At 42.2% G+C, this 55,402-nt stretch carries 44 protein-coding genes (1 of these 44 cut by a window edge); 17 read left to right on the top strand and 27 right to left on the bottom strand.

What is annotated here, in order from left to right; all coding sequences use genetic code 11:
* Nucleotides 1-688: 688 nt before the first annotated feature.
* From sucD to sdhC, 8 genes are all read right to left on the bottom strand, one after another.
* Entirely contained in the window at nt 689-1,561 is an 873-nt protein-coding gene (sucD, locus tag J8M00_RS06175) for a succinate--CoA ligase subunit alpha (protein ID WP_023399328.1), read from the bottom strand.
* A complete protein-coding gene (gene sucC / locus J8M00_RS06170; protein WP_023399327.1) occupies nt 1,561-2,727 on the bottom strand; it encodes an ADP-forming succinate--CoA ligase subunit beta in 1,167 nt (388 codons plus the stop codon). The genes sucD and sucC overlap by 1 nt, the downstream gene beginning before the upstream one ends.
* Before the next feature lie 185 nt (nt 2,728-2,912).
* A complete protein-coding gene (gene odhB / locus J8M00_RS06165) occupies nt 2,913-4,400 on the bottom strand; it encodes a 2-oxoglutarate dehydrogenase complex dihydrolipoyllysine-residue succinyltransferase (protein ID WP_211009449.1) in 1,488 nt (495 codons plus the stop codon).
* 10 nt (nt 4,401-4,410) lie between these two features.
* Nucleotides 4,411-7,224 (bottom strand): 2-oxoglutarate dehydrogenase E1 component, encoded by a 2,814-nt coding sequence (gene sucA / locus J8M00_RS06160; protein WP_211009448.1) that lies wholly within the window; start codon nt 7,222-7,224, stop codon nt 4,411-4,413.
* Between the two features lie 90 nt (nt 7,225-7,314).
* Entirely contained in the window at nt 7,315-8,040 is a 726-nt protein-coding gene (locus J8M00_RS06155) for a succinate dehydrogenase iron-sulfur subunit (RefSeq protein WP_023399324.1), read from the bottom strand.
* A gap of 10 nt (nt 8,041-8,050) precedes the next feature.
* Nucleotides 8,051-9,823 (bottom strand): succinate dehydrogenase flavoprotein subunit, encoded by a 1,773-nt coding sequence (sdhA, locus tag J8M00_RS06150; RefSeq protein WP_023399323.1) that lies wholly within the window; start codon nt 9,821-9,823, stop codon nt 8,051-8,053.
* Nucleotides 9,824-10,171, bottom strand: coding sequence for a succinate dehydrogenase, hydrophobic membrane anchor protein (gene sdhD / locus J8M00_RS06145; protein ID WP_211009447.1), 348 nt, complete (start codon nt 10,169-10,171; stop codon nt 9,824-9,826).
* The gene (sdhC, locus tag J8M00_RS06140) at nt 10,162-10,539 is read right to left on the bottom strand and encodes a succinate dehydrogenase, cytochrome b556 subunit (protein WP_155250762.1); all 378 of its coding nucleotides are present in this window, start codon (nt 10,537-10,539) and stop codon (nt 10,162-10,164) included. The genes sdhD and sdhC overlap by 10 nt, the downstream gene beginning before the upstream one ends.
* Before the next feature lie 415 nt (nt 10,540-10,954).
* Between sdhC and J8M00_RS06135 the strand changes: the two genes are divergently transcribed.
* Nucleotides 10,955-12,241: a citrate synthase gene (locus tag J8M00_RS06135; protein WP_211009446.1), complete on the top strand. Its 1,287-nt coding sequence runs from the start codon at nt 10,955-10,957 to the stop codon at nt 12,239-12,241.
* Between the two features lie 142 nt (nt 12,242-12,383).
* Here the strand turns inward: J8M00_RS06135 and yccX are convergent, their stop codons facing one another.
* From yccX to J8M00_RS06120, 3 genes are all read right to left on the bottom strand, one after another.
* Nucleotides 12,384-12,650 carry an acylphosphatase gene (gene yccX, locus J8M00_RS06130; protein ID WP_211009445.1) on the bottom strand — a complete coding sequence of 89 codons (267 nt, stop codon included), beginning with the start codon at nt 12,648-12,650 and terminating at the stop codon, nt 12,384-12,386.
* Between the two features lie 176 nt (nt 12,651-12,826).
* Nucleotides 12,827-15,493 carry a TonB-dependent receptor plug domain-containing protein gene (locus J8M00_RS06125; RefSeq protein ID WP_211009444.1) on the bottom strand — a complete coding sequence of 889 codons (2,667 nt, stop codon included), beginning with the start codon at nt 15,491-15,493 and terminating at the stop codon, nt 12,827-12,829.
* A 210-nt stretch (nt 15,494-15,703) separates the two neighbouring features.
* Nucleotides 15,704-16,147, bottom strand: coding sequence for an exonuclease III (locus J8M00_RS06120; RefSeq protein ID WP_211009443.1), 444 nt, complete (start codon nt 16,145-16,147; stop codon nt 15,704-15,706).
* Between the two features lie 238 nt (nt 16,148-16,385).
* On the opposite strand from J8M00_RS06120, the gene xthA reads away from it, so the two are divergent.
* The 3 genes from xthA to rlmA are packed head-to-tail and all read left to right on the top strand — an operon-like array spanning nt 16,386 to nt 18,666.
* Nucleotides 16,386-17,195, top strand: a complete 810-nt coding sequence (xthA, locus tag J8M00_RS06115) for an exodeoxyribonuclease III (RefSeq protein WP_211009442.1) — start codon at nt 16,386-16,388, stop codon at nt 17,193-17,195.
* A 41-nt stretch (nt 17,196-17,236) separates the two neighbouring features.
* Nucleotides 17,237-17,860 (top strand): hypothetical protein, encoded by a 624-nt coding sequence (locus J8M00_RS06110; RefSeq protein ID WP_211009441.1) that lies wholly within the window; start codon nt 17,237-17,239, stop codon nt 17,858-17,860.
* Nucleotides 17,857-18,666: a 23S rRNA (guanine(745)-N(1))-methyltransferase gene (gene rlmA / locus J8M00_RS06105; protein ID WP_211009440.1), complete on the top strand. Its 810-nt coding sequence runs from the start codon at nt 17,857-17,859 to the stop codon at nt 18,664-18,666. Before J8M00_RS06110 ends, rlmA begins: the two co-directional genes overlap by 4 nt.
* Before the next feature lie 444 nt (nt 18,667-19,110).
* Here the strand turns inward: rlmA and yfbV are convergent, their stop codons facing one another.
* On the bottom strand, nt 19,111-19,557 hold the full coding sequence (yfbV, locus tag J8M00_RS06100; RefSeq protein ID WP_023399313.1) for a terminus macrodomain insulation protein YfbV: 447 nt from the start codon (nt 19,555-19,557) through the stop codon (nt 19,111-19,113).
* A 152-nt stretch (nt 19,558-19,709) separates the two neighbouring features.
* Here yfbV and J8M00_RS06095 point away from each other — a divergent pair, with 152 nt between their 5' ends.
* From J8M00_RS06095 to J8M00_RS06065, 7 genes are all read left to right on the top strand, one after another.
* Nucleotides 19,710-20,909 (top strand): acetate kinase, encoded by a 1,200-nt coding sequence (locus tag J8M00_RS06095; protein WP_211009439.1) that lies wholly within the window; start codon nt 19,710-19,712, stop codon nt 20,907-20,909.
* Nucleotides 20,910-20,911: 2 nt separating this feature from the next.
* Complete coding sequence (pta, locus tag J8M00_RS06090; RefSeq protein WP_211009438.1) at nt 20,912-23,056, top strand: phosphate acetyltransferase; 2,145 nt, start codon at nt 20,912-20,914, stop codon at nt 23,054-23,056.
* 116 nt (nt 23,057-23,172) lie between these two features.
* Nucleotides 23,173-23,553, top strand: coding sequence for an ACT domain-containing protein (locus J8M00_RS06085; RefSeq protein WP_023399310.1), 381 nt, complete (start codon nt 23,173-23,175; stop codon nt 23,551-23,553).
* The gene (locus tag J8M00_RS06080) at nt 23,553-24,059 is read left to right on the top strand and encodes a PTS glucose transporter subunit IIA (RefSeq protein WP_211009437.1); all 507 of its coding nucleotides are present in this window, start codon (nt 23,553-23,555) and stop codon (nt 24,057-24,059) included. The genes J8M00_RS06085 and J8M00_RS06080 overlap by 1 nt, the downstream gene beginning before the upstream one ends.
* A complete protein-coding gene (locus tag J8M00_RS06075) occupies nt 24,056-24,403 on the top strand; it encodes an ArsC family reductase (protein ID WP_211009436.1) in 348 nt (115 codons plus the stop codon). The genes J8M00_RS06080 and J8M00_RS06075 overlap by 4 nt, the downstream gene beginning before the upstream one ends.
* Nucleotides 24,400-25,551 carry a succinyl-diaminopimelate desuccinylase gene (gene dapE / locus J8M00_RS06070; RefSeq protein ID WP_211009435.1) on the top strand — a complete coding sequence of 384 codons (1,152 nt, stop codon included), beginning with the start codon at nt 24,400-24,402 and terminating at the stop codon, nt 25,549-25,551. Before J8M00_RS06075 ends, dapE begins: the two co-directional genes overlap by 4 nt.
* Complete coding sequence (locus J8M00_RS06065; protein ID WP_211009434.1) at nt 25,548-26,222, top strand: M15 family metallopeptidase; 675 nt, start codon at nt 25,548-25,550, stop codon at nt 26,220-26,222. Before dapE ends, J8M00_RS06065 begins: the two co-directional genes overlap by 4 nt.
* Nucleotides 26,223-26,257: 35 nt before the next feature.
* Here the strand turns inward: J8M00_RS06065 and J8M00_RS06060 are convergent, their stop codons facing one another.
* Nucleotides 26,258-27,472, bottom strand: a complete 1,215-nt coding sequence (locus J8M00_RS06060; RefSeq protein ID WP_211009433.1) for a pyridoxal phosphate-dependent aminotransferase — start codon at nt 27,470-27,472, stop codon at nt 26,258-26,260.
* A 163-nt stretch (nt 27,473-27,635) separates the two neighbouring features.
* Entirely contained in the window at nt 27,636-27,980 is a 345-nt protein-coding gene (locus J8M00_RS06055) for an Hpt domain-containing protein (RefSeq protein ID WP_211009432.1), read from the bottom strand.
* Between the two features lie 128 nt (nt 27,981-28,108).
* Here J8M00_RS06055 and J8M00_RS06050 point away from each other — a divergent pair, with 128 nt between their 5' ends.
* The 3 genes from J8M00_RS06050 to J8M00_RS28205 all read left to right on the top strand — a co-directional run bounded on the left by J8M00_RS06050 (nt 28,109) and on the right by J8M00_RS28205 (nt 31,685).
* Nucleotides 28,109-28,708 (top strand): tRNA-uridine aminocarboxypropyltransferase, encoded by a 600-nt coding sequence (locus J8M00_RS06050; protein WP_211009431.1) that lies wholly within the window; start codon nt 28,109-28,111, stop codon nt 28,706-28,708.
* Entirely contained in the window at nt 28,701-29,492 is a 792-nt protein-coding gene (locus J8M00_RS06045) for a CLCA_X family protein (protein WP_348772545.1), read from the top strand. The genes J8M00_RS06050 and J8M00_RS06045 overlap by 8 nt, the downstream gene beginning before the upstream one ends.
* A 153-nt stretch (nt 29,493-29,645) precedes the next feature.
* Nucleotides 29,646-31,685, top strand: a complete 2,040-nt coding sequence (locus tag J8M00_RS28205) for a GAF domain-containing hybrid sensor histidine kinase/response regulator (protein ID WP_211009430.1) — start codon at nt 29,646-29,648, stop codon at nt 31,683-31,685.
* Nucleotides 31,686-31,697: 12 nt separating this feature from the next.
* On the opposite strand, the gene J8M00_RS06035 is transcribed toward J8M00_RS28205, so the two are convergent.
* Together J8M00_RS06035 and apbC are read right to left on the bottom strand one after the other, a co-directional pair.
* Nucleotides 31,698-34,163, bottom strand: a complete 2,466-nt coding sequence (locus tag J8M00_RS06035) for a putative bifunctional diguanylate cyclase/phosphodiesterase (RefSeq protein WP_211009429.1) — start codon at nt 34,161-34,163, stop codon at nt 31,698-31,700.
* 177 nt (nt 34,164-34,340) lie between these two features.
* Nucleotides 34,341-35,414, bottom strand: coding sequence for an iron-sulfur cluster carrier protein ApbC (gene apbC, locus J8M00_RS06030; RefSeq protein ID WP_211009428.1), 1,074 nt, complete (start codon nt 35,412-35,414; stop codon nt 34,341-34,343).
* A gap of 191 nt (nt 35,415-35,605) precedes the next feature.
* On the opposite strand from apbC, the gene metG reads away from it, so the two are divergent.
* On the top strand, nt 35,606-37,630 hold the full coding sequence (gene metG, locus J8M00_RS06025) for a methionine--tRNA ligase (RefSeq protein WP_211009427.1): 2,025 nt from the start codon (nt 35,606-35,608) through the stop codon (nt 37,628-37,630).
* Nucleotides 37,631-37,692: 62 nt separating this feature from the next.
* Here the strand turns inward: metG and J8M00_RS06020 are convergent, their stop codons facing one another.
* A complete protein-coding gene (locus J8M00_RS06020; RefSeq protein WP_211009426.1) occupies nt 37,693-38,625 on the bottom strand; it encodes an N-acyl amino acid synthase FeeM domain-containing protein in 933 nt (310 codons plus the stop codon).
* A 531-nt stretch (nt 38,626-39,156) separates the two neighbouring features.
* Here J8M00_RS06020 and J8M00_RS06015 point away from each other — a divergent pair.
* Nucleotides 39,157-39,903 carry a hypothetical protein gene (locus J8M00_RS06015; RefSeq protein ID WP_211009425.1) on the top strand — a complete coding sequence of 249 codons (747 nt, stop codon included), beginning with the start codon at nt 39,157-39,159 and terminating at the stop codon, nt 39,901-39,903.
* A 48-nt stretch (nt 39,904-39,951) separates the two neighbouring features.
* Here J8M00_RS06015 and J8M00_RS06010 read toward each other — a convergent pair whose 3' ends face one another.
* The 6 genes from J8M00_RS06010 to tmk form a co-directional block, all read right to left on the bottom strand.
* Nucleotides 39,952-43,647, bottom strand: coding sequence for a sensor histidine kinase (locus J8M00_RS06010; RefSeq protein ID WP_247687238.1), 3,696 nt, complete (start codon nt 43,645-43,647; stop codon nt 39,952-39,954).
* Nucleotides 43,648-43,721: 74 nt separating this feature from the next.
* Complete coding sequence (locus J8M00_RS06005) at nt 43,722-45,521, bottom strand: metallophosphatase (RefSeq protein WP_211009424.1); 1,800 nt, start codon at nt 45,519-45,521, stop codon at nt 43,722-43,724.
* 25 nt (nt 45,522-45,546) lie between these two features.
* Nucleotides 45,547-46,344, bottom strand: a complete 798-nt coding sequence (locus tag J8M00_RS06000) for a TatD family hydrolase (protein ID WP_211009423.1) — start codon at nt 46,342-46,344, stop codon at nt 45,547-45,549.
* A 10-nt stretch (nt 46,345-46,354) separates the two neighbouring features.
* Entirely contained in the window at nt 46,355-46,681 is a 327-nt protein-coding gene (locus J8M00_RS05995; protein WP_211009422.1) for a PilZ domain-containing protein, read from the bottom strand.
* 5 nt (nt 46,682-46,686) lie between these two features.
* A complete protein-coding gene (holB, locus tag J8M00_RS05990) occupies nt 46,687-47,598 on the bottom strand; it encodes a DNA polymerase III subunit delta' (protein WP_211009421.1) in 912 nt (303 codons plus the stop codon).
* Between the two features lie 31 nt (nt 47,599-47,629).
* Nucleotides 47,630-48,262 (bottom strand): dTMP kinase, encoded by a 633-nt coding sequence (gene tmk, locus J8M00_RS05985; RefSeq protein WP_211009420.1) that lies wholly within the window; start codon nt 48,260-48,262, stop codon nt 47,630-47,632.
* A gap of 319 nt (nt 48,263-48,581) precedes the next feature.
* Between tmk and J8M00_RS05980 the strand changes: the two genes are divergently transcribed.
* Entirely contained in the window at nt 48,582-50,810 is a 2,229-nt protein-coding gene (locus J8M00_RS05980; protein ID WP_211009419.1) for an EAL domain-containing protein, read from the top strand.
* Nucleotides 50,811-50,998: 188 nt separating this feature from the next.
* Here J8M00_RS05980 and adk read toward each other — a convergent pair whose 3' ends face one another.
* The 4 genes from adk to edd all read right to left on the bottom strand — a co-directional run.
* Nucleotides 50,999-51,643, bottom strand: a complete 645-nt coding sequence (adk, locus tag J8M00_RS05975) for an adenylate kinase (protein ID WP_039609765.1) — start codon at nt 51,641-51,643, stop codon at nt 50,999-51,001.
* Between the two features lie 332 nt (nt 51,644-51,975).
* Nucleotides 51,976-52,980, bottom strand: coding sequence for a type I glyceraldehyde-3-phosphate dehydrogenase (gene gap / locus J8M00_RS05970; protein WP_211009418.1), 1,005 nt, complete (start codon nt 52,978-52,980; stop codon nt 51,976-51,978).
* A gap of 16 nt (nt 52,981-52,996) precedes the next feature.
* Nucleotides 52,997-53,617: a bifunctional 4-hydroxy-2-oxoglutarate aldolase/2-dehydro-3-deoxy-phosphogluconate aldolase gene (locus tag J8M00_RS05965; protein ID WP_211009417.1), complete on the bottom strand. Its 621-nt coding sequence runs from the start codon at nt 53,615-53,617 to the stop codon at nt 52,997-52,999.
* Between the two features lie 22 nt (nt 53,618-53,639).
* Nucleotides 53,640-55,402, bottom strand: partial view of a phosphogluconate dehydratase gene (gene edd / locus J8M00_RS05960; RefSeq protein WP_023399285.1) — the 3' portion only. It continues 91 nt past the right edge of the window; only the last 1,763 of its 1,854 coding nucleotides appear in the window; its start codon lies beyond the right edge, outside the window; it ends in the stop codon at nt 53,640-53,642.

The raw sequence follows: 55,402 nt of genomic DNA, 5'->3' as shown, positions 1-55,402 counted from the left end.
ACATCGTGCGAAGTGATTTCAGGATGGCGGCGAACGAAGCGAGTTCATTTGCTTTGCGCAAGGTGAAATGGGTAGTCTTAACAGTTGATGAGGTCATCACCATCATTGCTAAGTTCACTTTAAAAACATAGATCCTGAATCAAGTTCAGGATGACATCGTGCGAAATGATTTCAGGATGGCGGCGAACGAAGCGAGTTCATTTGCTTTGCGCAAGGTGAAATGGGTAGTCTTGACAGTTGATGAGGTCATCACCTCCATTGCTGAGTTCATTTTAAAAACATAGATCCTGAATCAAGTTCAGGATGACATCGTGCGAAATGATTTCAGGATGGCAGCGAACGAAGCGAGTTCATTTTCTTTACGCAAGGTGAAATGGGGAGTTTTGACAGTTGATAGGTCATCACCTCCATTGCTGAGCTCACTTTAAAAACATAGATCCTGAATCAAGTTTAGGATGACATCGTGCGACGTGAGTTCATTTGCTTTACGCAAGGTGAAATGGGTAATTTTGACAGTTGATGATGTCATCACCTTCATTGCTAAGTTCACTTTAAAAACATAGATCCTGAATCAAGTTCAGGATGACAGCGAGCGAAGTGAGCTCAGGATCACATCGTGCTATTTAGGACGGGTCATATTATACAAAAAAGGCTCCCTAAGGAGCCTTTTACCTGAGTGGTAATGTAATTACCAACCAGCTTTTTCTTTAAGTGCAGAACCGATCTCAGCTAGAGAACGAACAGTCTTAACGCCTGCTTCTTCTAGAGCTGCGAACTTCTCATCAGCAGTACCTTTACCACCTGAGATGATTGCACCTGCGTGACCCATACGCTTGCCCGGAGGAGCAGTAACACCAGCGATGTATGAAACAACTGGCTTAGTCACGTTGTGTTTGATGTACTCTGCAGCTTCTTCTTCTGCTGTACCACCGATCTCACCAATCATTACGATTGCTTCAGTCTTAGGATCGTTCTGGAACATTTCTAGTACGTCGATGAAGTTAGTACCTGGGATTGGATCACCACCGATACCAACACAAGTAGACTGACCGAAACCAGCATCAGTAGTTTGCTTAACTGCTTCGTAAGTAAGAGTACCTGAACGAGATACGATACCTACTTTACCTGGTAAGTGGATGTGACCAGGCATGATACCAATTTTACACTCACCCGGAGTGATAACACCTGGGCAGTTAGGACCGATCATGCGAACGCCAGTTTCTTCTAGCTTCACTTTAACATCAACCATATCAAGTGTAGGGATGCCTTCAGTGATACAAACGATTAGCTTAATGCCACCGTCGATAGCTTCTAAGATAGCGTCTTTACAGAATGCTGCTGGAACGTAGATTACTGTTGCAGTTGCACCAGTAGCTTCTACAGCTTCACGTACAGTGTTGAATACTGGAAGACCTAGGTGAGTTTGGCCGCCTTTACCTGGTGATACACCACCAACCATTTGCGTACCGTACTGGATAGCTTGCTCAGAGTGGAAAGTACCCTGACCACCAGTGAAACCCTGACAGATTACTTTAGTATCTTTATTAATTAGTACAGACATTATTTGCCCTCCGCAGCAGCAACTACTTTCTCTGCAGCATCTGTTAGTGATTCAGCAGCGATGATGTCAAGACCAGAGTTAGCTAGTACTTCACGGCCAGCTTCAGCGTTAGTACCTTCAAGACGTACAACTACTGGTACGCTTACACCAACTTCTTTAACTGCACCAATGATACCTTCAGCGATCATGTCACAACGAACGATACCACCGAAGATGTTTACAAGTACTGCTTTCACATTGTCATCTGAAAGGATGATCTTGAATGCTTCAGATACACGCTCTTTAGTCGCGCCGCCACCAACGTCTAGGAAGTTAGCTGGCTTGCCACCGTGTAGGTTTACGATGTCCATTGTACCCATCGCTAGGCCTGCTCCGTTAACCATACAACCAACGTTACCGTCTAGAGCAACGTAGTTAAGTTCGAAGCTTGCAGCGTGAGCTTCACGTGCATCTTCTTGTGAAGGATCGTGGAATTCACGGATCTTAGGCTGACGGAATAGCGCGTTGCCATCAACACCAATCTTACCGTCTAGGCAGTGTAGGTTGTTTTCGTCAGTGATTACTAGAGGGTTGATCTCTAGAAGTGCGAAGTCATGATCGATGAACATGTTCGCTAGACCTAGGAAGATCTTAGTGAACTGTTTGATCTGAGCTGGGTTAAGACCAAGCTTGAAGCCAAGCTCACGACCTTGGTATGCCTGAGGGCCTACTAGTGGATCGATTTCAGCTTTGTGAATAAGTTCTGGTGTTTCTTCAGCAACTTGCTCGATTTCTACACCACCTTCAGTTGAAGCCATGAACACGATTTTACGTGAAGCACGGTCAACAACAGCACCAAGGTATAGCTCATTTGCAATATCAGTGCAGCTTTCAACAAGGATCTTAGCAACAGGCTGACCTTTTTCGTCAGTCTGGTAAGTCACTAGGTTTTTACCTAACCAGTTTTCAGCAAATGCGCGGATCTCGTCTTTGCTATCAGCTAGCTTAACACCGCCAGCTTTACCACGGCCACCCGCGTGTACTTGACATTTAACGACCCACTTGTCGCCACCAATCTTACCAGCAGCTTCAACTGCTTCCTGAGGAGTGTCACAAGCGTAACCCTCAGATACAGGTAAACCATATTCGGCAAAAAGTTGTTTTGCCTGATACTCATGCAAATTCATGATGCTTTATCCAATTTTTTATACTAAAAATGCTGAATATTTATGCAAATAATCAGCTATCCCAAATTGCGCCCATAGTATAGATCCCAAGGCGTAGTAAGAAAACCCCAGTTAGACCAAAGGCGCAAAAAAAAAGCTGTATGTTGCTTAATTGCACACATACAGCTTAAGATTTAATCTTTCGCTTAAACGTCTAGAAGTAGACGAGTTGGATCTTCTAGTAATTCTTTGATTGTTACTAAGAAACCAACTGATTCTTTACCATCGATTTGACGGTGGTCATAAGAAAGCGCTAGGTACATCATTGGTAGAATTTCTACTTTACCGTTTACAGCCATCGGGCGCTCTTGGATTTTGTGCATACCAAGAATCGAAGACTGAGGTAGGTTGATGATAGGCGTAGAAAGTAATGAACCGAATACACCACCGTTAGTGATAGTGAAGTTACCACCAGTCATGTCATCAACAGTTAACTTACCGTCGCGGCCTTTAAGTGCTAGCTCACGAATACCCTTTTCGATTTCAGCAACAGATAGCTTATCACAGTCACGAAGTACTGGTGTAACTAGACCACGAGGTGTAGAAACAGCGATGCTGATGTCGAAGTAGTTGTGGTATACGATGTCATCGCCATCGATTGATGCATTTACTTCAGGGAAGCGCTTAAGTGCTTCAGTTACCGCTTTCACGTAGAAAGACATGAAGCCAAGACGGATGCCGTGACGCTCTTCAAATACATCTTTATACTGCTTACGAAGATCCATGATTGGTTTCATGTTTACTTCGTTGAACGTAGTTAACATTGCAGTAGAGTTCTTTGCTTCAAGAAGACGGTTAGCAATTGTCTTACGTAAACGAGTCATAGGAACACGTTTTTGAGTACGATCACCTACTGGTGCCGCTGGAGCTGCCGCTGCTTTAGCAGGAGCTGCAGCAGGTTTTGCTGCAGGAGCTTTCAAGAAGGCATCTACGTCTTCTTTAGTGATACGACCACCTTTACCAGAGCCTTTGATTTGAGAAGCATCAAGACCTTTTTCTGCAATTAGGCGACGAACTGATGGAGTAAGTACGTCAGCGTTTTCATCAGAAGCCGCAGGAGCTGCGTCTGCTTGAGCTGGAGCTGCTGGTGCACCACCCGCTGAAAGCTTACCAATAACCTGCTCGCCAAGAACTGTGTCGCCTTCAGCGTGCAAGTGTTCACCCATTACACCATCTTCAGGTGCAACAACTTCTAAAACAACTTTGTCAGTCTCGATGTCAACTAGGTTTTGGTCACGGCTTACAGCCTCACCTGGTTGTACGTGCCAAGTTGCGATTGTAGCGTCTGCTACTGACTCTGGAAGTACTGGTACTTTAATGTCCACTTCTTTACCTTCTGCTGCTGGCGCCGCTGCTGGCGCTGCTGGTTGTTCATTTGATTGAGCAGGTGCTGCGCCCGCAGCACCGATTTGTGCAATTACTTGCTCGCCTAATACAGTTGCGCCTTCTTCTTCAGAAATAGCAACAATTACACCGTCTTCAGGTGCAACAACTTCTAAAACGACTTTGTCAGTTTCGATGTCAACTAGGTTTTGGTCACGGCTAACCGTATCACCAACGCTTACATGCCAAGTTGCGACGGTTGCGTCTGCAACTGACTCAGGAAGAACAGGCACCTTAATTTCGGTTGTCATCTCTTATTCCTTATTTTTTAATTGTTAATGCGTCAGCAATCAACGCGTTTTGTTCTTTAGTATGGGTAGACATATAACCACAAGCAGGTGCTGCTGAAGCCTTACGACCAGCATAAGTTAGGTTTGCACCAGTAGGGATTGCTTCCCAGAAATGGTGTTGAGAGCAGTACCAAGCGCCTTGGTTCTGTGGCTCTTCCTGACACCATACGAAATCTTTAACATGCTGGTAGCGAGCCATAATCTCATCCATCTCTTTGTGAGGGAACGGATATAACTGCTCAACACGTACGATAGCAACATTGTTTAGCTCAAGCTTGCGACGCTCTTGAAGTAGTTCGTAGTAAACTTTACCGCTACAGAATACAACGCGCTCAACATTCTCAGGCTTAATATCATCAATTTCATCGATCATATTATGGAATACGCCGTCAGAAAGCTCTTCCAAACTTGAAACTGCTAAAGGATGACGTAACAATGACTTCGGCGTCATAACAATCAATGGACGACGTAACGGACGAACTGATTGACGACGTAACATTGAATAAACCTGTGCAGGCGTAGTCGGAACACACACTTGCATGTTGTGGTCTGCACAAAGTTGCAAGTAACGCTCAAGACGTGCTGAACTGTGTTCAGGACCTTGACCTTCATAACCATGAGGTAGCAACAGAGTCAAGCCACATAGACGGCCCCACTTTTGCTCACCAGAACTTAAAAACTGGTCAAATACAACCTGAGCACCGTTTGCGAAGTCACCGAACTGAGCTTCCCAAAGAACCAATGAAGTAGGCTCTGCTGTCGCATAACCATATTCGAATGCAAGTACAGCTTCTTCAGAAAGTACTGAGTCATAAACCTCAAAAGTACCCTGCTCTGGGCTGATGTTTTGCAACGGTAAATAAGTAGATGCGTCAATTTGGTTGTGAACAACAGCGTGACGGTGGAAGAAAGTACCACGGCCAGAATCTTGACCTGTTAAACGAATATCAGTGCCTTGGTCAACCATTGTCGCGTATGCCAGTGTTTCAGCCATACCCCAATCAAGTGGTTTGTCACCTGTAGCCATCGCTTTACGATCATCATAGATTTTCTTAACACGAGACTGCGCTTTGTGCTCTTCAGGATAGCTAGCAACCTTTTCACCAAGCTCTTTGAGCTTGTCTACAGATACTTCAGTCTCGTATGGTGTATCCCAATCGTGACCTACGTATTTAGACCATTCTGAAGAATGCTTAGTTTCAGGCTGAATTTCAGCAACTACACACTCGCCATTGTCTAAACCGTTGCGGTAGTCGTCAGCTAGTTGCTTAGCTTCTTGTGCAGAAAGTACACCTTCAGCTACTAACTTGTCAGAATATAATTGACGAGGTACTGGGTGCTTTTTGATCTTTTGATACATTAGAGGCTGAGTAGCATTTGGCTCATCAGCTTCGTTGTGACCGTGACGACGGTAACACACTAAATCAATAACAACATCACGCTTAAACTTGTTACGGAAGTCAAGCGCAACTTGTGTTACGAATGCAACCGCTTCAGGATCATCAGAGTTAACGTGGAAGATTGGAGCCTGAACCATCTTAGCAATATCAGTACAGTACTCTGTTGAGCGTGTATCTTCTGCCTTAGATGTTGTAAAACCAACTTGGTTGTTTACAACGATACGTACTGTACCACCTACACCATAAGCGCGAGTCTTAGATAAGTTAAAGGTCTCTTGTACAACACCTTGTCCAGCGATTGCTGAGTCACCATGAATGGTAATTGGCAATGCTTTAGAGCCACTTGCACAGTTTAAACGGTCTAGACGTGCTCTTACTGAGCCCATGACCACTGGGTTTACGATTTCTAAGTGAGACGGGTTAAAAGCCAATGCCATATGAACATCGCCACCCTGAGTTGAGAAATCAGAAGAGAAACCCATGTGGTATTTAACATCACCAGAACCCGCCGACTCACCGTATTTACCAGCGAATTCGTCAAATAATTCCTGTGGATTCTTACCTAAAACGTTAACTAGTACGTTTAGACGACCACGGTGCGCCATACCAATTACAACTTCTTCTTGGCCGCTTTCACCTGCTCTATGTACAAGCTCTTTAAGCATTGGCACTAGTGCGTCACCACCTTCCAGTGAGAAGCGCTTTGCACCTGGGAATTTAGCACCAAGATACTTTTCAAGACCATCAGCTGCGATTAAGCCTTGCAATAAGCGTAGTTTGTTTTCTTTGCTGAACTGGGGCTTTGAGAAACCGGCTTCTAAGCGTTGTTGTAACCAGCGCTTTTCTTCGGTTGATGTGATGTGCATGTACTCTGCGCCTACAGAACCACAATATGTGGACTTAAGTGCAGCGTATAAATCTTTTAACTTCATTGTCTCTTTGCCACAAGCAAAAGAGCCAATATTGAATTCTTTATCGAGATCCACATCATCTAAATCGTGGTAAGCCAACTCGAGTTCTCTCACTCGGTCACGTTGCCATAGACCCAATGGGTCTAGATTGGCGTTTTGGTGGCCCCTAAATCTAAATGCATTAATAAGCTGCAACACACGCACTTGTTTTGCATCTGCCGCACCTTCTGCAGAAACTACTACTTCTCTGTGTTTGTTCTTAGCAAGCTCAGCAAATTGTGCTCTTACATCGGAATGTTTAATATCAACATCAACACCTTCTACTTTAGGTAGTTGATCAAACACTTCTCGCCATTCTTCTGGCACTGAAGCCGCATCATCTAGATACGCCTCATATAAATCTTCTACATATGCAACGTTGCCGCCGTATAAGTGAGAAGATTCCAGCCATGCTTTCATCACACCTTCGTGCATTTATTAGCCCTTTTCTCTAGCGCAGAAACTTAAACTTAAACGAAAACAAGATGGCATGTCATGCATGCCATCTTAAGATAATACTAAGCTTTAAACCGAACGGTTTAATAGCATAGATTTAATATGTCCAATTGCTTTGGTTGGATTCAAACCTTTCGGACAAACGCTAACACAGTTCATGATACTGTGACAACGGAATACGCTGAACGCGTCATCAAGACCAGCCAAACGCTCTTCAGTTGCCGTGTCGCGGCTATCAGCCAAGAAACGGTACGCATGAAGAAGTCCAGCAGGACCGATAAATTTATCTGGGTTCCACCAGAATGATGGGCATGAAGTTGAACAACATGCACATAAAATACACTCATATAAACCATCAAGCTTTTCACGATCTTCAAGACTTTGAAGACGCTCTTCACCGCCTGTTGGCTTATCATTGATCAAGTAAGGTTTTACTTTTTCGTATTGAGTGTAGAACTGACTCATGTCAATTACCAAGTCACGAATTACTGGAAGACCAGGTAATGGACGAATGATAATTTTACCTTTGCCGTTCTTTTGTAGAGCTGACAGTGGTGTAATACATGCAAGGCCATTTTTACCATTCATGTTTACGCCATCAGAACCACATACACCTTCACGACATGAACGACGGAAAGAAAGTGTTGAGTCTTGCTCTTTCAACATAAGTAGTGCATCAAGCACCATCATGTCACGGCCTTCTTCAACCTCAAGTTTGTATTCCTGCATACGAGGTGCAGTATCAACATCTGGGTTGTAACGATAAACAGATAATTCTAAAGTTGCTGTTGCCATCGTTTAACTCCTAGTACGTACGAGCTTTAGGTGGGAATGCTTCACGCGTAGTCGGCGCAAAGTTAACATCACGCTTTGTCATTGACTCACTTTGTGGGTGATACATTGAGTGGCATAGCCAGTTCTCATCATCACGCTCTGGGAAGTCAAATCTAGAGTGAGCACCACGGCTTTCTGTACGGAAGTTTGCAGCAACGGCTGTCGAATACGCTGTTTCCATAAGGTTATCAAGTTCTAAGCACTCGATACGCTGTGTGTTGAACTCAGTTGACTTGTCGTCAAGGCGTGCATACTGAAGACGGTCACGGATCTCTTTAAGTTCTTTAAGACCGTCAGCCATTGCATCACCTTCACGGAATACCGAGAAGTTAAGCTGCATACACTCTTGCAAATCTTTCTTGATTTGAACTGGGTCTTCGCCTTTGCCAACTTCTGATGATTCCCAACGATTGTAGCGAGCAAACGCTTCATCAACATCGTCTTTAGAAGCTTCACCAGTTGACTCAAAGTCTTTCAAGTAAGTGCCTAAGAAGTTACCCGCAGCACGGCCAAATACAACTAAGTCAAGCAGTGAGTTACCACCCAAACGGTTCGCGCCGTGTACAGATACACAAGCGATTTCACCTACTGCAAATAGACCTTCTACAATACGCTCATTTCCATTGCTATCTACGTCTAGCACCTGACCATTTACGTTAGTAGGTACACCACCCATCATGTAGTGACATGTAGGGATTACCGGAATTGGCTCTTCAGCAGGATCTACGTGAGCAAATGTCTTAGACAGATCACAAACACCTGGAAGACGTAGGTTAAGCATTTCTTCACCTAAGTGGTCAAGCTTAAGCTTAATGTGAGTACCCCACGGGCCGTCACAACCACGACCTTCACGGATCTCAGTCATCATTGCACGTGCTACAACGTCACGACCAGCAAGGTCTTTTGCGTTAGGCGCATAACGTTCCATGAAACGCTCGCCGTCTTTATTTAGAAGGTAACCACCTTCACCACGACAACCTTCAGTTACAAGCGTACCTGCGCCTGCAATACCTGTTGGGTGGAACTGCCACATCTCCATGTCTTGCATGCCGATGCCTGCACGAACCGCCATACCAACACCGTCACCAGTATTGATGTGTGCATTGGTTGTTGACGCGTAAATACGACCTGCACCGCCTGTCGCTAATACAACAGCTTTAGACTTGAAGTAAACTACTTCACCAGTTTCGATTTCGATCGCAGTAACACCAACTACATCACCCTTGTCATTTTTAACAAGGTCTAATGCATACCACTCAGAGAATACGTTTGTCTTGTTTTTAACATTTTGCTGGTATAGACAGTGAAGTAACGCGTGACCAGTACGGTCAGCAGCTGCCGCTGTACGCGCAGCCTGTTCACCACCAAAGTTTTTAGACTGACCACCGAAAGGACGCTGATAAACACGGCCATTTTCAAAACGTGAAAATGGTAGACCCATGTTTTCTAATTCAGTAATAGCTTCTGGACCCGTTTTAGTCATGTACTCGATAGCGTCTTGGTCACCGATGTAATCAGAACCTTTGACAGTATCGTACATGTGCCATTCCCAGTTATCTTCATGAGAATTACCAAGTGCTACTGTAATACCACCTTGCGCAGAAACTGTGTGAGAACGAGTTGGGAATACTTTAGAGATAAGAGCACATGTCTTGCCTGACTCAGAAATAGCAAGTGCAGCACGCATACCCGCACCGCCGGCTCCGACAACTACAGCATCAAATTCACGGACATTATATTTCACTTAAACACCCCACAGAACAAACAAACCAACAGCAACATATGCAAGTGCCATTAGATTTAATACAAAGCCTAAAACTGAACGCATTGTTGCACAGTTGACGTAGTCAGTTAAAACCTGCCAAAGACCAATACGAGTATGAACCATAATACAAACGAGTGTAATCATAGTTGCAGCTTTCATGGCTAGGTTGTCAAATAACCCAGTCCACGCTTCATACGTTAATTCAGGAGTTAACGCTAAGTAGCCCACGATAAATACAGCATATGCTGCAATAATTAATGCTGTTGCGCGAAGTGATACATAATCTTGTACACCATCACGTTTCAGAGTTGCTTGATTTAAGACCATATCCACACTCCACCAAGAATCGCAACGATTACCCAAATGGCGATTGCAATTTTAGCACTTGCATTGCCCGACTCTAACTCTTCCCAGTGGCCCATGTCTTGGATCATGTGACGGATACCGCCAATGATGTGGTAAGACAATACAGCCAAGGTGCCCCACGCAATGAATTTCGCAATAAAGCCAGTCATTAGCCCTTTCACAAATTCAAAACCTTCAGGAGAAGAGAGAGATTCAGACCACGCCCAAATGACAAAAGTCAACGCGAAGAACAACGCGACACCAGTGACACGATGTAAGATCGACGCCTTTGCCGTTGCTGGCATAGATATAGTCGTAAGATCTAGATTTACAGGTCTTTGCTTTTTCACAGTTACTTGCCCATCTTTGCTCGATAAGAGCTTCATCTACTTGTTTTTATCAACCCACTTGCACGACATGCACAAATGGCACACTCTAGATAAACCTGTTTAAACACTTAAAAGATCACTTGCCTGTAAAACTTCGATGTAAAAATAGGTTTACCCACAGACGACACGGTATAAAACCGTTGACAGTATATAAGGCTATGCGTGTTTTTACAATTCTTGTTTAGTTTCGTACGCTTGCGAATTAGCCAATGGTATAATATTTAATCTGGTTAGAATACTTATTATACATTTTTGCATAATTCTTAGAAAAATTGACTTTTCACCCCATTTATAAGTTACAATGATCTGAATTTGCTTAACATTAGTATCACAACATAACAATCAGAATGTTGTTATTTCATAGGAGATAAGATAGATGGCAGATAAGAAAGCCACAGTCCATATTGATGGGCACGATCCAATCGAACTACCGATCCACTCTGGCACAGCAGGCCAAGACGTTATCGACGTTCGTACGTTAGGTGCCCACGGCTTCTTCACATACGACCCTGGTTTCATGTCGACTGGCTCTTGTGAATCATCTATTACTTACATTGATGGTGCAAAAGGTGTACTTCTTCACCGCGGCTACCCGATCGAACAACTTGCAGAAAACTCAAACTACATTGAGCTTTGCTATTTACTATTAAACGGTGAACTACCAAACGCAGAGCAGCTAAGTACTTTCTCTGACGAGATCACTCGTAACACTATGATGCACGAGAAGATTGCAGCATTCTTCCAAGGCTTCCGTGTTGATTCTCACCCTATGGCAATGCTATGCGGTGTAGTGGGTGCGCTTTCATCTTTCTATCACGATGATTTGGATATTTCAGACTCAGAGCAGCGTATGCGTTGTGCAACTAAGTTAGTTGCAAAACTTCCAACTATTGCAGCTATGGCATACAAGTACAATGTAGGCCAGCCGTTTGTTTACCCTCGTAACGACCTTAGCTATGCAGAAAACTTCCTACATATGATGTTCTCTGTACCAGCTGAAGAATACAAAGTTAGCCCTGTATTAGCTAAAGCAATGGATCGTATTTTCATGCTTCACGCTGACCATGAGCAAAATGCATCTACGTCAACTGTACGTCTTGCAGGCTCTTCAGGTGCAAACCCATACGCATGTATTGCTGCTGGTATTGCTTCACTATGGGGCCCAGCGCACGGTGGTGCAAACGAAGCATGTCTAACAATGCTTGAAGAAATTGGCTCTGTTGATCGTATCGACGAGTACGTAGCAAAAGCAAAAGACAAGAACGACCCGTTCCGCCTAATGGGCTTTGGTCACCGTGTTTACAAGAACTTTGACCCACGTGCTACAGTAATGCGTCAAACTTGTCATGAAGTACTTAAAGAGCTAAATATTCAAGATCCACTGCTAGACGTTGCAATGAAACTTGAGCAAATTGCGCTTGAAGACCCGTACTTCATTGAGAAGAAACTATACCCGAACGTAGACTTCTACTCAGGTATCATTCTTAAAGCGATTGGTATCCCTACAAGCATGTTCACAGTGATCTTTGCAATGTCTCGTACTGTTGGTTGGATCTCTCACTGGAATGAAATGCTTTCTCAAGCTGGTCACAAAATTGGTCGCCCTCGTCAGCTATACACTGGCTACACAGCGCGCGATTATAAAGGCCAAGGTGAGCGTTAATCGTTCATGATTATTGAAAAAAAGAGGCTAAACAGCCTCTTTTTTTATTTGAAAACTGTATTATTTTTACCCTCCACCTAAAAACGTATAGAATAATGTACAAAGAAAGCACCCCATCGCATCCAAAAAAAATAAATAATATTTAAAATATTTCGAAGTTTTCTGACATTTCCACGTCAATATCTTCTCTCTTCACTGAATCAACCTTTGCCATTGTCGGCCCTTTTTCCAGCCAAGATGCTAGCTCTGAAATTTTTTCAATGTGCCCAGTCGCTATCACTTCAACACTTCTATCCGGTAAATTCTTTGCGTAACCAACTAGCCCTAATGCGGAAGCTTTTATCTTTGTGTGATACCTAAATCCGACTCCTTGCACTACGCCCGTCACTATAAACCTGCTTGAATGCATAATATTTATCTCTTAATGTCTTAGGAGTAAGCATAGGTTTGATGTGAGAATTGTTGAAGAAAAATCACGATAAGATTTTAACTCTGAACTCATTCAATACAGATGCATAGCATCAAAACACAAAACGCCCGATAAAACTGACAGTTTTACCGGGCGTTTGAGAGATTTAGTTCTATTTAAAACTTATAAGCGAACTTCAAGTAAGCCTGACGGCCCAATATACTATGCGTTTTATTGTCAACACCCATGGACTCAGAAGGTGCAAATGGTGCTTCTTCATTCGTCAGGTTAGCTGCACCGACAGTCACAGTTAACTGCTCATAACCAATATAAGTAACACTGGTATCTATTGTTGTCCAAGAATCTATCTCAAACTTATTTCCATCGCTATCCGCCAGATCATTGTAAGAGTTGATGTAATTAACACTGAAGTTTGCTACCCAATCATCAAGTGCCCAATCAACACGTGCATTCCAACGCAGATCTGGATGTTGGTATTCACCATTTTCATCTTCGATAACCGAAACCGAATTGCCATTTTCATCCGTTCGAATAAGCTCTTCGTCAAAGTTCAAAACATAAGTTACGTTATATCCAAACTTAAATTCACCCATGTCTTTTGTCGGAAGTCGATATTCTAAATCAACATCGATACCATCTGTCTTTCTGCCACCAATATTGACAAAAGTATCGTTGATCAGTCGAATACGCCCAGGCGTACCACCAGTACTCGCTTCACGCACAACTAATTTAGGGTCATCACCACAACAGTCGACAATATCTTGAGCACCTATTTTCTTAATTAAGTTATCCTGATCGTAATTCCAGTAATCAACACCCACACTAAAGTCATCTGTAGCCTGCCAAACGATACCTAAGTTATAGTTTGTAGACTCTTCTGGCTGTAGGTTTTTATTACCGGCCACTTCAGCCGTGTATTCAAACGGCTCACAATCCAAAGGATCCTTGGTAATTTTACAGCGCTCTCGGTCAATCACACTTGGTGATTCATCAGTTCTACCTAAGTGGAGCTGTACCAGTGATGGTGCTCTAAATGCGGTGCCCCAAGAACCACGCACAACAATTTCTTCTATTGGTGTCCAACGGAAAGCAACTTTTGGATCTGTTGTGTTACCAAAATCACTGTAATCTTCATAACGAAGTGCCAATTGTAGTTCTAAATTTTCAGTGGCTGGTACGATAAATTCGGCAAATAAAGCGGTATTGTCTCTATCCCCATTTGCTTGCGTTGCTTCAGTACCAAATATTTCACCATTCAAGTACTGACTGTCAGGATTATCCTCGATTTTTTCATAACGATGCTCTAAACCAAATGCTGCGGCCACATAGCCATCACCGAGTTCGAAAAGCTCACCAGAGACTGTCGCGTCAAATGACTGCATTGTTGATGCACCGTAACGCATTGTGGTTGTTTCAATTCTATCTAAAGTGGCTTGAGAATTTTGGCTTGGCTCAAATGGGTTCCAGTTACCGTTGTCTATTTCAGCCTGTGCTCTTAGCTTATTAGGAAAACCATCAAAGCCTTTTTCAACCGCACTTGAACGGATGGCTGAGTAAGCAAACTCCCACTCCCACTCTTTAAACTCACCACGCATTCCCATTACAGCGCGGTAATACTCTGAATCTACATCCTTTTTACGGTTACCGATATCTACTGTACGTCGTCGCATAGAAATACCTACGCCGTGCAAGAAGTGATCAGGCTGATCTGCCAATGGGTGATTCGGGTTGTCCCCGGCCATATTCAATTCTGTAAAACTTGGACTTGCTGCACCTTGAATAAACGTGGAAGTATGTTGCGCTGAAAACTCAGCAAATCCTTCCACACCGTCCATGATCTCTTGAACGCCATTGTAGTTAAAGCTGATCCGTTCGGTAGACGGAATAAGTGTCATATGAGGCGCATAATCATAACGACAAATATCACCGATTATCATGTTTTCCGGGCATTTATCATTGCCCCACACATCGGCAAAAATAGTCTGTCTTACTTTCGTTCCATCATCTTCGACTCGTGTGACTGGAAGTGCTTCCCATTGTGCATCTGTGAGTTGGCTTCGTACAACTTCGATGCTTCCAGGGATACCAGATGAACTCAGTGCATTATTACCACCACGAAATCTTTGATCTGCCGTAGACGCATAATCTCTATCAGCATAAAAAACATCACCACGCTTAAAATAATCTAGTGAAAAGTTGTGATGTCCCTTATCAGTCGAGCTGCCCCATAGTAACGTGAAATTTTCTTCTTCTGCTCCACCATCAGCTGTATCAGATATTTTGCCGGCAATTTCAAAACCATCAATATCGTCACGTAAAATAATATTGATAACACCTGCAACAGCATCTGAACCATAGGTTGCTGACGCTCCATCTTTTAGTACGTCAATGCGTTTTACTGATGAAACGGGTATTGTGTTTAAATCAACGAAAGACGTTTCAATATCTTTCGCAAAAGGGCTAACCGCTACTCTTCGACCATTGATCAAAACCAACGTTGAAGACGCACCTAAACCTCTTAATGCAACACTTGAGCCGCCATTTGCGGTGTCATCACTGGAGTTGCCCTGTGTACTAAACGTACCAGCACCAGCCACTGGTAATTTTTGTAAAGCCCCTATTAAATCTGTCGAGCCCGTTGCAGCCAAATCTCCTGCCGAGATTGTTTGGATTGGTGAAGGCCCTTCTAAATCAGAACGTTTAATATGTGATCCCGTGATCTCAATACGTTCTACTTCATTGTCGTTTGCAAAACTTGGGCTTGCCCCCCCAAGTAATGCAATACCGACTGCAGATGCAATTAGCGTAATCCCCTTTCTCATTATCTTTATTCTCCGTAGTGTATTAAAAACATCTTTTTAACCTTTATAACACATAGAAAAAACAATAAAAACACATTTAAGAGAGGTTTAATTTACAAAATGTAAACGAATCGACTAGGTAAAATCGAGAGTTTAGAGTGGAGTTTAGGTATGGAAAACAAAAAGCCCAGCAAGTTTGCTGGGCTTAATCTAAGTATTTTATCTTTATACTTACAGTGCAGTTTTGTTTATTTGCTGAACAAACTGCTTAACTGGTAGATCATTACATTTAAGGCTTCTAGCTTGGCCACGGTATACTTTTAAACTTTCTATACCCTCTTTAGCCGCCTTCATACATAATTCAGTTGCGACTGAAGAATTTTTTGCAACTAATTTTGATTTGCTAGTTTGTTTTTCTGTTTGAACTTCACTTTGAGTTTTAGCAAATGTACGAATATCTTCACCATTACATCTTACGGTTTCAGAAAAGCGAGAAATAAATACACCATGTCGTGCACCTTCTTTACGAGCTGCGCTTAGACCCTGATTTGCCGCTACTTCACACACTCTAGAAATTGTTGATGCGTCATCAGCTTTGAAGCTGTGTGCTTCAGATGCAAAAACTGTCGTTGACGTTAGAGAAATAAGAGCTGCAACAGTGAAAGACTTAAACATAATTTACCTCAAATGAACGAATTGCTGCGCATTATATAACCAGATTTCAACCTGTAAATGATAAAATTAAACTTTTCTGAGTATTTAATGATCAATTAACATATTCATAATCGTCTCGCTTTAACTCTTTAAATAGATCGCAAAATTTAACAATCTATAGACGTGAAACAGTAAACTTTTCACCTATCTGGGCAGCAAAAGTGATACACTCGATTTTATTTATTGACGAATCCTATTTATGAAAATAATCTCCTTCAATATCAATGGCCTCAGAGCTAGACTTCACCAATTACAAGCATTAATAGACAAACACCAGCCAGATGTAATCGGCTTACAGGAAATCAAGGTGCACGATGAAGCATTTCCCGTCGATGACATCGAAGCAATGGGCTATCACGTCTACTTTCATGGCCAGAAGGCCCATTACGGTGTTGCGCTTATGTCGAAAAAGCCAGCCAAATCTATTCAAAAAGGATTTGCGACTGATACAGAAGATGCACAAAAACGTATGATCACTGGTGTATTTGAAAGCGATAATGGTCAGGAAGTGACTGTGATGAATGGCTACTTCCCTCAGGGGGATAATATAAGTCATGAAACAAAATTCCCGTACAAACGCCAATTTTATAAAGATTTAATGACCCACCTCAATACGAATGAATCTCCAGACGCTAACCTTATTGTTATGGGTGACATCAATATCTCCCCGACGGACGATGATATTGGCATTGGCGAGCCCAATATGAAACGTTGGTTGAAAACTGGCAAGTGTTCGTTTCAACCTGAAGAGCGCGAATGGTTAAAAACGCTTATGGATTGGGGTTTAAAAGATACCTTCCGAGAGCTTACACCTGACGCCCAAGATAAATATTCGTGGTTTGACTATCGCTCTAAAGGTTTTAATGATAACCGTGGTTTACGTATAGATGTGGTACTCGCAACTAAAAGTCTGATGTCATCTTGTATCGAAAGCGACATAGACTATGAGCTTAGAGGTATTGAAAAGCCGTCAGATCACGCTCCAATTTGGGCCACTTTTGACGTTTAAGCACATAAGGTAGTTAACCCAGTAAATATAGGTAACAGTTGATGGCAACAACGCTAATTTGTCTGCTCGCATTTGCAGTCAGTTTTGATAAAGCGCAATTTCTCGCGTTGCTCAAAACTCCGCAGAGACAAACAGGCGTTTTATGTTGTGCACTTGTTATGGCTATTTTATGGCAGGTAAAGGCTGGAATTTTACCGTTTTTAGATATCCATATTTTAGCGATTACAGCTGTTACCTTAGTGTTGGGGTGGCGGCTTTCTTTACTCAGTACTTTGCTCGCTTCACTGCTCCATTACGCATTTGCAGAAAGCTCAATTGAGTTTTTCTCCTTTTGGCTTCTAACGGGGATTATTCCTGTTTATATAAGTTATGCATTGTTTGCTATTTGCTACCACTACCTACCTAGACATTTTTTTATTTATATTTTTGTTTGTGCTTTCATTTGCGCAGGCCTTGTTGCAGCGAGTAAAATAGTGCTGACAAGCTTCTACTATTGGTCTTTAGGCCAGTATGATTGGCAAACACTTCAATATAATTATTTGTTTTACTCGGTGATCATGTGGTTTCCAGAGGCCATGTTAAATGGTATGGCGATCACATTGATGATCACCTATCGGCCCCATTGGGTCAGAACTTTTTACGATCAGGAATACTTAGATAGATGACATTAGATTATCGCTGCCCCATTTGCTCAGAGCAATTAAATCAAACAAACAACACACTGAGCTGCAAAAATCGTCATCAATTCGACTTTGCAAAAGAAGGCTATGTAAACCTTCTTCCAGTGCAATTTAAACGCTCTAAAAACCCAGGTGATAATTTAGATATGGTGCAGGCAAGGCGAGCATTCTTCGCTACAAACCACTATACCTTTTTGCAACAATCACTTGCCGAGTTGATCGCTAAAAAGTCACCAAAAATGGTTGTTGACTTAGGATGTGGAGAAGGCTTCTACACCCAAGCTGTGGCAGCTGCACTTCCTGACTCAACCTCTGTGTACGGGTTAGATATCAGTAAACCAGCAGTAAAATTTGCAGCTAAGCGCTATAGAAAACCGCACTTCAGCGTCGCATCGAGCAAAGATGCCCCTTTCAAAGAGGCACAAACAGACATCGTTTTGAGTATCTTCGCCCCAGTTTTTTCACACGAGTCAAAAAGATTATTACAACCAGACGGTACGCTAGTTGTCGTAGGGCCTGGGCCTAAACACCTCTACGAGCTAAAGCAAAAGATATATGATGATGTGCGTTTACACGATGCGCCTCCCTGCCCCGAGGGATTTGAAGTGATTGAACAAACATTGGTGGAAGAACGCCAAAGTGTAGCAATAGATGTCGTGGAAAACTTGATAAAGATGACACCATTTGCATGGAAGTTTAAAGCTTCTCACTTTGAAGAATTAGCACAAAATACCACACACCAAATTACGTTTTCTTTTTTGATTACGCAGTATAAAAAGCAATCGTCTTGATGTTGGAGGTTGGATCGTTTTGTGCTAAATAGCGGTCCAATCATTCCTCCCGGGATTAGATGTTTTCTGCACACCAAAACCCTATCTAATACCTATGGACTCACTTATAGCTCCAACGAGCAGGGCCGTTTTCTGTCGACATTAAACTACTTCGGATATCCGAAAGGGGCGAATAAATCACAATGTAAGCGGAATCACTAGCTAGCCATGGACGTAATGGAATTGAAACCAATGAATACCCTAACCGGTTTCAACAAGCAAAGTAATTAAGTGTTTAAAGTTGAAGTGCGCTACCTTATTACTGATTAAAAACCTCAACAAGAAGAGCCTCTTTCAGCTCAAGAAGAAGTGTTTTTCTGTAAATATGTTGTCACTATGTAGTGAAAGGCATTTTGGCACTTGTGTGTTGTCTACGCACACCTTTTCAGGTGTGCGCAATCAAAACTACAAGTTTTCTTTAGTAAATGCTTTATCCATTTTTTCAAACATATCACTGAGTAGTTTCGCTAACTCTCTGTAAGTTGGTTTTCGGGTGCAGATATTTCCCTGATAACCATTTGCGACCATTTTTTGATACAAATCTCTGTACCATGAAGATAACGCGGGATTCAATGAAGTATCACATCGCTTACCTAACCACAACAAACCTTGCACAGGTAATGTTAAAAAGAATAAAGCGATTGCAATTGACTGAGGTAGATAGTCCATTCCTAGTTGGCTGGTTTGAAAAAACACAGTGAATAACGCAAGTATAGGCATCGTTTGTAACGCCAATTCGGTTGCCTTTATCACCCTAAATTCAGGAAATAAGGGAGCAAGTTCCTTACGCATTGGCCACTCTTTGGCATATTGCCGACCCAGTTGCACTTGTGAAATAAGACTTTTCTGCATCATAACTCCTAGGTGCTAACTTTTCTCAAAAAAATAAGGTAAAATTACGGTCATACATGTCAATTATACCTTAGTATTAAGTGTAATGCTGATTGAACTTCACCATTTAGCTTAATACGCAACTACTCTTATTGTCAAAACGGAAAGTCATTATGTCATCGTCGCATGTTTTGGTCCTCAATTGTGGCAGTTCTAGCCTCAAATTTGCAATCATAGACTCGAGCTCTGCAAAAGAGCATTTATCCGGGTTAGCGGAACGCTTAGGTGAAGCTTCACCTCAAATCAAATACAAAGTTAATGGCCAAAAGCACATTATCTCTTTGTCTAATGGAGACGCACATGAAGTCGCCATTAATAAACTGGTCGAATTAGTAAAATCTCTCAAACTTGACCAGCAGCTTGTTGCTGTAGGGCACCGCGTCGTTCATGGCGGTGAGCACTTTACCAAGTCGGCTTTAATCACCGATACAGTCCTTGAAGCTATCAAGCAAACAGCAAACCTTGCGCCATTGCACAACCCCGCCAATTTACTTGGTATAGAAGCCGCAAGCGCTGCATTTTCAAAACTGCCTCAAATAGCAGTATTTGACACCGCCTTTCACCAGACGATGGAACCAACAGCGTTCCTGTATGCGCTACCTTATGCATTGTATGAAAAGCACGGCATCAGACGTTACGGCTTTCATGGCACCAGCCACTACTTCGTATCGGCACAAGCCATAGAACAATTAGGCTTAAATGACAAACCATCTAAAATAGTTACTGCCCACCTTGGCAATGGCTGCTCAGTCTGTGCAGTTAAAGATGGTAAATCAGTAGACACCAGCATGGGCTTAACACCTCTTGAGGGGCTTGTAATGGGCACTCGTAGTGGCGATATTGACCCAGGTTTATTTGCGTACTTGGTGAATCAACTAAACTATACGGCAAAGCAAATTGACACTTTATTAAATAAAGAAAGCGGTTTACTCGGTCTCAGTGAGTTATCTAACGACTGCCGTACAATTGAAGAAAGTGCGGCAGAAGGCCACGAAAAAGCCCAGCTAGCGCTAGATATTTTCTGTTTCAGACTAGCAAAGCAAATCGCGAGCTTTGCGGTGCCATTAGGTGGCATTGATGCACTTGTGTTTACTGGAGGGATAGGCGAAAACTCTGATGTAATTCGTGCAAGTGTTTTAGAACAACTTAGCTTCCTAGGCTTTAAACTAAACAACGAGCGAAACTTAGCTGCTCGCTTTGGTAATGAAGGGGTAATCACCGATGGAGTGTCAGTACCAACCGCCCTTGTAATTCCAACCAATGAAGAACTTGTTATCGCGCAAGATGCAGCCATGCTTGCTGGGGAGCAATAACTATGGGTCGTAGGATCATGCTTATCCCAATCTCAACAGGGGTTGGTTTAACATCTGTTTCTGTCGGGTTAGTCCGCGCACTAGAGCAAAAGGCAGTTAAAGTTAATTTTTTCAAACCAATTGCTCAACCACGTAATGCCGATGTAGGCCCTGAAAAATCGACGTTAATTATCAAACAAGGATCATCAATTGCCCCCCCCACTCCATTTGAGTTGCACTATGCAGAGCAAATGATCGGTGATGGCAAAGGTGACGATTTACTGGAAGAAATCGTTGAACGCTTTGAAAGCAGTGTACAAGACGATGAAGTAGCTATCATAGAAGGTATGGTACCTACTCGGAAACAACCCTACGCGGGCCGAGTAAACCGTGAGATAGCACAAACCTTGGGCGCAGATATCGTATTTGTATTAACACCGGGAAATGACACAAATGATCAGCTTGAAGATCGCTTAGAAATTGCCTCGGGCAACTATGGCGGAATTGACCATGCACGTGTTTTAGGATGTATTTTTAACAAAGTTAATGCCCCTCTTGATGAAGATGGCCGGGCGAGAGCAGACTTGGTCGATCAGCACGAGCCTGACCAACTCGAAAACGAGATGAATCGTTTGGCCTCTCTGCCTATCTTCCGCAAGCATCCGTTTATGTTACTTGGCGCTATCCCCTGGGACTTTGATTTAGTAGCGCCTCGAGTGAGAGATTTAAGTGAATATCTGCAAGCTGAAGTGATTAACGCAGGAGATATGGCGCATAGACGACTGCGCCGAGTGACATTTTGTGCACGTACCGTGTCAAACATTCTAAACCACTTCACACCTGGCGCTTTACTCGTTACACCAGGCGATCGTTCAGATATATTGGTTGCAGCTTGTTTATCAGCAATGAACGGCACAAAGCTTGGCGCGATACTGCTAACTGGTGGCTTTAAGCCTGAACCTCGTATAATGGAACTGTGTGAGCAAGCAATGAACACGGGATTACCGATTCTTGCGACCGAAGCGGACACTTGGCGCACGTCATTACTTTTGCATAACTTCAATATGGAAGTGCCCGCAGATGACGAGCAACGTATCGATAAAGTAAAACAGCACAATGCCGATCATATTGATCCAGACTGGCTTGATAGCCTTTCGCAAGGGATCGCACGTACTCGCAAACTATCTCCACCAGCATTTCGGTTTATGTTGACCGATCAAGCTCGTCGAGCCAACAAGACGATTGTATTACCAGAAGGCAATGAGCCACGCACCATCAAAGCTGCTGCAATTTGTGGTGAGCGAGGAATAGCAAAAACAGTTTTACTAGGTGATCATGACGAAATTCAGCGTATTGCAGCACAGCAAGGTGTAATTCTGAATGAAAACGTCACGATACTTGACCCACAAAAAGCGGTTGATAATTACATCGCGCCAATGGTTGAGCTTCGCAAAAATAAAGGTCTCACAGAAGTAGTCGCCGCTGAGCAACTGCAAGACAACGTGGTCTTAGGCACAATGATGTTAGCTGAAGATGAGGTGGACGGTCTGGTATCGGGGGCCGTCAATACAACTGCAAACACCATACGTCCTCCGTTGCAGCTAATCAAAACGGCGCCTGACTCATCGTTAGTCAGCTCAGTATTCTTCATGCTATTACCCGACCAAGTGCTAGTTTATGGTGACTGCGCCATTAACCCAGACCCCACAGCTGAGCAACTTGCTGATATTGCGATCCAATCGGCAGACTCTGCGGCGGCATTTGGTATCGAACCAAAAGTGGCAATGATTAGTTATAGTACAGGTACTTCTGGCCAAGGCGCTGATGTTGACAAAGTGCGTGAAGCAACCAAGTTAGCTCAGCAAAAACGCCCTGATCTTGATATTGACGGCCCTCTTCAATACGATGCCGCTATTATGGAAAATGTTGCTCGGAAAAAAGCGCCAAACAGCAAAGTGGCGGGCAAAGCAACTGTATTCGTATTCCCTGATTTGAATACTGGTAATACAACCTATAAAGCTGTGCAGCGAAGTGCCGATTTGATCAGTATAGGTCCAATGCTCCAAGGTATGCGAAAGCCTGTCAACGACCTGAGCCGAGGAGCTCTAGTTGATGACATCGTATACACAATTGCATTAACGGCGATTCAAGCAGCCCAGCGCCCATAATAGGCCTTTCTTAAGGGTATCAAGGGAGTAGAAACGGTCTACTCCCTAAATAAAAGGGTTTCTTTTCACTTTACTTGCCTATACTATGAATGAGTCGATGCAGTTAGAGCGCAAGTATGTCAAAACAAACGCTACAAGTACTACAACAAGACTTTACGATCCACAGCCTAGATAGCGATGCTGGCATCCCTACTAATGTGCTTAAATCAGACATATTCTTCATTGCCAAAACCAGTGAAGAGCTATCAATTGTGTGCCCATCCGACATCGACATCGAAAGTTTTGCAGCTGAGCCGTACTGGCGAGCGATTGAAATTATCGGCCCTTTGGGCTTTTCTCTTACTGGTATTATGTCTAACATTTCCGGTGTATTGGCCAGTGCAAATGTTTCTATTTTTTCTATCTCAACTTACGATACAGACTATATTCTGGTTAAAGAGCAACAGCTCAATAATGCAATTCAAGCACTCCGAAAAGACGGTTACCTTTTTGTTTAATGATTTTTTCTAAACCAATCAACTATGCGCCAATTACGCAAATAGCAAACCCACTACTACATATTGCAAGCCCTTTTACTGGTAAAGTGTTCCCATTAACCCAGCATCCGCTCTCACTTTTTTCATCAGGTATGATTGGCAGTGGCGTGTGTGTTAAAATGAATCAAGCACTTATGATATCTCCTTGCAACGGAAACATTGTAAAAGTTAGCCAACAAGGGGGGGAGTTTGTGATCCGAGCAGACTCTGGATTACATTTGCTTTTGCATCTAAACATTCCAAGCGAATATCAGAAAATGGAAAACCTGCTAAAACACAGCATTGGTAAAAAACACATAAAGTCTGGAGACATTCTCTGTTATTACGATATACCTCAAGACCTGCTTATTACTGGCACCTTAGTAATTCTAAATGCAGATAAATTGGGGCCATGTTATTATCCATTGAATCAAGTCAATGCGGGCAAAGATCCGCTCATAACATTATCAAGAGCTAGTAAATTATGAGTATAGTTTTATACGGCATTCCAAATTGTGACACTATCAAAAAAGCCAAAAAGTTTCTCCAAGACAACAACGTAGAATTCGCTTTTCACGATTACCGCAAAGATGGCTTAACCCCAGAGCTATTAGACAGCTTTGTTGCACAACTGGGTTGGGAAACTGTGTTAAACAAACGCGGCACTACATATCGTGCGCTGAGTGAAGAGCAAAAACAGAATTTAGATGAAACATCAGCAAAGCAGTATATGCTGGAATCTCCAGCGATGATCAAGCGCCCTATTTTGCAGCGTAATTCTGAACTTCATATTGGCTTCAAAGCAGCACAGTATCAAGAGATATTTAAATGAGCCAACAACCTCTAAGTGATGTTATAGAACTCGCTTCGGCGCTGATCCAGCGCCCTTCCGTCACCCCCGAAGATGCAGGTTGCCAAAACCTGATCAACAGCCGTCTTGAAAAACTGGGCTTCAACATTGAAGAGCACTTTTTCATTGATACGCTCAACACTTGGGCGCGAAGAGGAACCGAAGGCCCGCACTTTTGTTTTGCTGGCCACACTGATGTTGTACCAGTCGGTAACGAAAAAGACTGGCGACATCCCCCTTTTGCAGGGCTGGTTGAGAATGGGGTTTTGCATGGTCGAGGAGCGGCCGATATGAAAGGCTCCCTCGCAGCCATGGTGGTTGCTACCGAACGCTTTGTTGCAAAGTACCCTAATCACACAGGTTCAATTAGTTTTTTAATTACCTCTGATGAAGAAGGTCCTTTTATCAATGGCACCACAAAAGTGGTTGATTTACTCGAAGCACGTAATGAAAAAATAGATATGTGTTTGGTTGGAGAACCGTCTTCAAGAGATACGCTTGGTGACGTTGTAAAGAATGGTCGGCGTGGTTCGTTAACGGGTCACCTAACGGTGAAAGGCATTCAAGGTCATGTTGCCTACCCTCACTTAGCAAAAAATCCAATTCATGATGTTGCACCAGCTTTGGCCGAACTGAGTAGCAAAGTTTGGGATACAGGTAACGCATACTTCCCTGCAACCAGCTTTCAGATTTCAAATATTCATGGTGGTACTGGCGCAGGAAATGTTATTCCAGGTACGGTTGAGGTTCAATTTAACTTTAGATTTAGCACAGAATTGAGCGTAGAAGACTTACAAAATGGCGTCAATGACATACTCAAAGCACACCAGCTAGACTATGAACTTAACTGGACGGTTAACGGGCTGCCGTTTTTAACTGAACCTGGCGAGTTACTCAATGTTACGCTCGATGCAATTAAAGAAGTCACTGGCGTAACAGCCAATGCCGAGACAACAGGCGGAACCTCAGATGGACGATTTATTGCACAAACAGGCTGCAAAGTAATTGAGCTTGGTCCAATCAATAAAACAATCCATCAAGTAGATGAACACGTGTGTGCCAAGTCTCTCGATGACCTTGCACTCATTTACGAGTCGATACTAGAAAAGTTATTGGCAAACCCTAAATGAAAACTGCGCAGCTTCAAGCACTCGGGTTAGATCAAACACACCTAGTAGATTATCAAGGGCAGCTTGTACATGCGCAGGTTGTTGAGAGTTTAGACGCACTAAACGCAGCGGCTAAATCAGCTGGTTTCGATTTTACCATTGCTTCGTCTTATCGAGACTTTCATCGCCAAAGTATGATTTGGAACGCTAAGTTTAGTGGGCAACGTCCTGTTCTCGACCAAAATAACGACACCGTCGACATTTCAGCCTTAAGCGAAGCAAAAGTTGTCGAAGCGATTATGCTCTTTTCAGCACTCCCGGGAACCAGTCGTCATCACTTTGGCAGCGACTTCGATGTTTACGCTAGCAACTACCTACAGCCGGAGCAGTCTCTGCAGCTGGAACCGTGGGAATATCAATTTGACGGCCCATTTTATGACTTCGCATGTTGGCTTGACAGCTCTTTACAGAAATTTGGCTTTTTCAGGCCTTATGACAAATTTAGAGGTGGTGTCGCTGAAGAGCCTTGGCATATCAGTCATATAGAAACATCTAAAACCATGATGGATCAGGTTTCACTGAGCGCAATTTACAAAGCAATAGAAACACACGATGTGTTAGGAAAAGCAGCAATACTAGAAAACTTGCCAAGGCTGTATAGTCAGTTTGTAACTAACATTGCCAATAGTTAAGCATCATGGCCCTTTTGTAAGGGCCTGTTTCACGCCTACTGACGGTAATGGTCGAAAAAGCGTTGCATGGACTGCAAAGCGGGTTCTAATTCATCTTTATGCGGTAAAAAAACCAACCTGAAATGATCTGGTGATGGCCAATTAAATGCGCGACCATGAACCAACAAGATTTTTTCTTCCCGCAATAAATCTAATATCATGAGTTCATCATTTTTGACGTTGAAATGCTTAGTGTCGAATTTGGCAAAGGCATATAGAGCCCCTTTCGGCTTTACACAAGATATGCCCTGAATATCATTCAAGCCTTGCCATGCGATATTACGTTGTTCGTACAACCTTCCCCCAGGCAGCAACAGGTCATCGATAGACTGCACACCACCAAGCGCCTGTTGAATAGCAAACTGAGCTGGGACGTTGGCACAAAGTCGCATTGAGGCGAGCATATTTAAACCTTCAAGCAAATCTGTCATGGCCGAGATTTTCCCGCTCGCAACCATCCACCCCATTCTGAGCCCAGCTGCACGATATGTTTTGGCCAAGCCATTAAAAGTAATAATTGGTAAATCATCACATAGCGAACCGACTGAAAAGTGCTCTACATCATCAAATAGAATTTTCTCGTAGATCTCGTCACTTAACACAAGTAATTTATGCTCTCTGGCAACGTCCAACAGCTGCTCTAATAGCGCCTTGCTATAAACTGCTCCGGTCGGGTTGTTCGGATTTATTAATACTAATGCTTTTGTTTTGCTTGTAATTTTTTCTCGAATATCCGCAATATCTGGAAACCAGTCTGCACATTCATCACACATATAATGCACAGGCACGCCGCCTGATAATTTCACTGACGCTGTCCACAGTGGATAATCAGGAGCGGGGATCAAGACTTCATCGCCGTCATTCAGCAACGCCTGCGTGACCATTTGGATAAGCTCGCTGACACCATTGCCGATAAACGTATTATCGACACTGATATTCGGAAAGCTCTTTTGCTGATAATATTGGTATACCGCAACTCTTGCTGAATACAAACCTTTTGAGTCACAGTAGCCCTGTCCTTGGCGTAAATTTCGAATGATGTCTCTATGCATATCTTCAGGCATATCAAAACCAAATGCGGCGGGATTCCCAACATTTAATTTGAGCACTTTAACACCTTCATCTTCCATTTTTTGAGCTTGAGATAATACAGGCCCTCGAATGTCGTAACACACCCCATTTAATTTATTGCTTTTATTAATTTTATGCATAATTTCCCCCTCATTTCAGGAGTAGCATAACCAGAGATTGGAAAATTGGAAAGGGTCAAATGTTGTATAATTTAATGACAAACAGACAAATAGGAAAACTCGGCTGTACTGAGTGACAATACAGCCTATTACAAGGGAAAAAAGTGCTTATTTACCCAAGCCTTTATACACTTGAAGTCAACCATTGTTGTAGTAGCGCTTTTGATGACACTACTTCATCACACAAGACACTCACCTGTGATTTTGCATGTTCAGTATTATTTTCTATCAGCGCCATTTCTATGCTGCGGGCGACATCAGCTAAACTCATCGCTCCAAACTGTGCCGCATTTGATTTTAAACTGTGCGCATTTCTGGTCGCTGCTTCCAAGTCATTATCAATCGTGGCTTTTACATCATTAGCCAGTCTATCGAATTCACTTAGACAAAACTCCAAAGTATCGTTGAACTGCTCCCCCAACAAAGACTGCATGTTTTCCAAGCAAGTTTCATCAATTCTAGTGTCCATAAAAGTCCTTTATTGTCTATTACCCGCCACTTTGCCATAACTATATGCTAGTTAAGAGTCGCAACAAGAGCAAAGCCAACTATAAATTATGTTAAGATATAGCACACTGTAACCTGTTAAAAGCCTTTATGAAAAGAAGTACCTGTAATATTTGTCACTTTTCCATAAAAACATGTGTTTGCGACTATGTTTGTCCAAAACTGCAAAATAAAACCAAAATTATCGTTTTGCAGCATCCAAGCGAAGTATCCGTGGCGAAAAATACGGTTCGTTTGCTCAAGCTACAGCTGGCAGATATCGAGGTTTTTCAAGGTGAGTCTCCAGAGGATTTTTTAGCAGCACAAGAGATTGCCCGAATAAGTAACTGCGCCTTGTTATATCCAGACCAAAACGCAGACACCGTAGAAACTATTAACAGACACCAACAGACGATTGAATATCTTTTTGTATTGGATGGTACTTGGAAAAAAACACATAAAATCGCCATGCTCAATCCTTGGTTAACGCGTTTAAAAAAGATATCTTTTTCATCAATACCGGAAAATAAATACACCATTAGAAAAGCAGAGCAATTACATAGCCTTTCTACTTTGGAAGCATGCGCTTATTTTTTAAGTCACTATGAATCATTGCCTGTTGGTTCTCTATATGATCTGCTTGCGGGCATGATACATGAGCAAACAAAGTTTATGCCTGAAGACGTAAAGCAGCGATATCTCAGTGAGTAACAGTAGACTTCATAGGCACTATAAACGTAACGGCCCAGATTACCGCTACGGAGATCAAGTCTGTTTTGATGAATTAAAGTCAACCTTTGGATTTAAAACCATCGTGCTCGGAAATTGGGTCAGTAGAGAAGAACAGCATATTGCCGCAAACCTACTTTATGATGCATTTGCTGATTTGGCTCAAATATTATCCTTGCCACCGACCGCTATTGGCCTTCGCGGAACACTTAATTTGGCATTTGGCAGCGGCGGGCAAAAGGGCGTACAAGCTCATTACGCCCCTTCCAAAAGAACTTTGGCGCTGGCCAAAAATGCTGGTGGAGGCGCACTTGCTCATGAGTGGTGGCATGCCTTTGATCACTACATCTGTAAACATTTTTTTGAGCATTGCACGGCTGGTGATTTCGCCTCCGCAAAATGGCTAACATCTCACCCAAGTACTTCTCACCCGCTCAATCAGTTACTCAATGAAATATATAAACGTATTCTGCTTAACAGCGAAGGTAACAAGCCCAGTGCATTTTTCACACGCGGTATTGCTTTAGATCAACACGCCCAACAACTCTATTACAGTTTACCGCAGGAACTAACAGCACGTGCCTTTGAGTCTGTCATAGCCCAGCACTTCGAATTTCAAAACGAGTTTCTCGTTTCAGATGTGCTTAATTCCAAATTGGAATTAGCTGGCGGTTTTCTTATCGGTGACGAAATTGACTTAATCACTGCGGCAATAAAAAACTACTTTAGCGCACTAGGCAACGCCCTTCATAGCACAGCGTCGTAGATTTTTGGCATTGGCTTCTTTTGCATCATTTAGAATTAATAAAGTACCACATTGCGCTAAACTACTTTTAATATATTATATCAACCCCAGTCTAGGGGCTGACTTATCCAACGATGCTTTGTAGCTTATTAAGAAAAAAGAAGGATTTAACCTGTGAGCTTTTTAAGACAATTCCATAACATCGTATCAAAACAAAGCCTAAATACCGATGAGAAAATACAGGCCCTTCTAAAGTTTGGTTTAGAGGTATTCGACCTTGAAATTGCAATCGTGAGCGAGGTATTAGATTCTCAATATACCATTTTATATGTTGAATCAGAGAACCCTGATCTCGCCCCTCACTGCCAATTTGACCTCACTGGAACCTATTGTGTGCATACACTCAATGCAGACAAAGCGCTGTCTTTTCATCACGCCGGAAACAGTGAAATCTCCACACACCCTTGTTATCAAGACTTCCAATTAGAATCCTATATTGGCGCACCGATTCGAATTGCCGATCGCATATTTGGGACGATTAACTTTTCCGCAGCCAAAATCAGCCCTCCTTTCACAACAGAGCATATTGATTATGTAGAGTTATTTGCTCAATGGCTAGGGTTCGAACTAGCTCGAAGAGAGTCCGAAAGCAAGCTAAAAAGTAATTACAAGACGTTAGAAAAAATGGAGCAAGTTGCTTCAATTGGCAGTTGGCGAATAGATCTACCTTCGCAACAAGTATTTTGGAGCAACGAAACTAAACGGATCCATAACTTGAGCTTAGAAGAGAGCCCTACACTTTCACAGTGGATGCGATTTTTCAGTGAAGGCATACACAGAGATGCATTTTCGAAGGCAATATCTGACGCAATCAACTATGACCTACCTTGGGCCTTCGAATTAAGAGCCACTACCAAGCAAAATAGAACTATTTGGGTTTCTTGCCATGGTGAAGCTGAATTTCATAACGGTGAATGCATCAGCTTGATTGGCTCCTTACAGGATATCACCGCAGACGTTGAACTAAGAGAAAAGCTTAAACTGCAAAAACATGAAGCTGAGCGGTTATTGAGTGAGCGCAGCTTATTGTTAGCCAAAATTAGTCACGAAATGAGAACCCCGCTGAACGGTATAAATGGACTATTACTAAATGCTATGGATGAGAACGACTACACAAAAAAAACCGAGGACATTCAGCTAGCGCTTCGAAGCACTGAAATTTTGACAGGCTTAGTCAATGAGATTTTAGACTTTTCAAAGATATCTCAAGAGGGGCTGTCCCTCGCCTGCCAACCTTGCGATATCGTGCCGCTCATCGACGATCTCGTCGAATTATCTAAACAACTAGTTAGTAAAAAAGACATCCAGTTTTCACATAATATAAAGCTTTCCGAGTCTTGCTGGGTAAATTGTGACTCGACCCGATTAAACCAAATTATTACAAATTTGATCAGCAACGCCGTAAAATTCACCGATACTGGTGCAGTAGAACTAAACGTGCACAGTGATGAGTGTTCTTCTAGTCTGTATTTATTCATTGAAGTCCGTGACACTGGCATTGGGATGTCTTCTTCAAGCATCAGTAACTTATTTGAACCATTTAAACAGGGAGAAAACGAAGTCGGCAGCCACTTTGGAGGCACGGGTCTTGGAATGTCGATTGTAAAAGAATTAATTGAGTTAATGCAGGGCGAGATCAAAGTTACCAGTAACTTGGGTGAAGGTAGTCACTTCTTTGTAAACTTACCTCTTCAAAAGGCCAAAATGCCAGCGCCAAAAGAGCCTCTTACCCACGTCCAATTCGATGCGTCAAAACTACGTGTGCTCTTGGTAGAAGACAACCTCATCAATCAAAAAGTGATGACGTCATTTTTAAAGAAATTCAATATCGAACCTGATATCGCTAGCAACGGTCAAATAGCAATACATAATTGTGAACAAACATGTTACGACATTATATTTATGGATAGTATCATGCCCATAATGGATGGGCTTACCGCTGCAAAAATCATTGCTAAACAAAATCTTAAAGCCGAGCATACTCATATTATCGCAATGACGGCCAATATTGACGAACTAAGCAAACAGCACTTAGCAGAAGTTGGTATGGTAGATATTCTGCCAAAGCCCATTGATTTTATGGCCTTGGCACGCATTCTGTCCAACTGTTTAGAGCAGCTTTCTTTGGGTTGCAACGAATATACAAAGTTATAAGTGACGATTTGACTAAGATGTTAGGTAATGAATAACATCTTCAACATCGATCATTCGCTGCAACCAGGCTTTATACTCTTCAAATGGCAGAGGCCTTGAAATAAAATAGCCTTGTCCTATTTCACATTGGTACGATTGAAGCTGCCTGTAGCTCCCCTCGCTTTCTATTCCCTCCGCAACAACCACTGAACCCAAACTATGTGCCATGTCGCAAGTTGCTTTACAGATAGTTTGATTGGTCTTTGAACTTTCGAGGTCCATAACAAAACGTTTATCTATTTTTAATTTGTCAAACCCTAGCTGGCTGAGATAAGCCAAAGACGAGTATCCGGTTCCAAAGTCGTCAATAGCCACTCTAAGTCCAATTTTTCGATAATCGGCTAAGGTATCATACAGGGTTCTCTCATTGTCAACTGTCGCTGATTCAGTGACCTCTAGTACTATTTGAATAGGCGATAATGCATATTGATTGATCAGCTCAATCAATTGAACAGAAAGCTCTTTTCGACCAACGTCTTTACCAGAAATATTCAGCGAAAGTGTATGTGATGCAAGCAGCTCCACAAGCTCCGCCTGTTGCTTGAGCCCTGTTTCGACTACCCACTCTGTCAATTCAAACACAATCCCTGAAGACTCCGCAATCGGAATAAACTCACTGGGAGGTACAACACCTAGCTCAGGATGATGCCACCTAAGCAATGCCTCCGCACCGTATACTCTGCCAGAATCTAAGTGTAATTGAGGTTGAAGATACAAACTTAACTGCTCACGTTCGATAGCTACCTTTAACGCCGAGGCAATTTTGATGCGGCGTTGAGACACAATGGAATTACCAAAATCAAAAAGCTGCCATTTATGCGTCCCAGCAGGTTTGGCGGCAAGAGCCTGCATCGCACATTGGATCAATGAATCTGCACTGGCTGCGTGAATAGGGTTGCTCGCTACCCCTATTTCCAGTTGATCGACCAGCAAATCTCCACAAAAATCAATTCCATCTTCGAAGCTCGCTGACAAAATGCAAACAAATTGCTCCACTTGGCTCAACTCAAATTTACCAAGCAAGACAATTGCAAAAAGTGAATCATCCAATCGATATATTGCTGTGTGCGAGTTTGTTTTCTCAGCGGTAACGGCATTGCCATAGGTATTCAATTGCTCGCTTACTTTACTCAACAGCTTTTTAAGATGTGTATTTGCAAAGCTCCACCCCATGTTCAATCGAATAGTCTGCAATACCAGTGGTCTAAATAATAGTAAAGTATGCTCTTTTCCTTTTTTTTCGAGTGACTCTAAACTTTGCTGCAACATATAGCGGTTAGGTGCGCCAGTATCTTTATCATGCGTCGCATAAAACAGAAGCTGCTTTTTTTTGTTTTTATCGTGCCAATATAAATAAAAAGCCAGTAATACAATATGTGAGGTGATCAGAAAATGGCTTACGATCGGGTCATCTATCGGTAAGTAAATTCCAAATTGATTAACAAATATATACGCTTTTAACGCAAAAATCGGTAGCCAAGTCAGGACCAGTGCCAACACCTCATCTCGGTGTTCTACCAAATGACTTTTCAGAACGACAAAATATAACAAACAGCAAATTAGGCTACCGATCAAATGAAAAACTAACGAGTCCTGAGCATTTAGTGGTGCGACTAACAGTATCAATGCAGCAATAAGCCAAATCGAAATATTCACCAAGCGAATATATCTGGGTTCGGCCCGTTTCAAAACCATAAAGTAATGTAAAAATAGCACTGCAAAAATTAGAGACAGCAAGTAAATTTGGCTTTGATATGTCGCAAAATAGCTGGCAACCTCACTCGGAAAAACTAAGTTATTGGCACCACTATAGACACCAGTTTGAATACTGATGCAAACAAAATAGGCAGTTAACACCGCCAATCCTTTTCTCAATTGAAACAGAGCCATTAGGGCTACGAAAAAAGCAATAAAATAGTGAATGCCGCTACTTACACCTATTGCAAATAGGCGTGAATTCAGTGCTTTTCTGTATTCACTCTCTGACAACACATCTAACGAAAGCACACCGCCATACTTTGCTTTAACTTTTATATAAACATCATATTGCCTCTGCCCATCTGACAGCGACATAGAAGGTAAAATATGTAGATTGGGAGCTAGGTGAGCAACCTCAGGGGAAACTAATTTATATGCAACAATTTTACCGCTTAAAACCTGATACAGCTTTACAGTGCCCTCAATTGTGCTCATTATCGCAACCAGATCGTTGGAATATTGCGTGCCGCTCACTTTAACCCAAAGAGTTTCACCTTTGACGAATTTAGCTTCGCCACCTACGGGTATAAAGCTCGCACTGCGATCTATGACATTGTCTACCGACAATTCATTAGACGTATCTGTAAATTGCGCAATGGCATACCCTTGAGACGCAAAGGCACACTGTCCACTCACAAGCAGAAACAAATAGAATACGATGTGTTTCATATACAACCACATACCCACCTCCTTGAGTAAGTGATTTAGACTTTCGGCTTAATTGGAATATTACAATTATGCCCATCAAACTATGAAAAAATAAGCCGCCCCAAAATCACATAGGTAAGTATGATGACTACACAAACAATTGCCAGTGAGTATACGAAATAAACTCTCAAATCGATGTTTTAGGAGCACCTAATCGTCTGAAAAAACGACCTCAACACCTGTGGTATCAGAAGATTGAAGATTGAGCATGCTACCCAAAAGTTGTGCACAATAGGTATAGTGCTCAGCCACTTTAGTGTTCTGAGTGATGATATTGTGTCCTTTTTCAGACTCTTCACGAATTTGAATATCCAAAGGAATTTCTGCAAGTAGTGGAACGCCATGTCGCGCCGCCAATTCACTCCCGCCATCTTGACCAAACAACGCATTTTTTCCGCCGCAATGCTGGCAATTAAAATAACTCATGTTTTCTATTAGGCCGATAATAGGAAGGTTCACCTGTGAAAACATAGCTATGCCTTTTTGTGCATCGGCCAAGGCTAGATCTTGCGGTGTTGTAATAATCACAGCCCCGCTGGCGGGCAGCTTTTGTGTCATAGTTAATTGAATATCACCAGTTCCTGGGGGCATATCTACAATTAAATAATCGAGTTCGCCCCAATCCGTTTCATTCAAAAGCTGGTTTAATGCTTGAGAAGCCATCGGCCCTCGCCATACAGTGGCCTTCTCGGCTGGCACCAAATAACCAATCGACATCGTATTCAAGTCATATTTTTGCATAGGGTTAAGAGTTTTATCATCTTTTGCGGAAGGTTGTTGCCCTTCCAGGCCTAATAATGACGGAATAGAAGGTCCGTAAATGTCTGCATCCAGCAAACCCACTTTTGCTCCTTCAGCTTGCAATGCCAATGCAAGATTTACTGCTGTCGTGGATTTCCCCACTCCACCTTTTCCTGATGCGATTAGCACAATATGTTTGATCTTTTTGAATTTATACGCGGACGGAATAGCTGTTTCAATCTTGATGCTGACGTCAATAGAGTTGTCTTTGCGTAAGTACTGCTCTAGTTCAAGTTGTTGCGAACGCGCAGCAAAAGGAAGTGTTAAGGTGATTTGATAAACTGACTTTTGTTTTTCTATCGACGAGATCCATTCATTTTGAATTCCCATTGGAAAAATGGCGCTACGATAGCCATTTAACAAATTCATAATTTCAGTTTGTCTTGGATCTTCTTTACTAAAAAACTTCTTGATGCCAAACATACAAATAAAACGCCATCAGGTGGTGAAAAGAACGCAGGAATTATGTAACATTCGATAAATTAAGACCAGTCAAAATCGCGTTATTAGGGCATAATCCAGTTGGACTAAAAAATTGCGCTCAATTTCATCACCAAATTGAGTCAAAGTTACACTGGCGTTAGCCAAAGCGGCTAATTAACCATGGGAAAACTATGACAAAGAGAAAAATTCTCATTACAAGTGCATTACCATATGCAAATGGCCCAACTCATTTAGGGCATTTACTTGAATACATTCAGACCGATATTTGGTCTCGCTTCCAAAAAATGCGCGGTCACGAAGCGTACTATGTTTGTGCTGATGATGCACACGGCACGCCAATCATGCTAAATGCGCAAAAGCAAGGGATCACCCCTGAAGAAATGGTCAAGAATGTAAGCGTTGAAAGACAACGTGACTTTGCTGATTTCAATATCGTTTTTGACAACTACCACAGTACACACAGCGATGAAAACAAAGCATTAAGTGAGCTTATTTATACACGTCTAAATGACAAAGGCCACATTAAAAAACGTACGATTTCACAGTTGTTTGATCCCGAGAAAAACATCTTCTTGCCAGATCGTTTTGTTACTGGAACTTGCCCTACATGTGACGCTACCGATCAGAACGGTGACAGCTGTGACGCCTGTGGCGCAACATACAGCCCTACAGAGTTAAAAGAGCCTCGCTCTGCGATGTCTGGCGCAACACCTGTATTAAAAGACTCTGAGCATTTCTTCTTTGATCTGCCAGCATTTGAAGGCATGCTAAAAGAGTGGCTACATTCAGGGAGCTTACAAGCTGAAATGGCAAACAAGCTTGAAGAATGGTTTGCTGAAGGCCTCCAGCAGTGGGATATCAGCCGTGATGCACCTTATTTTGGATTCGAAATACCTGGCGCTCCTGGTAAATACTTTTACGTATGGTTAGATGCGCCAATTGGCTACATGGCTAGCTTTAAAAACCTGTGTGATAAAAGCGGTATCGATTTTGACGCTTTCTGGGGCAAAGACTCAGACGCAGAGCTGTATCACTTTATCGGCAAAGACATCATTTACTTCCACAGCTTGTTCTGGCCTGCAATGCTTGAAGGTGCTGAATTTAGAAAACCAACCAATGTATTCGCACATGGTTTTGTAACAGTTAACGGCGCAAAAATGTCAAAGTCGAAAGGTACGTTTATTAAAGCTCGTACTTACCTTGAACATTTGGATCCAGAGTATCTTCGCTATTATTATGCAGCGAAGCTAAACAGTGGTATCACTGACTTAGACTTAAACCTTGAGGATTTTGCCCAACGCGTAAACTCAGATCTTGTGGGTAAAGTTGTAAACATTGCGAGCCGCTGCGCAGGTTTCATTACTAAAAAGTTTGCAGGCAAGCTTAGCAATGAAATCATGGATGAAGCATTATTAGCTGAATTTAGCGCTGTGTCCGATACCATTGCAACGCATTATGAAAACCGCGAGTATAGCCGCGCTATCCGTGAGATCATGACACTTGCCGACAAAGCAAACCAATTCATCGATGCTGAAGCACCATGGGTACTTATTAAAGATGAAGCTACGCAAGAACGCGCACATCAGGTTTGCTCTCTTGGATTAAACATGTTCAAGATCATCTTGACTTACCTTAAGCCTGTACTGCCAGGAATGAGTGCGAATGTTGAGCAGTTCTTAGCAACAGAGTTAAGCTGGGAAACCGTAGCTGAGCCATTGGTTAGTCATGACATCAATAAATTTAAAGCACTGATGCAACGCGTCGATTTAGATAAGGTTAACGCCATGGTGGATGCTTCAAAAGAAAGCTTAGAACCTGCAAAACCAACTTTGGATCCAAACAGTCCACTTGCTAAAGAGCCTATTGCAGATGAAATCGAATTTAATGATTTTGCAAAAGTGGATTTACGCGTAGCTAAAATCGCTAAAGCAGAACATGTTGAGGGCGCTGAAAAGTTACTTAAACTAACACTTGATTTAGGCGGAGAAACTCGACAAGTATTTGCCGGCATTAAGTCTGCGTACGCGCCTGAAGACATCGAAGGCAAGCTTACAGTTATGGTTGCGAATTTAAAACCTCGCAAGATGCGCTTTGGCATGTCAGAAGGCATGGTTCTAGCGGCAGGCCCTGGTGGTAAAGAAATTTATATTCTGAACCCAGATGAAGGTTCTGAGCCAGGCATGCGAGTAATGTAACAGCTTACACACTTTTTAGGACATGACACATCGCTCATGTCCTTGTTTTCTTATCACGTCAACTAGCTGCCTAAACCATCTTTCAACTGCAATTGTTTGAGCATGCCTTGTGTTCGATTACCTAGCAATTTCAGCAACTTTAAAGCGTGTTCTGGTGAATTCATAAAGCGGTGCAAAAATACTTCTTTATTGATAACCATAACAACAACATCCTGTTTAGCAATCACATCTGCCGATCTGGGTTCATCAGTAATGAGAGCTAACTCCCCGAGCATACCTCCCTCTTCTACTGTCGCTACGACAGTATCAGTGTTAGGCAGTTTTACTTGCGCAACGCCTTCAATAATGACAAATGCTGCATCGCCTTTGGTTCCTGAGGAAATGATTGTTTCACCTGCTTTATAAAACCACCTCTGATAATCACAAAGAAAGTCATGTAACTCGTTTTGCCTTATAAAGTTAAGAAAAAAGTCTTTTACTTCAGAGACATCTAAAATAAGCGGCAAAACTGAAATATTGACTTGCGGATCCATAAACTCGTCAGCAACTTGCTTAAAACCTATACGCTTAAGCATATTACCGATTGCAGGGTTAATTGGCGCCACAACATGGGTTACACCTTTTGTCATTGCTAGGTAGCTGGCCATTAGAATAAGCCCCATGGCCATACCGCTGGAGCGATACTCTCGATCAATGCAAAACATCCCGCCATGCATCAACACCGAGCCAATAGGAATATGCTGCCTAAAGTCATAATAACTATCCGCAGGTAAGCCTTGGCTGCTATCAATAGCTAACCTAAAAGCGCCCACTGCTACATTATCAAGCATGGAGACCAAATTAAATGTGGTTGGAAACGCATCGAAACGGTCAAATACGCGCTGTTGCGAATTGGGCTCAATGTAACCTTCCTGCTCAACAAAAACTTTATACCTCAGCCTGAAAGATTCATCTATCAGGCTTGTGGTGTCTGCAATCTTGATTTTTATTGGCATGCATTTTCCCCTTTAATGTCTGACTGACAGCTGTTATGACATACTCACCTTGGTGCATAGTGCCAAGATAATTCACAATGTAACTACGCTAGGAATAGCTGCTGTCCGCAATTTGCTCTATTTCGAATGAACTGTTTGAAAAAAACTCTAGTTAAGCTTTTGGACAATTCCAATTTAGCGGCTCTGATAAAACCTAAGATACACCTGCAAAAATGGACGCAGCCCTTGTACTTTGAACTGGTGCGAATATCTTCTGCTATTTGCTAGTAGCGCTCACTGGTGTGCATAAAAAGTCAGGGGGTTTGCTTCTGGCTCTTTCATCTTGCATCAGCGGCAAATTTAAGGACACCTCTAACTGTAGTTCAAAAGGGGCTTGTTTGAAAAATATAAACAACAGATATTAATAAATAGATTTTACATTACATTAAAACACTTCAATTAAAATAAATAATAAAACCATTAAAATATCGCTTCACATCTAATTATACTCAAGGTAAGGTTGTTATTAACAACATGTAAAAGGAATGAAAAATGAAACCTAGTGTGATAATGCCACTCTCTATTTTATTAAGTGCAAAAGCTTTAGCAGGAACCCTATTCTACGATACTGACGGTAATGCAGGTCGGGTAACCTTCTATGAACATGGGCCAATTGATGCCATGGTAACTCAGTCAAGTTCCGCGTATACCATACGTATCTATACACCGCATTATCTAAATAACACACCTTGTCAAAAAGCGGCTATCTATGAAGAAAATACCGATAAACTCTTGTCTCACATGGAAGTCAATGGAAAAATACTTACTGCTGAACTTCCCAAGGGGCACGAATATAGTGCTAAATATGTTGAAGCACAATGTGCAGGTAATACCGACGTTGTTTCTATTTATAGGCACAAATTAGCACCCGCTCCAAAAGTAAACTTAAAAAGTAACATAGATGCAGCTCAGTGGTTAGAGGGTGATCACCTCTATCCAGGGTTTTATCAAGATGTAAACTACAAAGCGATATTAAATATTGATAATAGTGAGCCAGATGGTTTTTGCTTTGCTTCTAGTATTGAAAGTAACTCCCCTATTGCTTTGGCACGCAGGCACAACAATGGGTTTTATAGTGATGTCTTATCTTTCGATGAAGCTGTCCAATATGATGCAAGAACTGGATTAATAGCGGCTCAAATTGTTTGTCGAAATACAGGGGGAACTACCCGAGTTACTGAAATTTGGAAAATTGCAAAAGACGATATTAATTTAGATATTTCGACCAATATAAATTAGTTAAAATAACCTCTGTATCCTCCCAATATTAATTAGGGAGGATTATACTTAAACAACGCTATCGGAGGTAATTGGCACTTTTAGTTTTATTTCTAATCCTTTACTTGGCTTCGACCAAGCAGATATCTCCCCTTTAAGTAACTGAGTAACTAAGTTATAAACAATGTGCATTCCTAACCCACAGCCACCTTGGTTTCGTTTTGTAGTCACAAAGGGATCAAATAGTGTATTTAAATTTCGCTCGTTCATACCTATGCCATCATCTTTATATGTCAAAGACCAACAGCCTTCCAACTGCTGAATATTGACGCTCACCTCTCCCTCATCTTTGCCTTCGAAACCATGTAAAATAGTATTGTTATACAAATTGGTTAGTATTTGATAAAGCGCACCTGGGTAGGTGTTTACATTTATCTCAGTATCCCCCTCAATTGCCAATGTTATTTGCTTACCATTTGCCAAGGGGCTGAGTGAAATGAAGACATCTTCAACATACTCTTTGACATTAATCTCCCTTTGGACCTCGCTCGAGTGGTCAACCGCAACTTGTTTAAAATTACTAATTAACTCTTTGGCGCGATCTAAATTGCGACTCATAAGCAAATAGCCCTCTTGTTGCTCCTGAATCGACAGTTCTAGTTCAGACTGTTTTAATGTCTGATTTTCTAGTTTGGTCGCAACCGTTTTAAGGCTTTCCTGATTGTACGAAATCGCTGTTATTGATATTCCCAATGGGGTATTTATTTCATGGGCAATGCCTGCTACAACGTTGCCCAACGATGCCATTTTTTCGCTTTCAATTAACTCTTGTTGAGTTCGTTTTAGCTCAATCATCGCCTGTTCTAGCTTTTGGTTTTTTTGATAAAGCTCATCAGTTCTAACAGCAACTTTAATCTCTAAACCTTCATTTAACGACTGCAATGCATTTTGGTGTGCTTTAAGTTCAGCAATATCCTTTAGCGCGCCAGCAAGACGTTCTACCTTTCCATGGCAATCTCTACTCACCACTTTCCCGCGCTCGAGTACCCATGTCCAATCATCATCTACGGTTTTTACTCGAATCGCTATTTCATACGTATCCTGCTCCCCGTCTATGCAAGATTCGAGTTTTTCCTCCCAGCTTATATAGTCTTTTGGGTGAATAAACTGAACCGCATCATGGACCGACATAGTAGACTTGCATTGCCCATAGTCGATGCGAGGTTTAACGCTGTGACGATAAATTTTGTTGGAATTTATATGCCAATCCCACATCTCATCTTGACTAGCCCAAAGGGAAAGCTCTAAACGCTCTTGCAATTCATTCATAATTTTATTGTCATTAACTACTTGCTGGAAGCGTTTTTGACGCTGCCTGAACCACATTAAGAGCAACAATGTTGACAATAAGAAGTAGCCTGCTTTTGTATAATCATTCCACCACCAAGGCGCATTAATTCTTATGTCAAAATGATGTACGGGTGAAATTTGGTTAAAGCGATTAATTGTATAGGCCTGCACTTGATACTTTCCAGGTGCTAACTTAAGCAAGTTGATCTGCCTAACCCCATCAGCCAATTTAAGCCACTGTTCGCTAAGCCCAATTATACGATAGTAAAACCTCAGCCCTTCCGAGCCATAATCTAAACTGGAGTAATGCAGTGAAACAATATCTTGGTCATATTCAAGTTCAAGATGGGTAGTCAACTCAGGGGCCAGTTTGAGTTCTTTGTTGTTAGATGGGTGCAGTGTACGACCTAACAATTCAATATTAGAAATTAATAGCGGCCTTATAATCGGAGATATCTTGATCTCCTCTGGATGAAATTGATTAAATCCATTGGACCCCCCCATAAAGACGCGGCCGTCCGGAGCGAGCCAACTTGCGTTGTAATTAAATTCGTTGCCTTGTACGCCATCTACTGGAAAAAAGTTATCAATCTTAAAGTCATGAATATTAACTCGCGACAAACCGCCACTGGTGCCAAACCAAATATGATTTTGTTTATCATACAAAAGCGCCCAAATAGCGCTATTTGCCAAGCCATCAGATCGTTTTATCGCCTTAACAACAGAAAAATTACTATCTACAATTGAAATGCCCGTTTCACTCCCAGCCCAGATACGACCAAAGCTATCTTCTTGCAACATAAACACAATATTTGACGCCAGTGAATTCGCAATGGTTAGCTGTAAAAGTATATCGTCTTCATATTTAAATAAACCATCTCCAATGCTGCCAAAAATAAGCGCATCTCCCTGTTTTAATAACGAGGAAACATGGCTGGGAGCCTTGTCTTCAAAAGGCAAAAAGGGTTCAAGTTTGTTGGTTTTTTCATTGAAGTAAAGCAGCCCCATAGAACGAGAGCTCATTAATATTTTGCCCTCAAATTCAATAATATCGTTAAAACTCAGCTCAGGGCCTTTGCCTATATCTGGGATGATATTAATTAAATCCCCGTTAGCTATATTCAGCCGGTACATACCCAACCCTCGGGTCGCGATCCACATATGCTCGCCTTGGATATGCAATTTAGTAATAAACGCATTTTCCATCACCGAGACTTTTGGAAATACTTGCTGAGCTTGCTCAAACCCCGCGCCATCAAAAAAATATAAACCGGAGGATGTCGCTAACCATAATCTGTCGTACCGATCCAATGCAAAATTTCTGATATCAGGCTCAGGAAGAGACCTGTCGGGGTAGTTAAATGCACTTACGTGCCCAAAGTTTTCACTTAACTGACTAATAAAGTGTAAGCCACTGGTTTCCGTTCCAAACCACAAATCTTGGTTGCTATCTACAAGGACGGACAATATGCTGTTATCTTGTAAGCCGAGCCCCTGGCCTTCATGTTTAAACCAGTGCTTTTTAAACTGACCTTTTAAGTCGTATAGGTATACCCCAAAGTTACTTCCTACAAACAATCTATCTGTCGATATGTGTAGTGTATTTAGCTCCAAACCTGCTTGGCTACCAACTTCTATTTCCCACAAGATACGCTCGTACAGAGTGTCGTAGCTAACCAGTCTATTGTCTTTTGTGATCAAAAAAACTCGCTCGCCCCGCAAAGCTAAGTACTTGAAGTCGCCAGCAAGTAACAGCGCACTTTTACTTGATTGCATACTAAACGTCATAAAGCCACGCTCAGATATATAGTAAATCTGACCGTTATAGGTGATTGCATGGCTGGCAAAACGACCTTGTAACTTTATAGATTGAGGTTCAAGTGAGACTTTATCTATCACATAAAAATCGTGGTTTTCAGTCGAAACAGATATGTAGTTTCCATTACAATTTAGGTTTTTTACCCGATCAGAGCTGATCGCTAGATAATTTTCTTTCAAAAAGCTTTGAAATCGACCCGTTACCGTGTGGTAGGCGCTCAAACCTGTGCTTGTGGCAATCCATACTGTTTCTCCACTGTGACACAATCCCGTGACAAATGCGCCGGCTAGTGCGTTGGGGTCTTGCTGTTTACTGGTAAATTGCTTGAATTCATGACCGTCAAAGCGATTGAGCCCTGCTTGAGTTCCAATCCAAATATAGCCTAATTGATCCTCTGTCAGCGCCATTATGGTGACTTGACTCAACCCAGATTCATAATCAAAACGTCGCATAATCTGCGACGTGTCTGTAAAAATGGGATTGGCTCCGGCTTGACACGCAGTCGACAGCAGACATACAGAAAGTACTCGTTTGCTCTGGTTACGGCTTAATAACCAGCAAAGACATATCATACAAAAGCGCAGTATCAATAGCATAAATGCCACTTAAGTCACTATACTTACAGGTAACTATAGCAAAAGTTATGTTTAGCGCTTCTATACTTACGTGATTAGTTGAGTTCGAATTGTGTCACTTCGCCTGTGCCATGCAGTAAGGTGTAGTGCTTCAGCTTACCTTCTTCCATGCGCACCAAGCTTATCGCCGAGTCAGACACCAAGTAACGCCCATTGCCGTAATCAGATTTATGTTTTGACACAGCCAGCTGCCAGCGTTTGGTAAATATATTGAATGGGCTCCAAGTCGAGAATAGCGCAATATCTAATTTCTCCAGAATTGCCAATAGCCCCTTTGGAAACTCATTTTTAATGCCTGATGCAGTCAGTTGCCAAATACGATTGTGGTGGCGACCAAATCTAGCCTGTACAGAAAAACAAAACGAATAATGCACGTCCCCAGAGAGAATAATTGTCTCTTTGGGCGTGTCTTCACGCTTAAAAATGTCGATAAGCTTTCTTGCTGCACCTTCGTGAGCCATCCAATTCTCTACATCAACAACTAATGGCTCACCACAGGTGTTAAAAATTGCTTGAATGGTTTCAATAATCTTCACACCAAAAACAGGCGCTGGGCTCACTAATAAAACACTTTCGTGATGGATTAATACATCCTGTAAATCCATTAAACTTTCCCAGTCCATCAAACCACTCGGTTCATCAAAGTCCTGCTCACTACGCCACCTATGCGTGCGAGTGTCTATCACCACGACTTTTGGCGTCGTATCCAAGCAGTAATGCCATTGACCAAATCGATTTATAGCTCTGTCAAACTTGTCAAATTGCCACGTATCATTTTGAAAAGATTTTAAAAAGTCAGGTAGCAAGTCGCCTGAGATACTCTGTGCGTCATTGCCTAGCCCTTGAAATAACCAATATGCAATCAAACCATTATTAATGATGCGCTTACTAACAGGAGAGTTAGCGACATTTTGCTCCCATCTCGGTGTCAAATTCCAATCATCGGTGACGTCATGATCATCAAACATCATTAATGTAGAAATATTCGCCATTAACCTTTCTACTTTAGGGAGGGTAGCAATGTAGTCTGTTAATGCTCTTGACTCAGCCTCAAATAGAGTTTGATGTTTCGTATTTAGTGTGTCAATTTTAAAATTAAACGGTTCAACTAACTTCCAAGCCTCAGAACTAAAGTTCAATATATAAAAAGCGACAAACTCTTCAAAAGAAATTAGATGATTACCTGCTTTGACGCTTGAAAAATGTGGCTCATCTTTACGTGTCCAGTAGCCTAGCGTTAGTTTACTTCGATTTTGCCAAGGCTCCTTAGGCAAGTGCCCATCACGGATATATAATTGCGACTCTAATTCGTTGGGCAAAGACAGCTCCAAGGGTCGCTCTTTGTATATCCCAAGCACACTTATTAATTGACGCACAGCCACAAGCATGGGGCCTGCGACATCATCCGCGTAAACTTGATCGCCAGATAGAATCAACAGGCTCGGACGTTCATCACTGTTTATATAACTTTTCGCAACGTAGGCATCTGCTTCTGCCAAACTATCCTTGCTAGGGTGATGGGGGTTTCGGCAAGAACCATGCAGAACATTAGTTAGTACCTTAGGGACAATTAATGTCGGTGACGCCTGATAACTGAATCGAGAAAGGTCAACAGCAACTGTGTTGTTATATACCTCATACGGCAATTCTATATCGGTTGAAAACGCATCACCTTGCGGGCGTACGTTCAGAAATATGAGATATAACGCTTCCCCAAGCTGTATATTCGTTTGTTCAACAGTGGTTGTATACCCAGCGAACTCAACAACAAGATTAACCAGTTTGGTCGTAACAAACTGAAAACTAACAAGGTGAGGTTCAGCTCTGCGGACCATTGGCCCGCAGAGGAATAGAGGTAGATTAGCTTGATTCACTGATTTGGTTACGACTTGCTAGGCTAAATAACTGATAGAAGTTCTGGGTAGTCGCATGAGCAAGCTCTTTGAACGACAAACCTTTAAGGTCAGCGATAAAATAAGCAACATCTTGCACATAGGCTGGCTGATTAGTTTTACCACGGTGTGGAACAGGCGCTAAATAGGGAGAATCAGTTTCAATTAACAGCCTATCTAGAGGCAGCTTTTTAACAACCTCTTGTAGCTCTACTGCATTTTTAAACGTCACTATACCTGATATTGAAATATAAAAGCCCATGTCTATCGCTTTTTTTGCCATATCCCAGTCTTCAGTAAAGCAATGTAAAACCCCGCCGCAGTTTTGTGCATTGTGAGCTTTCATAATATCAATGGTGTCCTGACGGGCATCACGTGTGTGAATTATGAGTGGCTTTTTGAGTTCATTGGCAACATCAATGTGCCCGGCAAAGCTGTCTTGTTGAACTTTATGAGTGTCCTTAGCGTAGTAGTAATCTAATCCCGTCTCACCAATTGCAACCACGCGATCGTGCTGTGCCAAAGACAACAGCTGAGCTTTATCTAAAGCGTCCTCTTGATTTAGAGGATGAACGCCACATGAGGCAGACACATCATCAAATGGCTCAATTACTCGTAACATATTTGGAAACTGATCTAACGTGACGCTCACACACAAAAAGTGCTCTACCTGCTTGTCGCGGGCTGCCTGTAATATCTCTGGTAACTCGCTCTTTAATTTATCAAAATCTAAGCGGTCAAGGTGACAATGTGAATCTACTATCATTACTACTTTCTTACATCGTATAGGTTGGTTTATCAAGATTGAGCGCAGTACCCAACATTTTTACTATTTTATCATTTAACAGCTCAAACTCGGCATCAAAGCACACACCAACACCTGGCGGATTCGAGTTTTGCGCACCTTGCGGTGTGATCCAAACAACCTTGCCTGTTACTTCCTCTTCTTCAAGCGCGTCAGGCAACATTATTCTCATTGAGATCGGCGTCCCCATATCGAAACGGCTATTGGTTTTAACAAATATTCCGCCATTTTTCAAATAAGGCATGTAGCTTCGATAAAGCTCGTCGTTGTCTTCGATATCGACTAATAGTTCTTGCACTGCATTCAATCCTGTTTTAATACTCGCTGGAGCCCAAACACCAAATTAGACAGACTCAAAGTTTTATTAATGCCCAAAATCCGATGATGATCGGACATGTATTTTTCGATTTGCACGGTGCAATTATGAAATTGAACAAATCCAATGTGTTGTACTGTGAGTTGCTGTTTAATTACCTGCATTAGAAAACGCGCAAACACCGACAATAAGTATGCGTCCTTCGCAAGCGCAGTTTCTAGTGCGTTTATATCAGAAATGCTAGCAATATCATGAGAAACTTTCCACAGGTAATCCACTTCAGAAATGACTTCCTGTTGCGCCCACTTGCTCAGCAATAGGGGTTGCTCTGAGAAGATATCAACCCACGGGTATGCGCTACTGGAGATCCCCTGCTCCGCTAACCAATGTTGTGAAACTCGTTTGTCCGTTATAGCCACTTGGACTTGATTACAACGACTCAATACCGTTGCTTTCACTTTTGAAACATCATTACACGTCATCAAGATATATCGTTTTGCAGCTGGTTCTTCGAGCGTTTTTAGAAGTGCATTAGCAGCTGATTCTGTCATTTTTTCGATTTGCTCGATTACAACTACCTTGTTCCCACCTTGCTGTGCAGAATGAAAAACAAACTCGTTAAGCGTTCTGATTTCATCGACCCCAATACTACTCGAGTCAGCTGAAAGGTAGAGCAAATCAGGGTGATTTTGCGCCTTTATTAACATGCAGCTTTTACACCCACCGCAGCTCGAAAGCGTCTCGGTACTATTTACACATAATAACCCTTCGCTTAATACACGAGACAGTTCTCTCTTGCCAACCCCTTCCAAACCATGGAGCAGCTGCGCATGATGAAAGCGACTTCTGGCAAAGTTTTCTTGCATTCTATGTTGCACTGGTTCAAGCCAAGGGTACATTATGCTACGCCTTTTTTACAAACATACGTCATTACTTTTGTGCCATGCGGGCATCGACTGCCTGTAAACATTGCGCGAGTACGTCTTTCGCTGAATAGCTAGCATCTATCACAGTAAAAGATTCCGGTGCCGCCTTTGCCTGCATAAGGTAGCCATCACGTGCTCGCTTTAAAAAGTCGAGTTTTTCAACTTCCAAACGATCTAGGCCTTCGCCTCTTTGCTGGACACGCTGCAAACCTATTTCAGGATCAAGATCTAAGATAATATTGAGATCAGGTTTAAAACCATTTAATGCTAAGTCATTTATGGTTTTTATGACTGACAGGTCAATGCCTCTTGCATAATGCTGAAAACTAAAAGTAGCGGCATCAAAGCGATCAGATACTACGATTTTACCCGCTTCAAGCGCCGGCTTTATTTTTTCTTCTATGTGTTGTGCTCGAGCAGCACCAAACAGCATCAGCTCTGCTAAATCTGTCATTTGAGGTGTGTTCGGGTCTAAAATGACTTCTCTAATTTTCTCCCCAATTTCAGTTCCGCCAGGCTCCCGAGTCAAAACGACTTCATACCCTTTTGAAATTAGATGCGCCTCAATACCCTTAATAACCGTTGTTTTGCCAGCACCATTACTGCCATCACAAACGAACATGAACCCTTTGCTCATCTTTGTACTCAAATAATCTTTTTATAGTCTGTATAGCGCTATACTACCGTTTTTTTAGCGCTTTATCAGTATGTAGAAAACCTTTTGCTTACTTCTCAACCAGGCATGCCACCATCAATCACCAACTCATATACCAAGCTCTCATTCTAAACAGCCAGAACAGAGTAAAAAACTCCCCACTATTTATGAGCAATTACGAGCAATTCGAAAATGACAACGCAATCAAATTGATTTAAGTCTTTATTTTGCTGATTTGTCATTGAATTGTGTACAGTTAGACCTTAGTATTGTTCAAAATAATAATACGAAATATTTAGTTTTGAGCACATTAAGCCGATTTTTCTTACTTGAAGAAGAACATAAACCACGTGTAAACGTCCCAACATGGCGTCTTAGTGCCCTTCGTATTATCTTGGCTACCGGATTAGTTCTCTGTTTTGGCATTTTCCTCAACAGTTTACCTACCGCAATTGACTACAACTTAGACTATGTTATCGCACTGACCACGGGCTTTACGCTCACTCTTGGTGCTCTGTTGTTTTTAAGTAGTCATACATTTTTCATTACCGCACATTTGCTGCTCATCTGCATTGTGGTTGCAGGCGTAATGATCAAACTTTTTATTCCTAGCCTCGAACTTGCGCATTTGGGCTCCATCTTTGTCTACATTACGCCTATCATCGCATTAATACTTGTTGGCAAGAGAACAGCAATCTTTTACGCTGTCCTCAATATTATCCCATTTATTTTGATACTAAAAAATATCGATATATCCATCGTGCCAACGGGGCAAAGAATGTATGTCGATGCAATATTGCATATCCAATTGTTATTGTTTTTCTTCTTGAATTGCTGCATCCCACTCGCGGTTTGGCGAACCAGCCTAGCGGCCAATCGCTTAAATAAGCATATGCATGAAAACAACACATTGTTAAAATCGCAAAAGCAAATTTACCAGCGCTTTTTTCAAAAATCGTTTAACGCCATTATATTGGTCGACAATCAGCTAAACGTTGTAGAAGCGAACGATAAAGCAAAGCGCCTGCTAAGTATTCAAACACAACCTCTACCTCTGCCACTAAACAGAATAACACCAGATAATGTAGAGTATCTAACCTATGACAACGACCTTATAGAGGCTTTGCCCAAGACATTTGAAGTAGATGACAAATGTATCGAAATTGCGGCTCAGGAACAGCACTCCAATGATATTAAAGCTTGGTACCTTCAGGATGTTTCTGACCAACAACAGTTACAACAAGACTTATTAACGCTAGATGTTGCGCATCAGCAAGCAAAATATTTTGACAAAGCCACCAATTTGCCAAATAAAACCTGGTTATTAGAACAGCTACAGGCACATATAGACAGAGGCAAACCGTTCGCGCTTTTAATTGCTGACAACCTAAATAAACACGTACTAGATTACATGATAGACGGTGAGCAACACCGTACTTTGTACGCACGCATTAACCAATTGGTTGAACAAGACGCTGAGTTAATAGATCAAATTGCATATATTGGCGCTGGACGAATTGCTATTTTGGTTGAAGCAAAAGGCCCTCTTAAAGACATTGCAAATCGCTGGCACAAGCAATTAGATTTTTGGATTAAACTGGGACAGCATCAATTCCATTCGAAATATGCAATTGGTATCGCCACCTACCCTGAGCATGGCTACATCGCGGAGAGACTATTAAAAAGTGCCCTTCAAGCTTGTGAGCTCCGTGCCCCCAATCAAATGATTACGGTATTTGACCAGCTGACACGTAGGCAAACCCTTGCTAGGCATGAAATGGCACTACTGCTAGAAAAATCAATAGAGCTGGGAGAATTGCAGCTACATTTGCAAAGCAAACACGATATTCAGAAAAATATTATCGGCTACGAAGCACTGGCAAGATGGCACAACAGTTTACTAGGCTGGGTACCTCCATCACAGTTCATCCCTATCGCTGAAGAGTTCGGTCTGGTTAGCCACGTTACACGCACAATGCTCGACAAAGTTTGTCAGTTCATAACGGCCAACCCTGAAATAAACGTGCCTGTTGCCATTAATATCAGCTCAAGAGACATTGAGGACCCTCATTTTATTACACAAATACAAAATATTACCAGTAAGTATGGTGTCGCGCCTCAATCCATTGAACTGGAGTTAACAGAGTATAGTTTTGCCGACGACCACAATCATGTCATGGATAAACTCAATGAGCTCGGTTTCATGTTAAGCATTGATGATTTTGGTACTGGGTATTCCAATATCGCACGTGTCTTAGAGTGCCCAATACAACGCTTAAAATTAGATAGAAGCCTATTAACAGATATCACTGATCTCAAAAAGCAGCGCTCACTTTTACTTGGATTGAAGACTATTTGCGAAAATATGCAAATTGCATTACTTGCCGAAGGTGTAGAGACGCTAGAGGACTTCGAGAGGCTATCGAAGCTCGGCATTACAGAGTTCCAAGGCTATTGGTTTAGCAAACCCTGTAGTGCAAATATGATAGATCTCAGTCTATTAAGATCAAACAACAAAGCCTTGTCATAATTCAGTCATACAAATATTGTTAAATGTGCGTGTCGAATAATACCTGTTTGGCATTTGACCCCCCTTGGATTTACTTACGCTCGAGCCTCGGGCGTAATTTTTTGCTCATAGCGGCTTTTCGCCTGTAATGAAACAAAAAACCCAGTCACACAGTAACTGGGTTTTGCTTTTTCGATTAATCTAAAAGATTAACCAAGTAGCTCGCCAAGCTGCTGGCTTACAGCATCAACCGCTTGAGTGCCATCTAACTTGTGGTATTTAGTATTACCAGCGTCTGCCTCTTTATTGTAGTAATCAACAAGTGGTCTTGTCTGGTCATGGTAGATACCTAAACGCTTACGGACAGTCTCTTCAGTATCGTCTGCACGGATGATTAAGTCTTCACCTGTTTCATCATCTTTGCCTTCAACCTTAGGTGGGTTGTATACAACATGATAAACACGTCCAGAACCTGGGTGTACGCGACGGCCACCCATACGCTCAACAATGATCTCATCTGCAACATCAAACTCAATTACATGGTCGATGTTAATTGCATTTTCTTTCATTGCGTCAGCTTGAGGAATTGTGCGTGGGAAACCATCAAGAAGGAAACCTTTCTCACAGTCAGGCTTTGCAATACGCTCTTTTACCAGACCAATGATAATTTCATCAGAAACTAGCTGGCCAGCATCCATCACTTTTTTTGCCTCTAGACCTAGTGGTGTGCCTTCGCTGATAGCAGCGCGAAGCATATCGCCAGTCGAGATTTGAGGGATACCAAATTTTTCCATAAGAAATTGAGCTTGAGTGCCTTTACCAGCACCAGGCGCGCCTAAAAGGATAATGCGCATATTATGTTCCTCGATTCTGAGTTAACTGTATTTTAATTGTTTGGAATTTTTTCATATTGCGCGTTGATTCTCAAGTCACTTATACCAATTGATTAGAGGTTTTGTCCCTGTGTGGGGATAGATCTATAATCTACCTGCCTATTGCTTAAAAACCATGCAAATATCGATAAGTTTTGAATGCAATTTACTATCTTTTGTTTCTTAACAATACTACCTTGAGCTGCTGGTACGCAATTGCCAGACTCTGATTATCGCTCTCAACACTGGACAAAAGATAGATACAAAAAACCCCGCAAACTCGCGGGGTTTTAAATCTATTGCGTTATTGAGCGTTATAAAAAAGCACCCAGAGCTTTAACTTGGTCAAGCATGCGGTTTGAGAAGCCCCACTCGTTGTCATACCAAGCCATAACTTTAACCAATTTGCCCTCTACCTTGGTTTGTGTCGCATCAAATACAGAAGATGCCGGGTTATGATTAAAGTCGATAGAAACAAGCGGTAGCGTGTTGTATTCAAGTACACCAGCCATTGCGCCTTCAGAAGCAGCTTTAACAATTTCATTTACTTCGTCTGCAGTTGTTTCACGTTTCGCTACAAAAGTAAGGTCAACAAGGGAAACATTGACCGTTGGTACACGTACAGCCATACCATCCAGCTTACCAGCAAGTTCAGGAAGTACTAGGCCAACTGCTTTTGCTGCTCCAGTTTTAGTTGGGATCATTGATTGTGTTGCACTGCGAGCACGATATAAATCTTTGTGATATACATCACACAAGTTTTGGTCATTTGTAAATGCATGAATTGTAGTCATACTACCTTGCTCAATACCAACTACATCGTTCAATGCTTTGGCAACAGGCGCAAGACAGTTTGTTGTACACGATGCATTCGAAATAATATTGCTGTTTTCATTTAAAACATCGCTGTTTACACCATGAACTACTGTCGCATCCAGATCCGTACCCGGAGCTGATACGATTACTTTCTTAGCACCCGCTTCAATATGCTTAGCAGCAGCATCGCGAGAAGTAAAAATACCCGTACATTCTAGAACGATATCAACGTTCAATGCTTTCCACGGCAAATTCGCAGGGTCACGCTCTTGCGTCAATGCGATTTCATCGTTTCCGATAACCAATGTATTTCCAGCAAGCGTCAGTTTTTCATTAAAGCGACCGTGAACAGAATCAAACTGTGTCAAGTGTGCGTTGGTCTCTGCTGGTGCTAAGTCGTTTATTGCAACAATTCTAATTTGGTCGTTCTGACCTGATTCGTAAAGTGCACGTAGTACGTTGCGACCGATGCGGCCATAGCCATTAATTGCGATGTTGATCATGATTACATTCCCCTAATTATTTAACTTCACTTGCTTGTTTTGCAAGCGCTTCGATGGCTTGCCAGTCTTTATTTGCAATTAGCGATTTATCCAACATCCAAGTACCGCCAACACAAACTACATTATTTAATGCCAGATATTTAGGCGCGCTTTCTAGCGTAATTCCACCTGTAGGACAAAATGTCACTTGCGGTAGAGGTCCACCAATCGACTTAAGCATTGGCGCACCACCAGCAGCTTCTGCTGGGAAAAACTTCAAGAATTTAAAACCGTGGGCCGCAAGCTCCATTGCTTCGCTTGGTGTTGCAGCACCTGGTAAAAATGGGATATCCGTGCTTTTTGCCAGCTCCAATAGTTCAGAGCTCACACCAGGGCTCACCATGAAATCCGCGCCAGCATTTACTGATGCCTCAAAAGATGCTTTATCGACTACAGTACCAGTTCCAACATAGGCTTCTGGTATCGCTTCTTTGATTTGCTTAACCGCTTCTGCAGCGATCGGCGTTCTCAAAGTCACTTCAAGTGCACGTAAACCACCATTGTATAGAGCGCGTGCCAGAGGAATTGCATCTTCTAATTCTTCTATAACAATTACCGGAACCACGGGTGCTGCCGATAAGATTTCTTGTATTTTCATATTTACCTCATCCCCAATGTTGTTATTCGTCGATACCAAAGGCGCTTGCGCCCATATCTGCGCTGCTTACCATGTTTCTAAAGCCTGTGAATAGCTCACGGCCAGTACCAAAAGTAAGCTCTGGTTGCGTAAGTTCTAATTCACGTTTTTCAATTTCTTCATCAGAAACGTGTAAAACAAGGTCACCATTTGGTGCATCAAGTGTGATCATGTCACCTTCGCGAATTTTCGCGATAATGCCACCTTCTACAGCTTCCGGCGCAAGATGGATAGCAGCTGGTACTTTACCTGAAGCACCCGACATACGGCCGTCCGTTACAATTGCCACTTTGTAGCCTTGATCTTGCAGTGTGGCCATAACAGGCGTTAGCTTGTGCAATTCAGGCATGCCCTTGGCTTTTGGACCTTGCTCTTTAATTACAGCAATGAAATCTTGATTCAGTTCACCCTTAGCAAAAGCGTCTTGAAGTGCCGCCTGAGAGCTAAATACCTTTGCCGGAGCAGAAACAAATTGATGTTTCTCGTCTACAGCAGATACTTTGATCACAGCTTTACCCAAATTACCTGTCAGTAGCTGCAAACCACCTTGCTTATTAAATGGATTAGAGACTGGTCTTAATACTTCCTCATCAAGTGAGTTTTCTGGACAAGGAACCCATTTAACTTTTGTCGGGCCTTCGCTGTTGGTCATTATCACGTTAGTATCGATGTCCAAAACAGGCTCTTTGGTATAATCATCTAAGCCTTCACCAACAATGGTTTTCACATCATTGTGTAAATAACCTGCATCACGCAGCTCACGCATTAAGAAGCCCATACCACCAGCAGCTTGGAAATGGTTAACATCTGCGGAGCCATTTGGATAAATACGTGTAAGCAGTGGCACAACTTCAGATAAGTCTGCCATGTCTTTCCAAGTAATTTGTACACCCGCAGCTTTTGCCATCGCGACCAAGTGAATAGCGTGGTTTGTAGAGCCACCAGTTGCCAATAATCCAACTAAACCGTTGATCACTGTTCTTTCGTCAACGATTTCACCGATTGGGTTAGCTGATTTTGTTTTAATTAGCTGCTCAAGCATCATTTTGACAGCACTTGCCGTTAGGCCATCACGTAACTCTGTGTAAGGGTTGATGAATGAGCTTCCTGGTAAGTGAAGGCCCATAATCTCCATCAGCATTTGATTTGAGTTGGCTGTGCCGTAGAAAGTACAAGTACCAGCACTGTGGTATGACGCGCTTTCAGCTTCCAGCAACTCTTCACGGCTCACCAACCCTTGTGCAAAGCTCTGACGAACACGTGCTTTTTCTTTATTTGGAATACCTGATTCCATTGGGCCAGCTGGTAAGAAATAGATAGGCAAATGACCGAAAGACAAAGAACCAATCAGCAACCCTGGAACAATCTTGTCACATACACCTAAACAGAAAACACCGTCAAATACGTCATGAGATAGTGCAACTGCGGTCGACATTGCGATTACATCACGTGAGAATAAAGACAGCTCCATACCATCACGACCCTGTGTAACCCCGTCACACATTGCCGGCACGCCACCTGCTACCTGAGCAGTTGCATCGTATTGCGTTGCTATCTTTTTAATTAAATCTGGATATTCGATATAAGGAACATGAGCAGAAAGCATATCATTGTATGAGTTAATGATGGCTAGGTTTGGCTGGTCATCGGCCTTCAATCGCGCCTTGTCACTGCTTGAACAAGCAGCCATTACGTGTGCTAAGTTACCGCAACCTAACCCAGCCCTAACGCGTGTTTGTTTTTTTG

This window comes from Pseudoalteromonas luteoviolacea (assembly GCF_018100925.1).
Taxonomy (GTDB): Bacteria; Pseudomonadota; Gammaproteobacteria; order Enterobacterales; family Alteromonadaceae; genus Pseudoalteromonas; species Pseudoalteromonas obscura.
Note: the sequence above shows the minus strand (reverse complement) of the source record. Positions and strands in the feature narration are given on the sequence as shown.

What these genes read in the sequence shown, in the direction of transcription:
- sucD (WP_023399328.1), bottom strand. Translation starts at nt 1,561, where the DNA reads ATGTCTGTACTAATTAATAAAGATACTAAAGTAATCTGTCAGGGTTTC.
- sucC (WP_023399327.1), bottom strand. Translation starts at nt 2,727, where the DNA reads ATGAATTTGCATGAGTATCAGGCAAAACAACTTTTTGCCGAATATGGT.
- odhB (WP_211009449.1), bottom strand. Translation starts at nt 4,400, where the DNA reads ATGACAACCGAAATTAAGGTGCCTGTTCTTCCTGAGTCAGTTGCAGAC.
- sucA (WP_211009448.1), bottom strand. Translation starts at nt 7,224, where the DNA reads ATGCACGAAGGTGTGATGAAAGCATGGCTGGAATCTTCTCACTTATAC.
- J8M00_RS06155 (WP_023399324.1), bottom strand. Translation starts at nt 8,040, where the DNA reads ATGGCAACAGCAACTTTAGAATTATCTGTTTATCGTTACAACCCAGAT.
- sdhD (WP_211009447.1), bottom strand. Translation starts at nt 10,171, where the DNA reads ATGGTCTTAAATCAAGCAACTCTGAAACGTGATGGTGTACAAGATTAT.
- J8M00_RS06135 (WP_211009446.1), top strand. Translation starts at nt 10,955, where the DNA reads ATGGCAGATAAGAAAGCCACAGTCCATATTGATGGGCACGATCCAATC.
- yccX (WP_211009445.1), bottom strand. Translation starts at nt 12,650, where the DNA reads ATGCATTCAAGCAGGTTTATAGTGACGGGCGTAGTGCAAGGAGTCGGA.
- J8M00_RS06125 (WP_211009444.1), bottom strand. Translation starts at nt 15,493, where the DNA reads ATGAGAAAGGGGATTACGCTAATTGCATCTGCAGTCGGTATTGCATTA.
- J8M00_RS06120 (WP_211009443.1), bottom strand. Translation starts at nt 16,147, where the DNA reads ATGTTTAAGTCTTTCACTGTTGCAGCTCTTATTTCTCTAACGTCAACG.
- xthA (WP_211009442.1), top strand. Translation starts at nt 16,386, where the DNA reads ATGAAAATAATCTCCTTCAATATCAATGGCCTCAGAGCTAGACTTCAC.
- J8M00_RS06110 (WP_211009441.1), top strand. Translation starts at nt 17,237, where the DNA reads ATGGCAACAACGCTAATTTGTCTGCTCGCATTTGCAGTCAGTTTTGAT.
- rlmA (WP_211009440.1), top strand. Translation starts at nt 17,857, where the DNA reads ATGACATTAGATTATCGCTGCCCCATTTGCTCAGAGCAATTAAATCAA.
- yfbV (WP_023399313.1), bottom strand. Translation starts at nt 19,557, where the DNA reads ATGCAGAAAAGTCTTATTTCACAAGTGCAACTGGGTCGGCAATATGCC.
- J8M00_RS06095 (WP_211009439.1), top strand. Translation starts at nt 19,710, where the DNA reads ATGTCATCGTCGCATGTTTTGGTCCTCAATTGTGGCAGTTCTAGCCTC.
- pta (WP_211009438.1), top strand. Translation starts at nt 20,912, where the DNA reads ATGGGTCGTAGGATCATGCTTATCCCAATCTCAACAGGGGTTGGTTTA.
- J8M00_RS06085 (WP_023399310.1), top strand. Translation starts at nt 23,173, where the DNA reads ATGTCAAAACAAACGCTACAAGTACTACAACAAGACTTTACGATCCAC.
- J8M00_RS06080 (WP_211009437.1), top strand. Translation starts at nt 23,553, where the DNA reads ATGATTTTTTCTAAACCAATCAACTATGCGCCAATTACGCAAATAGCA.
- J8M00_RS06075 (WP_211009436.1), top strand. Translation starts at nt 24,056, where the DNA reads ATGAGTATAGTTTTATACGGCATTCCAAATTGTGACACTATCAAAAAA.
- dapE (WP_211009435.1), top strand. Translation starts at nt 24,400, where the DNA reads ATGAGCCAACAACCTCTAAGTGATGTTATAGAACTCGCTTCGGCGCTG.
- J8M00_RS06065 (WP_211009434.1), top strand. Translation starts at nt 25,548, where the DNA reads ATGAAAACTGCGCAGCTTCAAGCACTCGGGTTAGATCAAACACACCTA.
- J8M00_RS06060 (WP_211009433.1), bottom strand. Translation starts at nt 27,472, where the DNA reads ATGCATAAAATTAATAAAAGCAATAAATTAAATGGGGTGTGTTACGAC.
- J8M00_RS06055 (WP_211009432.1), bottom strand. Translation starts at nt 27,980, where the DNA reads ATGGACACTAGAATTGATGAAACTTGCTTGGAAAACATGCAGTCTTTG.
- J8M00_RS06050 (WP_211009431.1), top strand. Translation starts at nt 28,109, where the DNA reads ATGAAAAGAAGTACCTGTAATATTTGTCACTTTTCCATAAAAACATGT.
- J8M00_RS06035 (WP_211009429.1), bottom strand. Translation starts at nt 34,163, where the DNA reads ATGTGGTTGTATATGAAACACATCGTATTCTATTTGTTTCTGCTTGTG.
- apbC (WP_211009428.1), bottom strand. Translation starts at nt 35,414, where the DNA reads ATGTTTGGCATCAAGAAGTTTTTTAGTAAAGAAGATCCAAGACAAACT.
- metG (WP_211009427.1), top strand. Translation starts at nt 35,606, where the DNA reads ATGACAAAGAGAAAAATTCTCATTACAAGTGCATTACCATATGCAAAT.
- J8M00_RS06020 (WP_211009426.1), bottom strand. Translation starts at nt 38,625, where the DNA reads ATGCCAATAAAAATCAAGATTGCAGACACCACAAGCCTGATAGATGAA.
- J8M00_RS06015 (WP_211009425.1), top strand. Translation starts at nt 39,157, where the DNA reads ATGAAACCTAGTGTGATAATGCCACTCTCTATTTTATTAAGTGCAAAA.
- J8M00_RS06010 (WP_247687238.1), bottom strand. Translation starts at nt 43,647, where the DNA reads ATGCTATTGATACTGCGCTTTTGTATGATATGTCTTTGCTGGTTATTA.
- J8M00_RS06005 (WP_211009424.1), bottom strand. Translation starts at nt 45,521, where the DNA reads ATGGTCCGCAGAGCTGAACCTCACCTTGTTAGTTTTCAGTTTGTTACG.
- J8M00_RS06000 (WP_211009423.1), bottom strand. Translation starts at nt 46,344, where the DNA reads ATGATAGTAGATTCACATTGTCACCTTGACCGCTTAGATTTTGATAAA.
- holB (WP_211009421.1), bottom strand. Translation starts at nt 47,598, where the DNA reads ATGTACCCTTGGCTTGAACCAGTGCAACATAGAATGCAAGAAAACTTT.
- tmk (WP_211009420.1), bottom strand. Translation starts at nt 48,262, where the DNA reads ATGAGCAAAGGGTTCATGTTCGTTTGTGATGGCAGTAATGGTGCTGGC.
- adk (WP_039609765.1), bottom strand. Translation starts at nt 51,643, where the DNA reads ATGCGCATTATCCTTTTAGGCGCGCCTGGTGCTGGTAAAGGCACTCAA.
- gap (WP_211009418.1), bottom strand. Translation starts at nt 52,980, where the DNA reads ATGATCAACATCGCAATTAATGGCTATGGCCGCATCGGTCGCAACGTA.
- J8M00_RS05965 (WP_211009417.1), bottom strand. Translation starts at nt 53,617, where the DNA reads ATGAAAATACAAGAAATCTTATCGGCAGCACCCGTGGTTCCGGTAATT.